Annotated in this window: 50 protein-coding genes, 1 tRNA gene and 1 pseudogene (1 of these 52 running past the window's edge); 23 read left to right on the plus strand and 29 right to left on the minus strand. The window is 57.9% G+C overall.

The window, feature by feature from the left end; genetic code table 11:
• The 3 genes from ACTG4M_RS04700 to ACTG4M_RS04710 all read left to right on the plus strand — a co-directional run.
• Positions 1-124 (plus strand): DUF3553 domain-containing protein (locus ACTG4M_RS04700; RefSeq protein WP_439122538.1); only part of this gene is annotated, 124 nt, incomplete at its 5' end.
• A gap of 129 nt (positions 125-253) precedes the next feature.
• Positions 254-1024 carry a GNAT family N-acetyltransferase gene (locus ACTG4M_RS04705; RefSeq protein WP_439122484.1) on the plus strand — a complete coding sequence of 257 codons (771 nt, stop codon included), beginning with the start codon at positions 254-256 and terminating at the stop codon, positions 1022-1024.
• Entirely contained in the window at positions 1021-1848 is an 828-nt protein-coding gene (locus ACTG4M_RS04710; RefSeq protein WP_439122485.1) for a lysophospholipid acyltransferase family protein, read from the plus strand. The genes ACTG4M_RS04705 and ACTG4M_RS04710 overlap by 4 nt, the downstream gene beginning before the upstream one ends.
• Before the next feature lie 106 nt (positions 1849-1954).
• On the opposite strand, the pseudogene ACTG4M_RS04715 reads toward ACTG4M_RS04710, so the two are convergent.
• A pseudogene (locus ACTG4M_RS04715) lies at positions 1955-2149 on the minus strand (CBU_0592 family membrane protein); the annotation flags it as partial.
• A 479-nt stretch (positions 2150-2628) separates the two neighbouring features.
• Complete coding sequence (gene gyrA, locus ACTG4M_RS04720; protein WP_439122539.1) at positions 2629-5328, minus strand: DNA gyrase subunit A; 2700 nt, start codon at positions 5326-5328, stop codon at positions 2629-2631.
• 243 nt (positions 5329-5571) lie between these two features.
• Here gyrA and ACTG4M_RS04725 point away from each other — a divergent pair, with 243 nt between their 5' ends.
• Complete coding sequence (locus ACTG4M_RS04725) at positions 5572-5844, plus strand: usg protein (RefSeq protein WP_439122486.1); 273 nt, start codon at positions 5572-5574, stop codon at positions 5842-5844.
• An 85-nt stretch (positions 5845-5929) separates the two neighbouring features.
• Here ACTG4M_RS04725 and ACTG4M_RS04730 read toward each other — a convergent pair whose 3' ends face one another.
• The 3 genes from ACTG4M_RS04730 to ACTG4M_RS04740 all read right to left on the minus strand — a co-directional run bounded on the left by ACTG4M_RS04730 (position 5930) and on the right by ACTG4M_RS04740 (position 9354).
• Complete coding sequence (locus ACTG4M_RS04730) at positions 5930-7402, minus strand: carboxypeptidase M32 (protein ID WP_439122487.1); 1473 nt, start codon at positions 7400-7402, stop codon at positions 5930-5932.
• Positions 7399-8547, minus strand: a complete 1149-nt coding sequence (gene ctaA / locus ACTG4M_RS04735; RefSeq protein WP_439122488.1) for a heme A synthase — start codon at positions 8545-8547, stop codon at positions 7399-7401. Before ctaA ends, ACTG4M_RS04730 begins: the two co-directional genes overlap by 4 nt.
• A 63-nt stretch (positions 8548-8610) precedes the next feature.
• The gene (locus ACTG4M_RS04740) at positions 8611-9354 is read right to left on the minus strand and encodes an RNA methyltransferase (protein ID WP_439122489.1); all 744 of its coding nucleotides are present in this window, start codon (positions 9352-9354) and stop codon (positions 8611-8613) included.
• Positions 9355-9487: 133 nt separating this feature from the next.
• On the opposite strand from ACTG4M_RS04740, the gene ACTG4M_RS04745 reads away from it, so the two are divergent.
• Positions 9488-10111 (plus strand): thiamine phosphate synthase, encoded by a 624-nt coding sequence (locus ACTG4M_RS04745; protein WP_439122490.1) that lies wholly within the window; start codon positions 9488-9490, stop codon positions 10109-10111.
• Between the two features lie 290 nt (positions 10112-10401).
• On the opposite strand, the gene ACTG4M_RS04750 is transcribed toward ACTG4M_RS04745, so the two are convergent.
• Complete coding sequence (locus tag ACTG4M_RS04750) at positions 10402-10959, minus strand: YSC84-related protein (protein ID WP_439122491.1); 558 nt, start codon at positions 10957-10959, stop codon at positions 10402-10404.
• A 119-nt stretch (positions 10960-11078) separates the two neighbouring features.
• Positions 11079-12080: a porphobilinogen synthase gene (gene hemB, locus ACTG4M_RS04755; RefSeq protein ID WP_439122492.1), complete on the minus strand. Its 1002-nt coding sequence runs from the start codon at positions 12078-12080 to the stop codon at positions 11079-11081.
• A gap of 102 nt (positions 12081-12182) precedes the next feature.
• On the opposite strand from hemB, the gene ACTG4M_RS04760 reads away from it, so the two are divergent.
• Positions 12183-12710 (plus strand): component of SufBCD complex, encoded by a 528-nt coding sequence (locus ACTG4M_RS04760; protein ID WP_439122540.1) that lies wholly within the window; start codon positions 12183-12185, stop codon positions 12708-12710.
• 33 nt (positions 12711-12743) lie between these two features.
• A complete protein-coding gene (mfd, locus tag ACTG4M_RS04765) occupies positions 12744-16232 on the plus strand; it encodes a transcription-repair coupling factor (RefSeq protein WP_439122493.1) in 3489 nt (1162 codons plus the stop codon).
• Here the strand turns inward: mfd and ACTG4M_RS04770 are convergent.
• Complete coding sequence (locus tag ACTG4M_RS04770) at positions 16229-17014, minus strand: hypothetical protein (RefSeq protein WP_439122494.1); 786 nt, start codon at positions 17012-17014, stop codon at positions 16229-16231. The two genes, mfd and ACTG4M_RS04770, sit on opposite strands and share 4 nt — an antisense overlap.
• A gap of 326 nt (positions 17015-17340) precedes the next feature.
• Positions 17341-17414, minus strand: a tRNA-Gly gene (locus tag ACTG4M_RS04775).
• A 181-nt stretch (positions 17415-17595) separates the two neighbouring features.
• On the opposite strand from ACTG4M_RS04775, the gene ACTG4M_RS04780 reads away from it, so the two are divergent.
• The 3 genes from ACTG4M_RS04780 (at position 17596) to ACTG4M_RS04790 (ending at position 20199) form a co-directional block, all read left to right on the plus strand.
• Complete coding sequence (locus ACTG4M_RS04780; RefSeq protein WP_439122495.1) at positions 17596-18972, plus strand: NAD-dependent succinate-semialdehyde dehydrogenase; 1377 nt, start codon at positions 17596-17598, stop codon at positions 18970-18972.
• 30 nt (positions 18973-19002) lie between these two features.
• Positions 19003-19599 carry an SDR family oxidoreductase gene (locus ACTG4M_RS04785; protein ID WP_439122496.1) on the plus strand — a complete coding sequence of 199 codons (597 nt, stop codon included), beginning with the start codon at positions 19003-19005 and terminating at the stop codon, positions 19597-19599.
• A 177-nt stretch (positions 19600-19776) separates the two neighbouring features.
• Complete coding sequence (locus ACTG4M_RS04790) at positions 19777-20199, plus strand: hypothetical protein (RefSeq protein ID WP_439122497.1); 423 nt, start codon at positions 19777-19779, stop codon at positions 20197-20199.
• Between the two features lie 248 nt (positions 20200-20447).
• Here the strand turns inward: ACTG4M_RS04790 and ACTG4M_RS04795 are convergent, their stop codons facing one another.
• On the minus strand, positions 20448-22496 hold the full coding sequence (locus ACTG4M_RS04795; protein WP_439122498.1) for an ASKHA domain-containing protein: 2049 nt from the start codon (positions 22494-22496) through the stop codon (positions 20448-20450).
• Positions 22497-22600: 104 nt separating this feature from the next.
• Between ACTG4M_RS04795 and ACTG4M_RS04800 the strand changes: the two genes are divergently transcribed.
• The gene (locus ACTG4M_RS04800; RefSeq protein WP_439122499.1) at positions 22601-23125 is read left to right on the plus strand and encodes a DM13 domain-containing protein; all 525 of its coding nucleotides are present in this window, start codon (positions 22601-22603) and stop codon (positions 23123-23125) included.
• A gap of 313 nt (positions 23126-23438) precedes the next feature.
• Here ACTG4M_RS04800 and ACTG4M_RS04805 read toward each other — a convergent pair whose 3' ends face one another.
• The 3 genes from ACTG4M_RS04805 to ACTG4M_RS04815 all read right to left on the minus strand — a co-directional run bounded on the left by ACTG4M_RS04805 (position 23439) and on the right by ACTG4M_RS04815 (position 26337).
• Entirely contained in the window at positions 23439-24029 is a 591-nt protein-coding gene (locus ACTG4M_RS04805) for an NAD(P)H-dependent oxidoreductase (protein WP_439122500.1), read from the minus strand.
• A gap of 91 nt (positions 24030-24120) precedes the next feature.
• Positions 24121-25272, minus strand: a complete 1152-nt coding sequence (locus ACTG4M_RS04810) for a CaiB/BaiF CoA transferase family protein (RefSeq protein ID WP_439122501.1) — start codon at positions 25270-25272, stop codon at positions 24121-24123.
• A 105-nt stretch (positions 25273-25377) separates the two neighbouring features.
• A complete protein-coding gene (locus tag ACTG4M_RS04815; RefSeq protein ID WP_439122502.1) occupies positions 25378-26337 on the minus strand; it encodes an agmatinase in 960 nt (319 codons plus the stop codon).
• A 138-nt stretch (positions 26338-26475) separates the two neighbouring features.
• Between ACTG4M_RS04815 and guaB the strand changes: the two genes are divergently transcribed.
• The 3 genes from guaB to ACTG4M_RS04830 all read left to right on the plus strand — a co-directional run bounded on the left by guaB (position 26476) and on the right by ACTG4M_RS04830 (position 31489).
• Complete coding sequence (guaB, locus tag ACTG4M_RS04820; protein WP_439122503.1) at positions 26476-27924, plus strand: IMP dehydrogenase; 1449 nt, start codon at positions 26476-26478, stop codon at positions 27922-27924.
• Positions 27925-27942: 18 nt separating this feature from the next.
• Positions 27943-29094, plus strand: a complete 1152-nt coding sequence (locus ACTG4M_RS04825) for an RsmB/NOP family class I SAM-dependent RNA methyltransferase (protein WP_439122504.1) — start codon at positions 27943-27945, stop codon at positions 29092-29094.
• Positions 29095-29191: 97 nt separating this feature from the next.
• Positions 29192-31489 (plus strand): ATP-binding protein, encoded by a 2298-nt coding sequence (locus ACTG4M_RS04830; protein ID WP_439122505.1) that lies wholly within the window; start codon positions 29192-29194, stop codon positions 31487-31489.
• A gap of 10 nt (positions 31490-31499) precedes the next feature.
• Here ACTG4M_RS04830 and ACTG4M_RS04835 read toward each other — a convergent pair whose 3' ends face one another.
• Positions 31500-32105, minus strand: a complete 606-nt coding sequence (locus ACTG4M_RS04835; RefSeq protein WP_439122541.1) for a gamma-glutamyl kinase — start codon at positions 32103-32105, stop codon at positions 31500-31502.
• A gap of 181 nt (positions 32106-32286) precedes the next feature.
• Between ACTG4M_RS04835 and recA the strand changes: the two genes are divergently transcribed.
• The 3 genes from recA to ACTG4M_RS04850 all read left to right on the plus strand — a co-directional run bounded on the left by recA (position 32287) and on the right by ACTG4M_RS04850 (position 36527).
• A complete protein-coding gene (gene recA, locus ACTG4M_RS04840) occupies positions 32287-33366 on the plus strand; it encodes a recombinase RecA (RefSeq protein WP_439122506.1) in 1080 nt (359 codons plus the stop codon).
• Positions 33367-33560: 194 nt separating this feature from the next.
• Complete coding sequence (gene alaS, locus ACTG4M_RS04845; protein WP_439122507.1) at positions 33561-36236, plus strand: alanine--tRNA ligase; 2676 nt, start codon at positions 33561-33563, stop codon at positions 36234-36236.
• A 3-nt stretch (positions 36237-36239) separates the two neighbouring features.
• Positions 36240-36527: a DUF1330 domain-containing protein gene (locus tag ACTG4M_RS04850; RefSeq protein WP_439122508.1), complete on the plus strand. Its 288-nt coding sequence runs from the start codon at positions 36240-36242 to the stop codon at positions 36525-36527.
• 89 nt (positions 36528-36616) lie between these two features.
• Here ACTG4M_RS04850 and typA read toward each other — a convergent pair whose 3' ends face one another.
• Complete coding sequence (gene typA / locus ACTG4M_RS04855; protein ID WP_439122509.1) at positions 36617-38440, minus strand: translational GTPase TypA; 1824 nt, start codon at positions 38438-38440, stop codon at positions 36617-36619.
• Between the two features lie 318 nt (positions 38441-38758).
• Here typA and ACTG4M_RS04860 point away from each other — a divergent pair, with 318 nt between their 5' ends.
• A complete protein-coding gene (locus tag ACTG4M_RS04860) occupies positions 38759-39340 on the plus strand; it encodes an outer membrane protein (protein ID WP_439122510.1) in 582 nt (193 codons plus the stop codon).
• A 58-nt stretch (positions 39341-39398) separates the two neighbouring features.
• Here ACTG4M_RS04860 and ACTG4M_RS04865 read toward each other — a convergent pair whose 3' ends face one another.
• From ACTG4M_RS04865 to ACTG4M_RS04905, 9 genes are all read right to left on the minus strand, one after another.
• A complete protein-coding gene (locus tag ACTG4M_RS04865; RefSeq protein WP_439122511.1) occupies positions 39399-39728 on the minus strand; it encodes a DMT family transporter in 330 nt (109 codons plus the stop codon).
• Between the two features lie 78 nt (positions 39729-39806).
• Positions 39807-41342, minus strand: coding sequence for a trimethylamine methyltransferase family protein (locus ACTG4M_RS04870; protein WP_439122512.1), 1536 nt, complete (start codon positions 41340-41342; stop codon positions 39807-39809).
• Between the two features lie 239 nt (positions 41343-41581).
• The gene (locus tag ACTG4M_RS04875) at positions 41582-42202 is read right to left on the minus strand and encodes a YitT family protein (protein ID WP_439122513.1); all 621 of its coding nucleotides are present in this window, start codon (positions 42200-42202) and stop codon (positions 41582-41584) included.
• Positions 42203-42242: 40 nt separating this feature from the next.
• On the minus strand, positions 42243-43067 hold the full coding sequence (locus ACTG4M_RS04880) for a TPM domain-containing protein (RefSeq protein WP_439122514.1): 825 nt from the start codon (positions 43065-43067) through the stop codon (positions 42243-42245).
• A 3-nt stretch (positions 43068-43070) separates the two neighbouring features.
• Entirely contained in the window at positions 43071-44285 is a 1215-nt protein-coding gene (locus ACTG4M_RS04885; protein WP_439122515.1) for an NADP-dependent isocitrate dehydrogenase, read from the minus strand.
• A 25-nt stretch (positions 44286-44310) separates the two neighbouring features.
• Positions 44311-45543 carry a multidrug effflux MFS transporter gene (locus ACTG4M_RS04890; RefSeq protein WP_439122516.1) on the minus strand — a complete coding sequence of 411 codons (1233 nt, stop codon included), beginning with the start codon at positions 45541-45543 and terminating at the stop codon, positions 44311-44313.
• 68 nt (positions 45544-45611) lie between these two features.
• Positions 45612-45989, minus strand: coding sequence for a potassium channel family protein (locus ACTG4M_RS04895; protein ID WP_439122517.1), 378 nt, complete (start codon positions 45987-45989; stop codon positions 45612-45614).
• Positions 45986-46630, minus strand: a complete 645-nt coding sequence (locus ACTG4M_RS04900; RefSeq protein WP_439122518.1) for a DsbA family oxidoreductase — start codon at positions 46628-46630, stop codon at positions 45986-45988. Before ACTG4M_RS04900 ends, ACTG4M_RS04895 begins: the two co-directional genes overlap by 4 nt.
• A gap of 66 nt (positions 46631-46696) precedes the next feature.
• Entirely contained in the window at positions 46697-48205 is a 1509-nt protein-coding gene (locus tag ACTG4M_RS04905; RefSeq protein ID WP_439122519.1) for a class I adenylate-forming enzyme family protein, read from the minus strand.
• 79 nt (positions 48206-48284) lie between these two features.
• Between ACTG4M_RS04905 and ACTG4M_RS04910 the strand changes: the two genes are divergently transcribed.
• Positions 48285-48905 (plus strand): helix-turn-helix domain-containing protein, encoded by a 621-nt coding sequence (locus tag ACTG4M_RS04910; protein ID WP_439122520.1) that lies wholly within the window; start codon positions 48285-48287, stop codon positions 48903-48905.
• A gap of 8 nt (positions 48906-48913) precedes the next feature.
• Here the strand turns inward: ACTG4M_RS04910 and ACTG4M_RS04915 are convergent, their stop codons facing one another.
• Positions 48914-49030, minus strand: a complete 117-nt coding sequence (locus ACTG4M_RS04915; protein ID WP_439122521.1) for an entericidin EcnA/B family protein — start codon at positions 49028-49030, stop codon at positions 48914-48916.
• A 3-nt stretch (positions 49031-49033) separates the two neighbouring features.
• A complete protein-coding gene (locus ACTG4M_RS04920; protein ID WP_439122522.1) occupies positions 49034-50851 on the minus strand; it encodes an extracellular solute-binding protein in 1818 nt (605 codons plus the stop codon).
• A 425-nt stretch (positions 50852-51276) separates the two neighbouring features.
• On the opposite strand from ACTG4M_RS04920, the gene ACTG4M_RS04925 reads away from it, so the two are divergent.
• Complete coding sequence (locus ACTG4M_RS04925; protein ID WP_439122523.1) at positions 51277-52050, plus strand: 3-hydroxybutyrate dehydrogenase; 774 nt, start codon at positions 51277-51279, stop codon at positions 52048-52050.
• Between the two features lie 84 nt (positions 52051-52134).
• A complete protein-coding gene (locus ACTG4M_RS04930) occupies positions 52135-53166 on the plus strand; it encodes a patatin-like phospholipase family protein (RefSeq protein ID WP_439122524.1) in 1032 nt (343 codons plus the stop codon).
• Here ACTG4M_RS04930 and ACTG4M_RS04935 read toward each other — a convergent pair.
• The 3 genes from ACTG4M_RS04935 to ACTG4M_RS04945 form a co-directional block, all read right to left on the minus strand.
• A complete protein-coding gene (locus tag ACTG4M_RS04935; RefSeq protein ID WP_439122525.1) occupies positions 53163-53843 on the minus strand; it encodes a DUF502 domain-containing protein in 681 nt (226 codons plus the stop codon). The genes ACTG4M_RS04930 and ACTG4M_RS04935 overlap by 4 nt on opposite strands.
• Positions 53844-53924: 81 nt before the next feature.
• The gene (locus tag ACTG4M_RS04940; RefSeq protein WP_439122526.1) at positions 53925-54842 is read right to left on the minus strand and encodes a pseudouridine-5'-phosphate glycosidase; all 918 of its coding nucleotides are present in this window, start codon (positions 54840-54842) and stop codon (positions 53925-53927) included.
• Positions 54843-54846: 4 nt separating this feature from the next.
• The gene (locus ACTG4M_RS04945; protein WP_439122542.1) at positions 54847-55734 is read right to left on the minus strand and encodes a PfkB family carbohydrate kinase; all 888 of its coding nucleotides are present in this window, start codon (positions 55732-55734) and stop codon (positions 54847-54849) included.
• A gap of 134 nt (positions 55735-55868) precedes the next feature.
• On the opposite strand from ACTG4M_RS04945, the gene ACTG4M_RS04950 reads away from it, so the two are divergent.
• Together ACTG4M_RS04950 and ACTG4M_RS04955 are read left to right on the plus strand one after the other, a co-directional pair.
• On the plus strand, positions 55869-57050 hold the full coding sequence (locus ACTG4M_RS04950) for a trans-sulfuration enzyme family protein (protein WP_439122543.1): 1182 nt from the start codon (positions 55869-55871) through the stop codon (positions 57048-57050).
• Positions 57047-57671, plus strand: the 5' portion of a protein-coding gene (locus ACTG4M_RS04955; protein WP_439122527.1) for a sensor histidine kinase. Its footprint extends 425 nt past the window's final position; 625 of the gene's 1050 nt are visible here — the first part of the coding sequence; its start codon is at positions 57047-57049; its stop codon lies beyond the right edge, outside the window. The genes ACTG4M_RS04950 and ACTG4M_RS04955 overlap by 4 nt, the downstream gene beginning before the upstream one ends.

Genomic DNA, 57671 nt, shown 5'->3' on the forward strand with positions numbered 1-57671 from the left:
GGATTGGGGTGTCGGACAGGTCCAATCGAATATCGGTGACAGAATCACGGTCAATTTCCGCGAAGTCGGCAAAGTGGTCATTGATGGATCACGCATCGGATTGGTTCCTGTCTTCGACGAGTAAACATCACAACCAAGAGTTGACAAAAGGTTAATTTTTACCGAGCAGGCGCAAGCTGGTGAATATTTGGACGCCGTTGCGCGTCCCACAGGCGCGCAGTAGAGTGGCGATGAACGAGATCGGCCGCCACCCATGTTGCAAAACGCGCCCCAATTTCAGGTGTCCCTGGCCCGGTCGGATCAAGATATCCGGGCGGCGCAACGGCTGAGATACGAGGTCTTTGTCGCCGAACTTGGCGGCGATGGCAAAGGGGTTGATCATACGCAGCGCTTAGAAACCGATGCGTTTGATGCCTATGCCGACCACCTGTTGTTACGCGATTTGCGCCGCCCGGACAGAGAGAGGGATGGCGTGGTCGGCGTCTACCGGTTGATGAGAGACCAACACGCAGCGAAAGCCGGACGGTTCTATTCGTCCTTCGAATTCGATCTTTCTCCATTGCAAAACAAAAACTTAACGCTTTTGGAGTTGGGGCGATCCTGCATTCACCCAAACAATCGTGGCGGGGCCGCGTTGATGGCCTTATGGCAGGGCTTGTCTGACTATGTCGCGCAACACGAAATTGATGTGCTTTTTGGTACGGCAAGTTTTCACGGCACCAACCAGACCGCATTGCGAAACGCGATTTCAAACCTGCATGCCGACTACCTTGCCCCGGAACATCTGCGGGTCACATCGCGCATGTCCTGTGATCATACCATGCTGCCGAAAAATCAGATTGATCGTAAAGCGGCGATGCGAGACACGCCCGCGTTGATCAAATCCTATCTTAAGCTGGGCGGCACAATCGGGCAGGGCGTGTTTGTCGATCATGCGTTCAACACAACCGATGTCTGCCTGATTTTGGAGATCGCAAAACTGTCACCGCGCGCTCTAACCCGCGCAAACCGGCCACAGCCATGAGCCCGACCTGGGACAGCGACGAGCCCATCTCGGATCCACCGATCTCGGTGCTTGGATGGCTGCGCGTTGCACTGCGCGGAACCACGCTCGGTCTCGTGGTTTTCGGAGGTCTTTTCCTTTTGCTTCTTCTGCGTCTGTTCGAAAGGCCCATCTTTGGCGTGGATCGCCCCGTGACACCTTACATTACCCAAGGCGTTTGTCGCACGGCGTTTGTCATAATGGGGCTGCCACTCTTGGCCCGGGGGCCGCGCATGAAAGTGCAGGGGGCTGTGGTCGCCAATCATAGCTCATGGCTCGATATATTTGCGCTGAACGCCCGCAAAAACGTCTATTTTGTCTCAAAATCCGAGGTTGCGTCATGGCCAGGAATCGGTTGGTTGGCCCGTGCGACCGGCACTGTGTTCATCCGGCGCGACCCGCGTGATGTGAAAAACCAGATCGCAGCGTTCGAAGAAAGGCTTCAGCACGGGCATCGCCTGTTGTTTTTCCCCGAAGGCACATCGTCTGACACATTACGGGTCTTGCCGTTCAAACCCACGTTGTTTGCGCCGTTCTTTTCAGACCGCCTTGTCCACGACATGCACATTCAGCCTGTGACCGTGATCTACCATCCACCCGAAGGCGTCGATCCACGGTTCTACGGCTGGTGGGGAGACATGGGGTTCGGCGAACACCTGATCAAAGTGCTGGCCCAGCGACAACAAGGTAAGGTTGAGTTGGTCTATCATGCCCCGGTGCGTGTGGATGATTTCCCCAATCGGAAGTCACTGTCCAGCCATCTTGAAGATCAGGTGCGGTCGGCACATTCGCGACTGACCGGATAACGCCCGTTCCAGCTGGGTACACGCCAAAGTGGCGCATCCGAAGGCGGCGGCACAGTCCAATGATGCCAAAGCTCAGGAACCCGATCTGGATCAGAAACGCCCCAAGATTGAATGCGCCGATCAAGCTGATCAAAACCAGCGTGGCAGCGGTCAGTTGATTACAGCAATGCCATGGCCCGTTGCCGCATATGCGCCCGGTTTGCAAAAGCGCAAATCCCCCAACGTAAAGCACCGAACCCAGTACACCGCAAAGTTCCAGAATGTTTGGATATTGGCGCAGAAATTGAACGAGATCCGACATGTGCGGGCTCCGGGAAATAGACCCGATCCCGGTGTGTTACCGAAGATCGGGCCAATGGTAATCAAAAACGTATCAGACGCAGATGAGGGTAGCCCCTGATACAACCTTGGTGAAAAGACCGTTGGTAAGGATATGAAACCCATTACCATTCTGCAGAACAAACCCGGATGAATGCCGGACCAACCAATCTGGGAATTTAATGTCGGTTGAACGTGCTACAGAGAACGATCCTTTCTCAATCTTTCTACAAGTGACCTTAAGTAAGTGCAGGTCTGGAATACCTGACCTTTGCCCATTTCGACTGTGAATTGAGTGTGAAAACCAGATGTACGAACGCCAAGCCTGCCGTTCTTATGTCTGGCGCAGGCGAAAACGCATCAGGTAACAGCAATGCAAAACGGCGCAAAGTTTCCCTCGCGCCGTTTAAAAGTTCCGAGATGCCATACACCTACGGGATGATCCTCATGTCGTCAAAGGCGTCAACTTTCCTCGGCTGCCTCATCCTCATCGCCCTGATCAGCAATCCAGGCGACCGAAACAACAAATTCGTCTGCGCCCGTGTTGAAGACCTTAACGCCGCCTGCACTTCGCGACCGGAACGAAATGCCATCCACGGGTACCCGGATCGACTGACCCTTTGAGGTGGCAAGCATGATCTGGTCGTCCATATCAACCGGGAAGGAGGCCACAATCGCGCCGCCACGCATCGCCTTGTCAATGGCCTGCACGCCTTGGCCACCACGGCCGCGAACCGGGTAATCATGTGACGATGACAGTTTGCCGGCACCTTTGGCGGTGATCGTCAGGATCAGATTTTCTGCAGCCGACATCTCGGCATAGCGTTCTTGAGTGATCGAACCGGGTGCTGCTGTGTCCTCGTCATCTTCGATCTCGGTATCATCGGCCAAACCCGCCACAGCGCGGCGCATCTTGAGATACGCGGCCCGTTCGGCAGGATCAGCCTCAAAGTGGCGGATCACAGCCATGCTAACGACACGATCCCCATTGTTAAGACGGATGCCTCGGACGCCAGTCGATTTGCGGCCTTTGAAGACTCGTACAGCGGTTGTCGGGAACCGAATAGCGCGGCCCGCATTGGTGACCAGCATCACGTCATCATCCTCTGACGCGATCCGCGCGTTCACCAGTTCCACACCTTCGGGCAAATCCATCGCAATCTTGCCGTTCCGCATCACGTTGGTGAAATCCGACAATGCGTTCCGGCGCACGTCACCGGCGCTCGTGGCAAAGATGATTTGCAAATCGTCCCAGTGCTTTTCGTCCCGGTCCACCGGCATGATTGCCGCGATCGAGACGCCTGTTGGAATCGGCAGGATATTCACAATCGCCTTACCCTTGGCGGTCCGTCCACCTTGTGGCAGACGCCATGTCTTGAGCTTGTAGACCATCCCTTCGGTCGTAAAGAACAACAGCTGCGTGTGAGTATTCGCGACGAACAACGTGGTCACCACGTCGTCATCCTTGGTCGCCATACCAGACAGACCTTTGCCGCCGCGTTTCTGGGCTCGGAAATCGGCCAGCGGCGTGCGCTTGATCCAGCCCGATTGAGTCACGGTGACCACCATGTCCTCACGCTCGATCAGGTCTTCGTCTTCCATGTCGCCCGACCAGTCGACAATCTCGGTCCGGCGCGGCACAGCGAACAGGTCGCGCACCTCTTTCAATTCATCCGAGATGATCGCCATGATCCGTTCGCGCGACCCTAGGATCTCAAGGTATTCGCGGATTTTTCCGGCCAGCTCTTCCAACTCGTCGGTGACTTCTTTGACACCGATCTGTGTCAAACGCTGCAAGCGCAGTTCCAGAATAGCCCGCGCCTGAACTTCTGACAGGTTGTAGGTGCCATCATCATTCGCCGTGTGGGTCGGATCATCGATCAAGGCGATATACGGAAGGATGTCCTTTGCCGGCCAACGCCGCGTCATCAACCGTTCGCGCGCCTCGGCAGCATCGGCAGAGGATCGGATCGTGGCGACAACTTCGTCGATATTGGTGACAGCCACCGCCAATCCGCACAACACATGGCTGCGCTCACGCGCCTTGCGCAGCAAATGCGCCGTTCGACGCGCCACCACGTCTTCACGAAAGTCGATGAACGCGGTCAAGAAACGGCGCAGCGTCAGCTGTTCGGGTCGACCGCCATTCAACGCCAACATGTTACAGCCGAACGAGGTCTGCATTGGGGTGAACCGGAAGAGCTGGTTCAACACCACCTCTGCCGTTGCATCACGCTTCAGTTCGACCACGACACGCACACCATTGCGGTCAGATTCGTCCTGAACGTGCGAAATCCCTTCGATTCGCTTTTCACGGGCCGCTTCGGCGATCCGTTCGATCATTGTGGCTTTGTTGACCTGATAGGGAATCTCGTCAATGACGATGGCCCAACGGTCTTTCCGAATTTCCTCGACCCGCGTTTTGGACCGGATGACAACCGAGCCACGGCCTTCAAGATACGCTTTGCGCGCACCTGACCGTCCAAGCATGATACCGCCCGTCGGAAAGTCAGGGCCAGGCACGTAGTCGATCAACTGTTCAGAACTCAGATCCGGCTCTTCGATCAGGGCCAGACAAGCATCCACGACCTCACCAAGGTTGTGCGGCGGAATGTTCGTCGCCATACCAACAGCGATACCACCGGCGCCATTGACCAGCATGTTCGGGAAGCGCGCGGGCAGAACCGTTGGTTCACGGTCCTTACCGTCGTAGTTGTCTTGGAAATCAACTGTTTCCTTGTCGATATCCGCCAACAAATAGGCCGCAGGTTTGTCCATCCGCACTTCGGTATAGCGCATGGCTGCCGCGTTATCGCCGTCCATGGAACCGAAATTGCCCTGACCATCCAGCAGCGGCAGCGACATCGAGAAATCCTGCGCCATCCGGACAAGCGCGTCATAGATCGCGCTATCGCCGTGCGGGTGGTATTTCCCCATAACATCGCCCACGGGACGCGCCGATTTGCGGTACGGCTTGTCGTGGCCATTGTTGCTTTCGTGCATCGCATACAGGATGCGACGGTGCACAGGTTTCAGACCATCACGCAGATCCGGGATCGCACGGCTTACAATCACGCTCATCGCGTAATCGAGGTACGACGTCTTCATCTCATCAGTGATTGACACCTGTGGCCCGTCATATTTGGGGCGCTCGGGCGGCATATCTTCTGCGTTTTCAGGAGTTTCTGGCGTGTCGCTCACGTGGATAGCCTGCTGTCTGTATTTCTATATTTTGTTAAGGGTCTGTATATCAGAGACAGGATGTAGCGTGCAATCCACTTGACCAATTTAGTAGCAGGGTCGCTTTGGCACTCAGCGCCGAATGTGGCTAACACACTGTTTTTGTTGCAAGTAAACGAATCCATGGCAAACTTGCGCGTACAATAAAAAACGAATGAGGTTTGCATGTCCCAGATGAGTGAAACCGAGTTGATGTTGCGCGGCTATGGCTTGACCACGGCACAGCTCTATTACCGCATGCCGGATTACCAGAATGTGCTGAACACCTTTGTCTGGCAAGAATACGATCTTGCGCCGGATCACCCCAAGCTGTTCGAGTTCATCGAGTTTTGGCAGGACAGCATCGAAGGCCCGCTGCATTCTGTGCAATACACACACCGCAAATTGCTGTCGTCTGGCGAATGGCAGCAGCTCGTTGGGGAATTCACGGTCCACTAGAAAACGTCCTCCTCGGGCTTTATCCGAGGACTTCTTGACGCAACTCTCTTTGGGTCGGGCCCGAAGATGACGCTGGCTGGCTGCGTTAAACCCCGTAAATCTCTCCAAACTTGGCCTCGAGATAGGCCAGAAGCGGCCCTTCGTTTGGCGCAAAGCCGCAGGCCCGCTCAATGACCTCGCGCGGCTCATAAAGCCCGCCATGACGTTGCAGATTGTCCCGCAACCATCCAGTTGCCGCAGACGTATCTCCCGCCGCCAATTGCGCATCCAGATCCGGCACCGCCGCGCGCAATGCCTCGTGCAAACAGCCCGCATAGACATTGCCCAGCGAATAGGTGGCAAAATAGCCAAACAATCCGACCGACCAGTGCACATCTTGCAAGACGCCGTTCGACGCTTTGTCGACCGCATACCCAAAATCAGCTTCGAACCGGGTGTTCCACGCCTCTTCCAGATCCGCCACGTCCAGCGTCCCGGCGATCAATTGCCGCTCCAGATCAAAGCGCAACAGAACATGCAGATTGTACTGCACCTCATCGGACTCAGTACGAATGTAGCCGCGATTAACCCGGTTCACTGTGCCATAAAACGCGTCCGGATCGTCAATGCCGAACGCCCCAAATGCATCGACCATCTGCCCATGCAGCCAGCCGGTAAAGGCACGCGACCGGCCCAGTTGGTTCTCGTAAATCCGGCTTTGGCTTTCATGCACACTCATCGATACGCCACGCCCCAGCGGCGTCAGCAGATAGGCCTGATCAATATTCTGCTCATATGCAGCATGACCAACCTCGTGGATGGTCGAATAGATGCAATTGAATGGATCAGCCGGATTGGTCCGCGTGGTGATCCGCACGTCATTGCCTGACCCAGAGCTGAACGGATGCACCGCTTTATCCACACGGCCACGGCTCATGTCATAACCAAAGATCTTGGCGATTTGGCGTGACAGCTTCATCTGTGCGGATTCGTCGAACGTGCCCGTCAATTCAGCCGGGGCAGACGCGCCCAAAACCTTATCACGCAGGTCGACCAACCTTGGCCGCAGTGCCCCAAACATCGCATCCAGATCCGCCGCGGTGGCTCCGGGTTCGTAATCCTGCAACAGCGCATCATATGGATCACCGCCATCGGCTAAAGCAGCACCTTCCTGACGACGCAGGTCCAACACACGCCCCAAGGTCGGGGCAAAGGCCGCAAAATCGTCATTTGCGCGCGCTTCGGCCCAGACGCCTTGGGCCACAGATGTAGTGCGCGCCAGTTCTGCCGCCAGATCGCCAGGCACTTTCGACGCCCGTTCAAAGCTGCGGCGGATGTGGCGCAGATGCGCCTTGGCTTCGGTGTCCTTGGCCTCTGCTGCCTCAAGCCACTCACCCACACGCGGGTCCATGCGACGGGCGTGCAAGACACCCTCCATCGCACCCATTTCCTCGCCGCGCTGTGCCGCCGCGCCGCGCGGCATGGTGGTTTCCTGGTCCCAGCCCAATCGCCCGGCAATCTGTCCCAGCGCTTCGGTTTCGCGCGTAAACGCCATCAGGTCGTCATATGCCGTGCTCATGTGGTCGCTCCTCGGATGGATTGTTGGGCCGGATACTGGGCTCCGAACCTTGCCCGCAGGATCAGCACCCACAGGAGGACGGCACCAATCTGGTGCGTGATCGCGATCTGCCATGGCGCCATATAAAGCACGGTCACAATGCCAAGCGCCATCTGAACCCACAACATGGCGAACACTGCGTTGAACCGGAATCGCGTGTCCGTGTTGGGCGACTTGCGCGCCCGCAGCCAAACGACGATGCCGAACGCCAGCAGCAGATAGCCCGCAATCCGGTGCATGAACTGCACAAGGCCGGCGTTTTCAAAGAAATTACGCCACACCGGGTCAAGCTCGAACGGGAAGGGCGGCAGGAACGCGCCCGCCATCAAGGGCCAATCGTTGTAGGTCCGGCCCGCATCAATCCCGGCCACCAGCGCACCCAGCAGGATTTGCAAAAACGTGAAATGCAAAAGCCCGGTACTCAGGCCGTATAGCTTGCCCTCTCGGGACCGGCGCGCCTGCATCAAATCCCGCTCTTCGCGGCCCAGCTCGAACGTGTACCAAGCGATAAAGCCCAGGATCACAAAGGCCAGACCCAGATGTGTTGCAAGACGATATGACGCCACATCCAACATCGTTCCGGTAAGGCCAGACGCCACCATCCACCAGCCAATGGCACCCTGAATGCCACCAAGCACGCCGATGAAGAACAACCGACCCGTCCAGCCAGTCGGGATCTTGCGCGTCAGCAGAAAGCCGAAAAAGCCCAGCGCCCAGACAAGTCCAATAACCCGGCCCAATTGCCTATGGCCCCATTCCCACCAGTAGATAAACTGGAACTCGGACATGCTCATGCCTTTGTTCTGCAACTGGTATTCCGGGATTGCGCGATAAAGATCGAACTCTCGCTGCCAATCTTCGGCGTTCATCGGAGGCAAAGCTCCGGTCAAAGGACGCCATTCGGTGATCGACAATCCGCTATCGGTCAACCGGGTCAAGCCGCCGACGGCTATCATCACCATGACCAGCGCAAACAATACCATGAGCCAGATACGGATCGCACCCCGCGCCCCGCGTTTTCCAGCGTCAATCATCCCGCCCTTTGGAGCCTCGGTCCGCGGTGTCTCTGCACCGACCTCTTCAAAGATGCTGCGTTTACTGCTCATTCACGGGGTCTCCTTCTTGGCCGAAAGACTAGGCTTGGGGCAGGGTCGCTTCAAGGCGTGGGTCTACTGCTTGTCCTTCCAGCGCACCATTTGCCGCAGCACGCCATGGAACATCTGCACATCCGCACGCGTGAGCGGCATGCGAGACCACATGTTCCGAAGGTTCAGCTTCATACTGTCGGCCTTGGTCTGCGGGAAAAAGAACCCGGCCTGATCCAGCGTGTTTTCATAGTGTTCAGCCAGCTTGTTCATCTCAATCGCATTGGCCCAATCGGTGCCCGCCATCTCGGTGGTTTCTGGCGTGACCTTGACCGATTGCCGCCGCCATTCATATCCGGTGAGCAATACACATTGCGCAAGGTTCAACGATGGAAACTCTGGGTTCACCGGAACCGAGATAATGGCATTGGCCAAGGCGATATCGTCATTTTCAAGCCCGGCACGTTCAGGCCCGAAAAGCACTGCAACCTTTTGCCCGCCCGCGATCTTCTCGCGTGCGATCTCCATCGCACGTTCTGGCGTCACCACAGGTTTGGTCATATCACGCTGTCGCGCTGTGGTCGCAAACACATAAGAACAATCCGCAACCGCATCGACTGTGCGTTCGACCAGGATCGCATCGTCCAGCAATCGCCCAGCGCCAGATGCCATCGCAACGGCCTTCTGGTTGGGCCAGCCATCACGCGGGGCAACCAACCGCATCCGCTCAAGCCCGAAATTCAACATCGCGCGCGCAGCCGCACCGATATTCTCGCCCATTTGCGGGCGGACCAGAACAAAACTGGGGTGCGGAGTGTCGCTTGGCATGGCAGGAACCTCATTGATCCACGGGGTCGCGCCTGACTATTGCGGGTCCGACCAAAGGGCAAGCGGCGCAAGCTCTTGGCGTGGTGCATGAAATCACGATATAGGAAGGCGACCACTAAGGAAGGGGCCGAAGATGTCCGATGCCGAGCAGCCACAGATCTACCTGATCACACCTCCCGAGATCGAACTCAGCCATTTCCCCACCGATCTGGCCCGCGTTCTGGAGGCAACCGAAATCGCCTGCATCCGGCTGTCGCTGGCCACCCGCGACGAAGACCTGATCCTGCGCGCCGCCGATACCGTTCGCGAGGTGGCGCACCGCTTTGATGTCGCGCTGGTGATCGACACCCATGTTGTCCTCGCCCAGCGCCTGGGGCTGGACGGCGTGCACCTGACCGATGGTGCGCGCTCTGTGCGCATGGCGCGCAAGGAATTGGGGCCAGACGCGATTGTCGGCGCATTTTGCGACCAATCGCGCCATGACGGCATGAATGCAGGCGAAGCAGGCGCGGACTACGTCAGCTTCGGCCCGGTCGGTGAAACCACGTTGGGGGATGGCTCACGCGCCGAGGCGGAATTGTTCCAATGGTGGTCAGAAATGATCGAAATCCCCGTGGTTGCCGAAGGCGGTCTGAACCCTGACATCATCCGTGGATTGACGCCACTGACCGATTTCTTCGGCATCGGTGAAGAAATCTGGCGCAGTGATGATCCTGTGGCGGCGCTTAAGAGTCTGACGTCAGCGATGGTAGGCTGAACAGACAAGGGGGCTGTCTGCCCCCTCGGCGCGTACCGCGCCTCACCCCCGAAGGTATTTTCGCCCCAGAGAAGCAAGGGTTTGTTAACCTTACCGGCGTACTACAGTCGGTGCGGTACAGGCGGAGGCGCCGATGACCGTAACCGGAGAAGCCCCCTGTCACATGTGCAGAGGGTGGACCGGAGGTCTCATCTTCTCTGGTTTACAAATACTCTCGGGGGTTTGGGGGCAGCGCCCCCAACGGTTCCAAATATCGGAAACGATCGTTGCTTCCTGGACTCGTTCCTGAGTTATGGAATGATCCGTGTGTATTTCACGCCTTCCAGCGTTGCCCCGATGCGCAGACCCGCCTGACCAAAGATCACCGCGATGACCGGAGCCAGCGACGTTGTAGTCTCGGCGGCAATGGTCTCGCCGCCCTCGGGGATCGCGTATTCCACATTGGCACCGGCGGCCCAACCGGGCGAGCGGCGGAAATTCATCAGCGCATCTTCGGTCATGAAAAACAGCACATGGGCATATTGCTGTGCGCCGATTTGAAGACCTGCGCTGGCTTTGGTGGTCGAGTAGTAATCCACTGTGATCCCGCCAACGCGCAGTGCACCACGTCCGAAAGCGCCCCCGATACCAAGACCCGCCTCTGTGACCAGCGGCATCACCAGCAAGCCATTGGCATTCGCCGCCAAATTCTGAGTTCCCGGGAACCGGCGGTACATTTCGGCAAGTGTCGCGTCTACCCGCGCGTCGATCCGTGCGGCACCGTTGCCGCCTACGCCATTGGCGCAGCCCGCCAAAAGGAATGTGCCGCCAAGGCCCAAGGCCAACTCGCGTCGTGTCAGGGATGTCATTGTCTCTGCTCTTTCATTGCCGATGCCTCTGAAATCCGGCTGTTCCGCCGGTTGGCTGCAACTATAGCCGTACAGACGCGCGCTGTCACTAAGGATAGATCACGATAAGCGGCGCACCGCTATCCGTTGAGCAACCGTGCAGCGGCAGGCGCGAAGTAGGTCAGCACCCCATCACAGCCCGCGCGTTTGAATGCCATCAGGCTCTCCAGCATCACACGGTCGTGGTCCAGCCATCCGCGTTCAGCCGCACCTGCCAGCATCGCGTATTCGCCAGACACCTGATAGGCGAAGGTCGGCACACCGAACATGTCTTTCGTGCGACGGCATATGTCGAGATACGGCATGCCGGGCTTGATCATCACCATATCAGCCCCTTCGGACAGATCGCGCGCCACCAGACGCATCGCCTCATCCGTGTTGGCCGGGTCCATTTGGTAGCCCTTCTTGTCTCCCTTAAAGGCCCCCGACGCGCCAACCGCATCACGGAAGGGGCCATAAAACGCGCTGGCGTATTTGGCTGCGTAGCTGAGCAGAGCCACATTGCTGAAGCCTTCGCCTTCAAGTGCGCCGCGCATCGCAGCAATGCGACTGTCCATCATGTCGGAGGGGCCGATGATGTCCGACCCCGCGCGCGCCTGGGACAAGGTCTGTTTAACCAGCGCCTCAACCGTTTCGTCGTTCACGATATAGCCGTCTTCATCCATGTATCCGTCATGGCCGGTGATGTTGTATGGGTCGAGAGCCACGTCCGTCATCACGATAATATCCGGCACCGCATCTTTGATCGCCCGGGTTGCGCGGTTGGACAGGTTCTCCGGGTTCCAAGCCTCGGCGCAATCTTCGGTCTTGAGCGCAGGGTTGGTATAGGGAAAGAGGCAGATTGCAGGGATACCCAGGCCATAGGCCTCTCGCGCAGCTTCAACCACCTTGTCTACTGACCGGCGCACAACACCCGGCATGGACGCCACGGGTTCCTCGATTCCCTCGCCATCGCGCACAAAGACCGGCCAGATGAAATCATCCGGCGTCAGGGTGTTTTCGCGGACCATGGCGCGCAACCCTTCGGTGCGGCGCAAACGGCGCAAACGTGTGGCGGGAAAAGCGGGGGTAATCGGTTTCATGGCGGCGGTCCTTGTCTTTGCCGTGATTGGGTGGCATGGAATGACCGCTGGAACAAGGCCTGCCACACGCAACGGCCGCGCGAACAAGGGATTACGGGCGCCTTGGATTGGTACTCAACCGTCTTCGAACTGATCGACATGCGATCCTTTTCCAATCTTTGGTTCTGGATTGCGCTGGCTGTCGTGTGGTCGTCCGCGAGCCATTGGGTGCTGGGCGTGCCTTATGACATCGTTGGCCGCGCGCGACGCAAAGGCGGGCAGGCGGCAGAAGACATGACCGATCTCCTGCGCATCAATACCAACCGTTTGCTTTATATCGCGGAAGAGGCGGGACTTTGGGTGATCGGGTCAGGTGCGTTTTTTCTTACCGGGTTTGCTGTACTGGGCTGGGTCTATTGGGTCGAGATTGCACAGGCATTGTTCCTGCTGGGTTTTCCCATGTCGATGGTCAGCCTGCTAAGCGTGCGCACCGCGCGGGCTCTGCACGAAAAGGACCACGATCTTGATGCGGTTTACAAACGGCTGGCGCGGCACCGCTTGATCGTTCAAGCGATCGGCATGGTGTCGATCTTTGTTACCGCGATGTGGGGAATGTACATGAACCTCAGTGTTGGTGCGCTTGGCGGTTGACGCGACGCCTGTGGCGCGCCACATGAGCGCGCTATGAAGACATTCCAGACCATCACGATGGGCGGCGCGCCCGAAGGGTTCGACGCCAAACTGGTTCTTGCCGAGGCCGAGAAATCGGGCGGCACCGTGTGCCATATTGCCCGCGACGACCGTCGCTTGGTCCAGATGCGTGATGCACTGCGGCTCTTTGCGCCTGAAATGCCGGTTTTTGTCTTTCCCGGTTGGGATTGTCTGCCTTACGACCGGGTGTCTCCGAACCCGGACATTTCAGCATCGCGGATGGCGACTCTTGCTGCTCTGACCCACGCGATGCCAGCGCAGTATGTATTACTGACAACAATGAGCGCCGCGACCCAGAAAATACCGGCGCGCGATGTGCTGAAAGATGCAGCCTTCACCGCGCGGGTCGGCAATCGCGTGAATGAAGAGGCGCTGCGCAACTTCCTTGTGCGCATGGGCTTTAGTCAGGCTCCAACGGTGCTTGAACCGGGTGATTATGCCATTCGCGGCGGCATTATCGACATCTATCCTCCTGGTGATGCTGGACCTGTGCGGCTTGACCTGTTTGGTGATGTGCTGGACGGCGCACGACGGTTTGACCCGGCGACACAACGCACAACCGAAAAGCTTGATCTGGTCGAACTCGCCCCTGTGTCCGAGGTCATTCTGGACGAGGCAGCGATCACACGGTTCCGGCAGAATTACCGTATCGAATTTGGCGCTGCCGGAAGCGACGACCCCTTGTACGAGGCAGTGAGCGCCGGGCGCAAACAAGCAGGGATGGAGCATTGGCTACCCTTCTTCCATGACCGTTTGGAAACCTTGTTCGATTACCTGCCCGATGTGCCCGTCACGCAGGACGATCAGATCACGCCAGCCCGTCTTTCGCGCTGGGATGGAATTGTCGATCAATACGAGACCCGTAAAGCCGCACTGGCACAGAAGTCGCGGATGGACACGGTCTACAAGCCTGTATCGCCAGAACAGTTATACCTTGATGACACCGCATGGGCCAAAGCTTTGGGCGACCGCCGGGTGGTGCAGTTTCACCCATTGCAACAAGCGTCTGGCCCCGGAGTTGTTGATGCTGGCGGGCGGATCGGACGCAATTTTGCGCCTGAACGCCAACAAGAAAGCGTAAGCCTTTTCAGCGCATTGGCGGATCATGTTCGCCAGAAAATAGAAGATGGCCCAGTTGTCATTGCGTCCTATTCAGACGGAGCACGCGAACGTCTGTCGGGTTTGATTGATGACGAGGGGCTGGCAGAAACGATCCCCGTCACGGACCTGACCCGCGTCGGCAAACATGGCGTTCACCTGACGGTGTGGCCACTTGAGCAGGGGTTCGAGGCACCTTGGGATAAGGGGGGCCGTGTCGCGGTCATCTCTGAACAAGACGTGTTGGGCGATCGCCTGATCCGCAGCCCCAAGAAACGTCGCAAGGCCGAGAATTTCCTCACCGAAACCCAATCGCTGTCACCGGGTGATCTGGTGGTTCATGTGGATCACGGAATCGGACGGTATCTGGGCATGGAGGTGATCACGGCGGCAGGCGCGGCACATGAATGTTTGCTGCTGGAATATGCCGAAAGTTCAAAGCTTTACCTGCCGGTCGAAAACATAGAATTGTTGTCCAAGTACGGCCATGAGGAAGGATTTCTTGACAAGCTGGGTGGCGGCGCGTGGCAGGCCAAGAAAGCCAAGCTGAAAGAGCGCATCCGCGAGATGGCGGAGAAGCTGATCCGCGTTGCAGCCGAACGTGCCTTGCGCAAAGCCCCGATCATGGATCCGCCGCCCGGCGCGTGGGATTCCTTCTCAGCCCGGTTCCCATACCAGGAAACAGACGATCAATTGCGCGCCATTGAAGACGTGATGGCGGATATGCATTCCGGCCAGCCGATGGACCGTTTGATCTGTGGCGATGTGGGCTTTGGCAAAACCGAAGTTGCGATGCGTGCCGCCTTTGTTGCGGCCATGTCCGGCGTGCAAGTTGCGGTGATCGCGCCAACCACCTTGCTGGCCCGTCAGCATTACAAGAGCTTTGCCGAACGCTTCCGGGGGTTTCCATTGGAAGTCAGACCCTTGTCGCGTTTTGTGTCCGTCAAAGACGCCGCTTCCACGAAAGACGGCTTGGCCCGTGGCACAGTCGATATTGTCGTCGGCACCCATGCGCTTTTGGCCAAAGGCATTCGGTTTCAGAACCTTGGCCTGCTGATTATCGACGAAGAACAACATTTCGGGGTTGGGCACAAAGAACGGCTCAAACAGCTGCGTTCGGACATCCACGTCCTGACCCTGACCGCCACGCCGATTCCACGCACGCTGCAACTGTCATTGTCCGGCGTCCGTGATCTGAGCATCATCGGCACGCCGCCCGTCGACCGTCTTGCGATCCGCACGTATGTCAGCGAATTCGACGCTGTGACGATCCGTGAAGGGCTGCTGCGTGAACATTATCGTGGTGGGCAAAGCTTTTTCGTTGTCCCACGCATCAGCGATCTGCCCGAGATCGAAGAATTCCTGCGCGATCAGGTGCCCGAAGTGTCCTATGTCGTGGCGCATGGCCAGATGGCAGCGGGCGAATTGGACACGCGCATGAACGCCTTTTACGACGGCAAATACGACGTGCTTCTGGCGACCACGATTGTGGAATCGGGTCTCGATATTCCAACCGCAAACACCATGATCATCCACCGCGCCGATATGTTCGGTCTGTCCCAGCTCTATCAAATCCGGGGCCGGGTGGGGCGCTCGAAGACCCGTGCCTATGCGTATCTTACAACCAAACCGCGCGCGAAACTGACGCCGGCGGCTGAAAAGCGCCTTCGCGTTTTGGGGTCGCTCGACACCCTTGGGGCGGGCTTTACGCTGGCGTCGCAAGACCTCGACATTCGCGGCGCGGGCAACCTTTTGGGCGAAGAACAATCCGGCCAGATGCGCGATGTGGGGTACGAGTTGTACCAATCCATGCTGGAAGAGGCGATTGCCAAGATCAAATCTGGCGAGATGGAAGGGCTATCCGAAGCGGATGACCAATGGGCGCCTCAGATCAATCTGGGCGTGCCCGTGCTGATACCCGAAGATTATGTGCCCGACCTTGATGTCCGACTTGGCCTCTATCGTCGCTTGTCTTCGCTGCACACAAAAGTTGAGCTTGAAGGCTTTGCCGCCGAACTGATCGACCGTTTTGGCAAACTGCCCCGTGAGGTCAACACACTGATGCTGGTGGTGCGGATCAAGGCGATGTGCAAACGCGCCGGGATTGCCAAACTGGACGGTGGGCCAAAGGGGGCCACGATCCAGTTTCACAACGATAAATTCATCTCACCCGAAGGGTTGGTGGACTTCATTAAGGATCAGAACGGCTTGGCCAAGGTCAAAGACAACAAGATCGTCGTCCGGCGCGATTGGAAAAAGGACAGCGACAAGATCAAAGGCGCATTTGCCATCGCACAGGATCTGGCAAGAAAGGTCAAAGAGGCCAAAACAGCAAAGGCTGCAAAAGCCGCGTCCGGCGCCTAGGGCATGTCCATGCCTTTGATCAATCGCGGCAGCGTTAAGTGTGTGTGCACCCGCACCTCATTGTCGGCCGAAACAGACACCACCCTCATATAGGGTGCTCCGGCGGATGGATCATCGACATGCGTGCGGGCGATCCCCGCAACCACAGCTCCATTATCGGGCTTGCGCTGATGTTCCTTGATCAGGGCACGCCGCGCAGGACATTGAAAACTATTGCAGATGTCTGCTCGGATCTCGCGGTTCAACGTGCAGCCCTGTTCGCCGTGGTACACACAGCTCCCCAAGGTCGAGACATCGGGGATGTTTTGAAGGTACATGTCGATGATCATTTGCTTGGTCAGCGTCGGATCACGCCAACGGATATAGTTGATGGTCTCCACATCCAGAAACGCATGGCGGCTGCCGCCCATTGTGCAGCAATCTCCTTGGCAAGCGATACAGGTGGCGTTGATCACAAATGGTTCAGGCTGTTCATGGGCTTGGCGTCTCGCGTAACCGGGGTCGTCGTCCGGCGGTTCGATCTCTCCAGTTGATGACCCAGCAAAGCTTTCATCCACAACCTTATGTAAATGCGCCACAAAAGCCGCGCGCCGTTCAGAGGGAAGCGGTTTGGGTGGAAGATCAATATACGGGGCCAGTCCATATGCGACTTTGCCCAGATCCGGTTGGCCGATCTCTTGCGCCGCTTGCTTGATCGCCTTCCGGGTCCGACGCTTGGACACTTCCATATATTTGTCATTTCGCGCCACTTGCGCCTTTGCCAATGCCGCAGTGTCCATCATCTTCTTGCGGGTCTGGCATGTTGGATTATCACAGACATCGGACTGAGGCGGCTTATCCTTTGGCAAAGGTTGGCGACAGATCGAACAGATCACGGTGTGGTGATGGTGAAATACCGGGGGCCGGGCAGGGGTCATCGACATAGGCAAGTGTCGATCAGAATTGCCGTTGTGCCATGCAGTTGAAACATTGAATGACCCTTTCAAATAGACGAGGCGCGCTTGGTGCGTTCCAGAAAATGTTCGAAATAATAGGAAAAGATTACACGAACGCCTTAAACGCGCAAGGTTGCGATCTGACGGGCCGGACACTGATGAAGGCAAGACCATGGAGCGGGTAACGGGAATCGAACCCGTAACTTAAGCTTGGGAAGCTCGCGTGATACCTTTTCACCATACCCGCGCTCTGGAGCGCTGGGATACGCCGCGCTCTGATCGGCGTCAAGTTCGCTCAGCAGTCCCGGGGCGCAATCCCGATGGTTTTGCCGTGGCCTGATCCACAGCGACCACCAACCATTGGAACAAACCAACCCACCAGACGTTGCCCGATCAAGGAAACACACGAACTGGATATTGAGGTCAGCATGTCAAAGATGGAAACCATCAACCCCGCCACCGAAACACCTATTCGCAGCTATGAGGCGATGAATGCGACAACCGCCGTCAACAAGGTTGAGGCGTGCCACAAGGCGTTTCTTGACTGGCGCACCAAGACCCATGAGGAACGTGCGCCGTATCTCACCAAGATTGCAGATGCCCTGCGCGACCATGCTGACGACCTGGCCACATTGATGACCAGAGAGGTCGGCAAACTCTACCGGGACGGCAAGACCGAGGTTGAGCTGTGCGCACAGATTTTCGAATACACCGCCAAGCAGGGGCCAAAGGAACTGGCCGACGAGGACCGTACCCATGCGGGCGGCGAGAAATCAGGGCTTGTGACATACAGCCCGATTGGCGTGATCTACAGCGTTCAGCCTTGGAACTTCCCCCTCTATCAGCCGGTGCGGGTTCTTGCGGCCAACCTGATGGCGGGCAATGGCGTTGTCCTGAAACACGCATCGATCTGTACTGGCAGTGGTCTGCGTCTGCGCGAGATCTGTATCGAAGCCGGTCTGCCCGAAGACCTGTTCCAAGTGGTGATCATTGACCACGATACATCGGACGAATTGATCGCGCATGACCTGATCCGCGGTGTGACCATGACCGGCAGCGATGGCGCAGGCAGCCACATTTGCGCACTTGCCAGCAAGCATCTGAAAAAGACGGTGCTAGAGCTGGGATCGAACGACGCCTACCTTGTGCTTGAAAGGGCGGATGTGGAACTGGCCGTGAAAACCAGTGTCATGGGGCGGCTCTTCAACAACGGCGAGACCTGCGTCTCGGCCAAGCGCTTTGTCGTGACAGACGCGGTTTATGATGCCTTTGTCGAGGCCTTTGTCGACCAGATGAAGGCCATCAAACTGGGCGATCCGATGGACGAGGACACCCAGCTTGGGCCGCTCTCCAGCCAGGACCAGTTTGACACCGTGGCAGAACAAGTGACCAAGAGCATCGCCAAGGGTGCAAAGCTGCTCTGCGGTGGTGATCCGAAAGACGGCACCGGGCACTATTACCCGGCCACCGTGCTGGCGGATGTCACGCCGGGAATGCCCGCCTATGATGACGAAATCTTCGGCCCCGTGGCCGCCGTCATCCGCGCCAAGGATGACGAAGACGCGATGCGGATTGCCAATGACAGCCGTTACGGGCTGGGCGGCGGCATCTTCTGTCAGGACGAAGAGCACGCGATGAAACTCGCCCGCGACCACTTTGACACCGGCATGGTGCGGATCAACAGCTTTGGCGCGGCGGACCCGAACATGCCGTTCGGCGGCGTGAAGGACTCAGGCTACGGCCGCGAACATGGCGGGTTCGGGATGAAGGAGTTCGTGAACATCAAGGCGATCTTCCGTCCCTGAACCGACCCCTCTGATTTGAAAGGACATATCATGAATATTCTCGTCGCCGGAGCCACCGGCAAAACAGGCCTGCGCCTGACCCAGAACCTTTCGGCCAATGGCCACCACCCGATCGCGCTGGTGCGCGACAGCTCTGACACCTCGGACCTGCCCAATGGCACCGAGACGCGCCACGGCGATCTGACCGACCTGCAACCGGGCGTCTGCGACGGCTGCGACGTGGTGGTGTTTGCCGCCGGATCGGGCAGCGGCACGGGGCCGGAGATGACCGAAAAGGTCGACCGTGACGGCGCCAAGCGTCTGGTCGATCTGGCCAAAGACGCGGGTGCTATGCGGTTCGTCATGCTCAGCACCGTGGGGGCGGGCGACCCGGACCCCGACAGCAAGCTGGGGCATTACCTGATGGCCAAGCACGAGGCGGACGAACACCTCAAGGCGTCGGGGCTAGACTTTGCCATCCTGCGGCCCGTGGCGCTGACCGACGAAGACGGCACGCGCGACATCGTCTATGGCGATGCCGTGGACGTGAAGGGCGAGGCCGCCCGGGGCGACGTGGCCCATGTGCTGGCGCAGGCGGTGGACGACCCGGAATGGCGCGGCAAGACGCTGCTGATGGCGTCGGCTTAAACCACCCCGTAGGATGCGTGCTCGGCACGCACCTTTTTCGTTGGGCCGGTGCGTAAGGTCAAAGCGCGGCACTGAAATTCCCCATTCTCGCCTCAATGAACTTATTTCACCAGATTAAGGAAGTGGTCGCGCATAGGTTGCGCATCATATCGTTTGTCTGGGAAAAATGGAAAACTCATGTTGAAACGCATAATCATGGCAAGTTTGCTTTGGTCATTGTCAACAATGGCTGTCAGCGCATTCGAAATCAAACAGCCCGATACAGTTTTCAACGAACCCTTTAAATCACAGCGCCAAGCGTGCCTTGACCAATTCGAGACAGCAATTGTGAGCCGATTTGATAAACTGACCTCTATCTCCTTGGGCGATCCATCATTCTTCAGTGACATTGACGGGACTTACGCACTTGTCACTTTCGCTGGCGTCACATTCGATAGCGGCCATGGTTCTGCAAACGGTGCGATTACCTGCCTCTTTCTGGAAGGTGGACGTCGGTTGGCCCACGTTTCAGCGACGTTCCAGCGCCCTGGTCTCATGGGAGCGGCACGCGCAGGCTTTCCTCAACAGCGCCTGCTGTCAGCCGGAGCGCAAGTGTTTTAGCGGGTCCAAGGTGCGTGAAATCACGCACCCTACGCCATGTCACCACACCTGATCACAGAGCAAGCGTCCGACCGAGTGGGCGCGGAACGCGCCCGCCATGGGGCGGGCGGACGCGTCGCCGCCGCTAAAGCGACGGCGGGGTTTTGAATATCTGGCGTAGAGGTCTGGTAGGGTGCGTGCTCGCACGCACCATCATCTTACATTGCTACAAGGTGCGTGAAATCACGCACCCTAAGGCGAGGTTCCTATCACCCCCGCTTCCGCCGCCGCACCCGGCCGCCATCACTCCCATCCCCCTGCGTGTTGAACCCGACGACGGGCAGAGTCACCACCTTGCCCAGTTCGGGGAACGGGTCGGTGGCGTGGGGGATGGCGTTGGCGGCGACGAAATGTTCCTGAAAGCGCGGCTCGATGGCGGTTTCGACCTTGGTGATCTGGCGCACGGTGCGTTCGATCTCGGCTCGCGCGGCCAGATTGCAGAGCGCGATGCGCGCGCCCGTGCCTGCGGCGTTGCCCGCGCTTGAGACCTTGTCGAGCGGCACGTCCGGGATCATCCCCAGCACCATCGCATGTTTGGCGCTGATATGCGCGCCAAACGCGCCGGCCAGCACCACGCGGTCCACCACGTCCACGCCCATCTCGTCCATCAACAACCGTGCCCCTGCGTAGAGCGCGGATTTGGCCAGCTGGATCGCGCGGATGTCGCCTTGGGTGACGGTGATGCGCGGGCCGCCCTCGGCGGTGGCGTCGTGGATCAGGTAGGCGTTGGTGCGGCCTTCGGCAAAGCAGCGGTCGGTGCCTGTCTGCGCCGCCGATCCGATCAGGCCCGAGGGGTCGAGCAGGCCCGCGATGCGCAACTCGGCCACCGCCTCAATGATGCCAGAGCCGCAGATGCCGGTGATGCCTGACGCGGCGGTTTCATCCCAAAAGCCGTCCTCGTCCGACCACTTGTCACAGCCGATGACGCGGAAGCGGGGATCCTTGGTGACGGGGTCAATGCGGATCGCCTCAATCGCGCCGGGGGCGGCCCGTTGGCCGGATGAGATCTGCGCGCCCTCGAACGCGGGGCCGGTGGGCGAGGAACAGGCCAGCACGCGGGTGGTGTTGCCCAAGAGGATCTCCGCATTGGTGCCCACATCGACGATCAGCACAAGGTCGTCGGATTTACCCGGCTGTTCCGACAGCGCCACAGCAGCGGCATCGGCCCCCACATGGCCCGCGATGCAGGGCAGGAGGTAGATCTGCGCTGAGGCGGGCAGGGTGGTGAGGTCAAGATCGCGGGCGGTCAGGTTGAGGTGGTCCGACGTGGCGAGCGCAAAGGGCGCCTGGCCCAGTTCGACAGGGTCGATGCCCAGCAGCAGGTGGTGCATCACCGGGTTGCAGACGAACACGGTTTCCAGAATGAGGCTTGGCGAGATGTCCGCCTCTTTGGCGATTTCCTCGGCCAGCGTGTTGATCGCTTCGCGCACCGCACGGGTCATTTCCGCATCTCCGCCGGGGTTCATCATGGCATAGCTGACGCGGCTCATCAGGTCTTCGCCAAAGCGGATCTGCGGGTTCATGATGCCAGAGCTTGCCACGACTTCGCCCGTGTCGAGATTGGTCAGGTGTGCCGCCACGGTGGTCGAGCCAAGGTCGATGGCGAGGCCGTAGAGGCCTTTTTCATGCAGCCCCGGCCATGCGGCGATGAGGCTTGGCGTGGCATTCGCGTCAGTCTTGTGCAGCGCTACGGTGATCGCCCACTTGCCTTTGCGCAGAGTGGTTTGCAGTTGGGTCAGGACCGGGAATTCGCATTTGATTTCAGGGATTTCCCACTGGTCCTTGAGCGCACGGGCCACACGTTCCAAATCGCCTGTGGGCGTGTGCATGTCGGGCTCGTCTACCTCGATGTAGTAAAGGCGGGTGGCGGGATCCATTTCGATCGTCCGAGTGCTGGCGGCTTTGCGCACGACTTGCCGATGGACTTGGGATTCAGGTGGCACGTCGATCACGATGTCGCCCTGCACCTTGGCCTGACAGCCCAGACGGCGTCCCTGTTTCAACCCGCGCTTTTCGTCGTACCGCGCTTCAACCGCGTTCCAGTCGGACAGCGCGCCATCACGCGCGGTGACACCGTGTTTGGAGAATTCACCATAGCCCGGCGTGATCTGGCATTTCGAACAGATGCCGCGCCCGCCGCAGACGCTGTCCAAATCCACCCCCAGTTGCCGCGCGGCGGTCAGGACGGGTGTGCCGACCGGAAATCGTCCGCGTTTGCCGGACGGGGTGAAGACGACGAGCGGGTCTTGATTGGACATGAGAATCCCTCTGATCACGGTTGATCCGGATCATAGGCTGCGGCGCGCAGGGAAAAAGGTGATTTGCGTCATAATGTTTATGCAGAGCGGCATAGGTCCCTGCGTTGACCGAACTGTCCGGTCGTGCGACCGTCGACCCGCTGATTGAGGAGCGTGTTGTGAAACGGGTAATCGTCTTTTTGGTGACACATGGTGTTGCTGTTGCCGTTGGGTTTGCATTGGGCATTTACCTGCTTCCCATCCTGACAGCGCCTCCATCCCCGGATGCTGCGGCGCTTGAGGCCGAGGCCGCGGGGGCCACCTATACAACCGAATTGACGCGCGATCTGCGTGGCAGTGACCTGTTGCATTGGGGCGAAGGTACGATCAGCCTGACTGATGGCATGATCGTCCATGAGGGCACGTTGGCTCCGGGACCGGATTACAAACTGTACCTGACCGACCGTTTTGTCGAACACGAGGACGAGTTCGAGCCAATCAAAGCCAACGCGGTACAGATCGGAGATGTGAAAACCTTTGGTGGCTTCCTGTTAGACGTGCCTGAAAATGTGGACATAAACGCCTACACCAGCGTCGTGATCTGGTGCGAGGCGTTTGGCGAATTCATCACAGCTGGCCAGTATCGTTGACACGGCCTGCGCCCCGCCACGGAAAAAACCGGGCAGGGGGCAAGTACGGGTCTTCGTGTGGAAGCGGCGCCGCCCCATGGGCCTGACCGTTCTCTCATGTCGGCAAAGCTTGCGCTTTGGACCTGTACCCCGGTTTTGGGGCCTTATGTGACCGGTCTCTCATGGTCGGCCCCGGTTTGGAGCGTCTGAGAGGAATGTCAGTTCTGGTGTCGCGGCATGGGAGTGACCCTGCCCGCTAGATGCGCATCGTCGGGAGGGTATGGTGGGCCATGGGTTAACAGATGGGAAATGCATCGTTCGCCAAAATGTGGAATCAGACCCCATCGCGTCCTAATTTGTCCATTTTGGACAGCAACTTATCCACCGATCCCGGCTTGGGGTCGGACGCGGATGAAAAGAACGTGAACTTGATTGGCTTGAACCCGACAAAGCCAAGAACCTGGCCTTTGATCTGGTGCCGGATCGCATCTTTGTAAGCCAACCATAGAAAACTGCGGGGCGTGTCAGATGTGATGACAACGCGCGCTGTGCGTCCTGTCAAAAGCGGTTTGGGCAAACCGATTGGCGTTGTTTCCCGAGTGGTGAAGGTGCGGCCAATCGCAAAGACACGATCAATCCAACCTTTAAGCTTGGCCGGGAAACTTCCCCACCAGAGCGGAAAGGCCAAGACGAAATGCGTGCACCATTCCAGATTGCTCAAGGCCTCTTCTAGCGCTGGTTCTAACGGTTTGGGATTGTCATACCCGGCTTTGCCGCGGTCCGGATCGAAATTCAGGTCATGCAATTGTGACAGCCGAACTTCATGACCTGCGTCGCGCGCCGCCTTTGCATAACGGTCCATGGCTTGACGGGTGATTGAACTGGGTCCGGGATGACCATTCAGAATAAAGATCCGTTGCGCCATGACATGTCCCTATGTGTAGTTTGACACGCTAACGCGTATCCCACGCATGTGTCACAACGTTAAGACCGAGAATTGCCGCAGTGCAGCTTGGTTAACTTTCGCCCTCCAACCAGCGCAGAATATCGCCGCGATCGGCGTCAAGATCGGGGGCAGACGTGCGCACAGTTGGATCGCCCAGCCCGGTCATCTTGATCGGGTTTCCAGCCGCCTTGAACGCCGGGCGGCCGTTCCTATCCAGAACATCCACCACCATATTGCGGGCCAAAATCTGCGGATCGCGCATCACCTGAGCCACATCCTGGATGGGTCCGCTGGGAATACCCGCAGCGCCCAGCTTGGCGATCCAATGCGCACGGGTCTTGTCGATGGTAATCGCCTCAATCAGCCGTTTGAGCAGCCGGGCATTTTCGACACGGGCCGGGTTGCTGGCAAAGCGCGGGTCATCTGACAACGGTAGGTTAAGAGCGACGCACAGCTTTTCGAACAACACATCATTGCCCGCCGCAATCACGAACAGACCGTCGGAGGCGTGGAAGGTCTCGAACGGGGCAATTGATGGGTGGCGCGCGCCTGTAGGGGCAGGGGGTGTGCCAGTCACCGAGGTGATCGCGATGGCGTGTTCCAGGATCGCCAGTTGGGAATCCAGCATCGACACATCCACCTTGCGGCCCTCACCGCTGCGTTCGCGGTCCATCAATGCAGCCAGCACACCTTGGCTGAGATACATGCCAGCCACGATATCGCCGATGGAGGCGCCAACGCGCACCGGGTCGCGTCCCTTTTCGCCGGTGATCGACATGACGCCGCCGCGGGCTTGTACCACCATATCATAGGCTGGACGTTTGGCCTCGGGGCCTGTGTGGCCAAAGCCGGATACCGCGCCATAGATCAAACGGGGGTATTGTGCGTGCAGGTCGTCCCATCCATAGCCCAGCCGCTCCATCACGCCGGGGCGATAGTTCTCAAGGATGACATCGGCACGCGGAAGCAGACGTTCAAAAATCGCGCGGTCATCCTCTTTTTTTAGATCCAGCGCGATGGATTTTTTGCCATGATTGATGGCTGCGAAATAGGCCGATTTCCCATTGGCGAATGGCGGGAAAGCGCGTGTGTCGTCACCGCTCCCGGGACGTTCGATTTTGATCACATGCGCGCCCAGGTCCGCAAGCGTCATGGAACAGAACGGTCCCGCAAGGACATGGGTCAGGTCTAGGATCGTGATGCCGGAAAGCGGTTTTGTCATGGGGGCCTGCTGAGTCGGTTTTTTGCAAGTGAACGCAGCCAACCGCCTAAGTGCAACACGGGCGTGACCCTTGGTCAGAAAATCGGCGGAAAGCCGAGTGTTGGGTTACGTATCGCGCTGTACCTTTGCGTGAAAGACAAAGCCCAAGAGATTCATCAGAACTTGCGCCGCAAGGATCGAGGTTGATCCGGTGGGATCATAATCCGGAGCCACTTCGACAAGGTCGATGCCAACAATCTTGTGGTGTTGCGCCACGTGTTGCAGCAATTCGAGCACATCGTAATAGAGAAACCCGCCATGGCTGGGCGTGCCAGTGCCTGGCGCGATAGAGGGGCAGAAGGCGTCAATGTCGATCGTGATGTAGACTGGCCTGTCTTGGGGCAGACGGTTCGCCACCCCTTTGGGCCCAAGCGCGCGCGCTTGGCGGACAGACAGGATGTCTGAGCCGCGCGCGCGCGCGTCCTCGTAGCCTTCACGCGCGGTAGAGCTGACATTGCGAATGCCCACCTGTGTCATGCCGCTGACCCAAGGTTTTTCAGACGCGCGGCGCATCGGATTGCCATGCCCGTTGCGCACGCCGTGGCGTTCATCGACGAAATCCAGATGCGCGTCGATCTGCAGGATATGGAATGGCTTCGCACCTACGAATGCGTCGATGCAGGGGATGTTGATCGAATGATCACCACCGATCACGACGGGCAGGGCACCTGCCGCGCGGATCGCTTCGACCCCTTTGCGGATATTGGCGTGGCTCTGCACCGTGTCAGTGTGCACGATGTCCGCGTCCCCCAGATCAACAATCCGTGTATCGGCAAGATACGTTACATCGTCTTCGTGGTCATAAGCCCCGGCGTGACCAAAGCTGAACAGTGTCGATGCCTCGCGCACGCCGCGCGGACCGAACCGCGCGCCCGCCCGCCATTGTGTGCCCGCATCGAAGGGCGCACCAAGTACCGCTATATCGGCGGCGATATTGCTCCAATCGGGCACATAAGGGCTCCGGGCAAAGGTGCAGATGCCGGTAAAGGGCAGGTTCAGGCGGCCTGCCTCGTATCCGTGGGACATGTGTGTCGCTCCAGTTGGTTTTAATACCAGACTGCGGCAGCGACGCGCAGTGGTAAAGAGCGGATTGGGGCTTTCCACCATCGGTAACCCATGCGATAGGGACGTGCCTAACGATGCTGTCCGTGGAAAGGGATTCCGATGGAGATTCGCGAGGCTCTCACTTTTGATGATGTTCTTCTGGTGCCGGGGGCATCCGAGGTATTGCCGGCCACTGCCGATACCCGGACCTGGGTCACGAAAAGCATCGCTTTGAACATCCCGTTGCTCAGCTCAGCTATGGATACTGTCACCGAAGGTCGCATGGCGATCACGCTGGCCCAAGCCGGTGGCATGGGGGTCATTCACAAGAACCTCACAGTCGAGCAGCAAGCGCGCGAAGTCCGGCGGGTCAAACGGTTCGAATCCGGTATCGTCTACAGCCCCGTGACCCTACGCGCCGATCAAACATTGGCGGATGCCAAGGCCTTGATTGAACGCTATAATTTTACTGGTTTTCCGGTGGTTGATGAACAAGGCCGCGTTGTTGGCATCGTCACCAACCGCGATATGCGGTTCGCCACATCAGACGACACGCCCGTCAATGTCATGATGACGTCTGACAACCTAGCTATCCTGCGCGAACCGGCAGACCGCGAAGAAGCGATCAGCTTGATGAAATCGCGCCGCATCGAAAAACTATTGGTTGTGGATGGTGACAACAAACTGACCGGCCTTCTGACCGTGAAAGACACGCAGCAGGCAGTGCTGAACCCTACTGCCTGTAAGGATGACCTTGGACGTTTGCGTGTGGCTGCGGCCACGTCCGTAGGCGATGCCGGGTTTGAGCGGACACAGGAACTTGTTGCGGCAGGTGTTGATATTGTGGTGATCGACACCGCGCATGGCCATTCTCGTGGCGTGATCGAAGCGGTCACCCGCGCCAAGACCCTGTCCAACCAGGTTCAGGTCATCGCGGGCAACGTGGCCACCGCAGAAGCAACCCGCGCCCTGATCGACGCAGGCGCCGATGCGATTAAGGTGGGGATTGGCCCCGGGTCGATCTGCACCACCCGAATGGTGGCCGGTGTTGGCGTGCCACAGCTGACCGCGATCATGGATTGCGCGAAAGAGGCCGGAGATACACCCGTGATCGCCGATGGTGGCATCAAGTTCTCGGGTGACTTCGCCAAGGCCATTGCAGCGGGCGCATCCTGCGCCATGGTCGGCAGCATGATCGCCGGCACAGACGAATCCCCCGGCGAGGTGATCCTTTACCAGGGCCGCAGTTTCAAAGCTTATCGTGGCATGGGGTCCATCGGCGCGATGGCGCGCGGATCGGCTGATCGCTATTTCCAGAAAGACGCGGCCAGCGACAAATTGGTCCCCGAAGGCATCGAAGGGCAGGTGCCTTACAAGGGCTCGGCCGGTACTGTGTTGCACCAGCTGGTCGGCGGACTGCGGGCTGCGATGGGATATACCGGCTGCGCCACGGTTCAAGAAATGCGCACCAATTGTAAGTTCGTCAAAATCACCGGGGCCGGTTTGAAGGAAAGCCATGTGCATGATGTTCAGATCACCCGCGAGTCGCCGAATTACCGGCTGGCCTGATCAACAGGTGCGTGCCTTATGACACCTGCCGCGCGATGGGCCGCCGCCGCCGAGATCCTTGACCAGATCACGGCAGGCGACGCTGCGGAAAAAGCGTTGACGAATTGGGCGCGCAGATCCCGGTTTGCCGGTTCCAAAGATCGTGCGGCGATCCGTGATCATGTGTTTGACATCTTGCGCTGTTGGCGCAGCACAGCGGCTTTGGGGGGCGGCACCGACGGACGGGCGCTCGTTTTGGGTAGATTGCGCCAGATAGATGAGGACGCGGGCAGCGTCTTCACTGGCGAAGGCTATGCCTTGCCACCTTTAACAGAGGATGAACGCGCAGCTGGGCACACACCAGACGGGGCCGAAGCCTTCGATCTTCCGGATTGGCTGTTTGATCTCTTTAACAATGAGTTAGGTCGCAAAGCTGATGCAACTTCTGATGCGTTACGGCATCGGGCATCTGTGTTCTTGCGGGTGAACCTTTTGAAAACCGACCGCGCCACAGCCCAGGCCAAGCTGAGCAGCGAAGGTGTGGAAACCAAACCGCATACGATGTCCGACACCGCGCTCGAAGTCGTTGCTGGCGCCAGGCGCGTGGCCCAGACCGAGGCGTTCCGAACCGGATTGGTTGAATTGCAAGATGTCGCAAGCCAAGCGGTCATCGATGCGTTGCCCCTGACATCCGGTATGCGCGTTCTTGACTATTGCGCGGGCGGCGGCGGCAAGACCCTTGCTATGGCGGCCAAAACAGACGGGCCTGTCGCAGCCCACGATACCGATCCACGCCGTATGTTGGACCTGCCATCCCGGGCGGAACGGGCTGGCGCAAAGGTTACGTTGAGCGATAAGCCGAAACCCGATTACGATCTTGTTCTGTGCGACGTACCCTGTTCCGGCAGCGGATCATGGCGCCGCGCACCGGAAGGTAAATGGCGGCTGACCCCTGATCGGCTGGATGAGTTGCGTCACGTTCAGGGTGAAATCCTCGATCGTGTGACGCACCTTGTCGCGCCCCAAGGCACATTGGCTTATGCGACATGTTCAGTGCTTTCTTGCGAAAATGAAGATCAAATTGCAGCGTTTCTAAGCCGGCAGGCGGGCTGGACGTGCGTCTCACAGCAAAGATTTGACCTTGAACAGGGTGGGGATGGCTTTTTCATCGCCACATTGACACGAAGATGATTCATAAATACAACTTTAGAGTGTTTCCCTCTTAAGGGTCGCTTAAACTTGTTGCGGTCATAGTGCGGGAATCTTGTCGTTTCCAAAGGCCGCATTGATGACCTTATTCGACCGTACCGCGCTCATCCCACGTCGCACGATGTCGACGCATACCATTCTATTGGCCTTTACGGCCATAAGTGGAACCTTGGCGGCTTTGGCACCGCATCCAGCAACAGCCACCGGCTTTACTGCGGCAGCTTTTGCGTTTGGCGTGTCATTGGTTTGGGTTACTTTGCTGACGCTCTGGCGCAAGGTAAAATTTAAAAATTCCATAAATAATATGGCGTTATTAGTTGAACATGATGCGTCATGCTGCCTGATTTCCGATCTTGATGGTGGGATTCTGCACACCAACAGGGCCGCCAGTCAAACTCTTCAGGCAACGCAAGGCCAAACATTGCGCCAGATCGTAGGTGCACATGTGGCAGACGCATCGGGCCTGATCCACCGTGTGCAAAGCGTTGCATTGGCTGACGGAATCTCTTCGGAAAAGGTCGTTTTGCCTGACCGGCATCTAAGGATGTCCGCACATCAGCTTGGACCAGCAGCACTTTTGTGGCGTTTGGAGCTGTTTGACGCAAAGGATGAATGCCAAATCCAATACCCCGCCCTGACCATTGGTCGGGCCGGGACCGTTCTTTGGATGAACGCCGCCGCGCGGGAACTGGCCGGTGGACGTGTGCGCAGCTTGGGCGATCTGATTGCCGACTCGCCTCTGCGTTCCGGGCAGTTGCACCAGATCCGGAGCAACGAACAGACCAAGGGTTTCATCGTCAATGTTCACCCGGCAGGCGTAGGCCGGGAAGAGGTTGTTTTGATCCCCCAAGCTTTGCCAAAGGTCGAAAGCACAGACACCGGTTTTGAGGAATTGCCTGTGCCATTGCTTAAGGTGTCACCCCAAGGCGAAATCGCCAATGCAAATCGCTGCGCCCGCGACCTGCTGCATGCCCGCGGCGACGGCGATCGATGTCTGTCTGACCTGATGGAAGGCTTAGGGCGGTCCATTCCAGATTGGTTGACAGACGCAGCAGCAGGCAAGGGGTTGGGGCGATCCGAATTCTTGCGCCTGACACGGCCCGAACAGGATGTATTTGTGCAAGTCACGCTGACCCGTGTGGTCGAAGATGGTAAGGTTTTGTTGGTTGCGGTCCTGAATGATGCAACTGAGCTGAAAAGCCTTGAGGCGCAATTCGTCCAAAGCCAGAAAATGCAGGCGATTGGCCAGCTAGCCGGTGGCGTGGCGCATGATTTTAACAATCTTTTAACCGCGATTTCAGGCCATTGCGATCTGTTGTTGCTGCGACATGATCAGGGCGACCCAGAATATGGTGATCTTATTCAAATCCACCAGAACGCCAATCGGGCGGCCGGATTGGTGGGGCAATTGCTGGCGTTTTCACGTAAACAGACCCTGCGCCCCGAACGGCTCGAATTGCGCGATATCCTGTCCGATCTAACACATCTTTTGAACCGCCTCGTTGGTGAAAAAGTGGCACTGGACCTGCGGCAAAATGTTGGCCTGCCCCCCATTCGTGCCGACAAGCGGCAGTTGGAGCAGGTGATTATGAATCTCGTGGTCAATGCCCGTGATGCAATGACCAAGGGAGGGATAATCCTGATCGAAACAGATGAGCGCCATTTGGACAGCCCCATGAAAAACGGGCGCGCCAAGGTGCCTGCGGGAAATTACGTGGTGGTCCGTGTGCAGGATGATGGAACCGGTATAGCGCCAGACAAGCTCGAAAAAGTGTTCGAACCGTTCTACACCACCAAACGCACGGGCGAAGGTACCGGTCTTGGCCTGTCGACGGTGTATGGAATCGTCAAGCAAACCGGCGGCTTTATTTTTGTCGACAGTACGCCGGGCAAGGGCAGCGTTTTTACCTTAATGTTCCCGGTCTGTGATGACCCGGTGGATGACATCCCGATCGCAGTTGAACCGCCCAAAGTGACAACAACACGCGTTGGCGATGGTGTGGTTCTTTTGGTCGAAGATGAGGCCCCAGTCAGGGCCTTCGCCTCTCGCGCGTTGGCGCATCGGGGATTCAAGGTGATTGAGGCAAGCAACGCAGAAGATGCGCTAGAAATGTTAAAAGACAGCAACCTCAAGGTGGATGTTTTTGTCACGGACGTGGTGATGCCCGGCCTTGACGGTCCCAGCTGGGTGCGTAAAGCCCGTGACATGCGGCCAGACGTGCCCGTGGTTTTCATGTCGGGTTATGCCGAGGACGTCTTCAAATCCCAAGGCGCGCGGATCAAATCATCGGCCTTTTTGGCCAAGCCATTTTCATTGGTCGAACTGACTTCAATCGTGAACCAACAACTGACGATCAATGCCCAAGCGGCGCCTTGATGCTACCGGGTCACGAACCGCGAACTGGAATTGAGTCCCAAAGCGCGAATTCATCAGAGCGCACCTTGCGAACCAACGCCTCAACTCCGGGCGAGATTTCAAGTGGCAAGCTGGGAGACACGTTGGCTGTCGGGATTTCGGGCAAATCACCTAGACGGTTTTTTAGAAATGTCTGAAATCCAGCCTGATCCTCGTAGCGGAAAAAATGAGTGACGGCTGTTCCATTGGGGCGCGCTTCGACAAACTTCGCTTGCGACCCGACTTTGGCATAAGCGGGAGGATCGCCTTCGCAACAAGCCTCAAGAAAGGTATCAAAACGCACGCCTTTTGTTGACGCCGGACGCCCATCAAGGGCAGGTCGCTGGCGATAACGATACCAACTGCCCAGCCAACTCAGCGGCTCTCGGATCACCGCGACCAATTCAAGATTGGGCGCGCCCATTTTGTCGAACATCGGACGGAAGAATCGATTGTAACGATATACCGGCGCATGTTTGAGTTCGGGAGGGTCGGTGACCACCATCGATGCCCTTGGCCCCAAAGCTTGCGTATAGGCATGTGTGCCGGTTTTCGGGACCGACAAAAGCACCAAACCTTCCTTCCAAAACACCAACATACGCATCGCTCCGGTCACGTTTGAGCGTTCATAAACCACTCCCTAACCAAAGCGCGCAACAGTGGTTGTGAAAATAATTCTTGAAATGTTCACCTTTTGGCCTCACAACAAATGAGAACAAGAAGCGAACAAAAGCAGCAATTGCCGCCCTTCATCGGGTGTGGAATAAGGATCAAAAGCAATGGCAACGGCAGATCTTCTTACCATGGACAGCAAGCGGGACGCGAACAAACAAAAAGCCCTTGATTCGGCGCTGGCGCAGATCGAACGCCAGTTTGGCAAGGGTTCGATCATGAAGCTTGGTGGCGAAAACGCCATGCGCGACATCGAATCGACATCGACCGGATCACTGGGGCTCGACATTGCCCTTGGCATTGGCGGCCTGCCCAAGGGCCGAATTATCGAAATTTACGGCCCAGAAAGTTCGGGCAAAACCACGTTGACCCTGCATTCGGTGGCGGAAGAGCAGAAAAAGGGCGGCGTTTGCGCGTTTGTTGACGCAGAACACGCGCTTGATCCGCAATATGCCAAAAAGCTTGGTGTTGATCTGGACGAATTGCTGATTTCGCAACCTGACACGGGCGAACAAGCACTTGAGATTGTGGATACTTTGGTGCGCTCTGGTGCAGTGAGCCTTGTTGTTGTTGACTCGGTCGCTGCCCTAACACCGAAATCCGAACTTGAAGGCGATATGGGTGACAGCAGTGTCGGTGTTCATGCGCGTTTGATGAGCCAGGCAATGCGCAAATTGACCAGCTCAATCTCGCGGTCGAACTGCATGGTGATCTTCATCAACCAAATCCGGATGAAAATTGGTGTGATGTTTGGCAGCCCTGAAACCACCACTGGCGGCAACGCACTTAAATTTTACAGCTCAGTTCGTCTGGACATTCGCCGCATCGGCGCCGTCAAAGACCGGGACGAGGTTGTTGGCAATGCGACGCGCGTGAAAGTGGTCAAGAACAAGGTCGCACCACCGTTCAAGCAGGTGGAATTTGACATCATGTATGGTGAAGGCATCTCAAAAACCGGGGAACTGATCGACCTTGGCGTCAAAGCTGGCGTTGTCGAAAAATCTGGCGCTTGGTATTCCTACGGTGACGAACGGATTGGGCAGGGCCGCGAGAACGTTAAAACTTTCCTCAAGGAAAACGCTGCCATGGCGCTCGAGATTGAAGATAAAATTCGCGCAGCACACGGATTGGATTTTGACATGATAGGGTCGGACGAAGGGTCTGAGGACGACATCGTCGAATCGTGAACAGATGCAGATGGCGACTGACAAAGCGCCCTTGGTTCAAACATGGATCCAAGAATACTCGGAAGCAGGGTGGCGGATGCGCCGCCCTGTTTCCGTTTTGACGTGACCTCTGCGGTGGACAGCCCCTCTGGCAAGGGCTATTTCAGGCCGAACGAGAAATGCCGCCTCAGAACACCTTCCAAGTCAGGTCACACATGCCCACGTTGAACGATATCCGCTCCACTTTTCTGAGCTACTTTGAAAAACAGGGACACGAGGTGGTGGCGTCAAGCCCACTTGTGCCGCGAAACGATCCGACCTTGATGTTTGCGAACTCGGGTATGGTGCAATTTAAGAACCTGTTCACCGGCGTCGAAAATCGCGATTACAAACGCGCGACAACAGCGCAAAAATGTGTTCGCGCGGGTGGGAAGCACAATGACTTGGACAATGTCGGCTACACCGCGCGGCACCATACTTTCTTTGAAATGCTGGGGAATTTCAGCTTTGGCGATTATTTCAAGGAAGAGGCAATTCCCTTTGCGTGGGAGTTGATCACCAAACAATTCGGCATTCCGGCAGAGCGGCTGTATGTCACCATCTACCATACGGATGATGAAGCGTTCGAGATCTGGAAAAAGGTCGGCGTGCCCGAAAGCCGGATCATCCGTATCGCCACTTCGGACAATTTCTGGCAGATGGGGCCAACCGGTCCTTGCGGACCGTGTACCGAGATTTTCTATGATCACGGCGACCACATCTGGGGCGGCCCTCCGGGCAGCCCGGAGGAAGATGGTGATCGGTTCATCGAAATCTGGAACATCGTTTTCATGCAGAACGAGCAGTTCGAAGACGGTTCCATGAAAGCGCTCGACATGCAGTCGATCGACACCGGCATGGGGCTGGAGCGGATTGGCGCGCTTTTGCAGGGCAGCCACGACAATTATGACACCGACACGATGCGCGCGCTGATCGAAGCGTCGGCTGATGTGACGTCGTCTGACCCCGATGGTCCGGGCAAAACGCATCATCGTGTGATCGCGGATCACTTGCGGTCAACCTCGTTCCTGATTGCCGATGGAATCATGCCGTCTAATGACGGGCGTGGATATGTGCTGCGCCGCATCATGCGCCGCGCGATGCGACACGCGCACTTGTTGGGCTCGCAGGATCCGGTCATGCACCGCCTGGTGCCTGCACTGGTCCGTCAGATGGGGGCGGCCTATCCCGAATTGCCGCGCGCGCAGGCTTTGATCGAAGAGACTTTGCGCCTTGAAGAGACACGTTTCAAGCAGACGCTTGATCGTGGGTTGAAGCTGTTGGATGACGAATTGGCCGGTTTGGGCGGTGAGGCGCCGCTTCCCGGCGCTGCCGCGTTCAAACTGTATGACACGTATGGTTTCCCGCTCGACCTGACGCAGGATGCATTGCGCGAAAAGGGCCGAACGGTGGACACCGACGGGTTCGATGCAGCGATGGCCGAACAGAAAGCCAAGGCGCGGGCGGCATGGTCCGGCACGGGTGAATCAGCCGACCTCGCGATCTGGTTTGATCTGGCGGAAACGCATGGTGCAACAGATTTCCTTGGCTACGATACGGAAAGCGCCGAAGGTCAGATGCTTGCCTTGATCAAAGACGGCGGAGTTGTTGATACGTTGTCCGAAGGTGATAGCGGTTGGGTTGTTCTGAACCAGACGCCGTTCTATGGCGAATCCGGTGGTCAGGTAGGTGACACCGGATGGCTGCGTCGACTTGAGAACGAAGACGATCTGGCCGAAGTGCGCGATACTCAGCGCATGGGTGACGGTAAGGTGTTCGCGCATCACGTCACGATCAAAAGCGGCACGTTCACCAAAGGCGAAGCAGTGCAGCTTGAGGTGGATCACACCCGCCGCACATCGATCCGGGCCAACCATTCGGCAACGCACCTTTTGCACGAGGCGCTGCACCGGGCGCTTGGCGATCACGTTGCACAGCGCGGATCACTGAACGCGCCGGATCGGTTGCGCTTTGACTTTAGCCATGGCAAGGCGTTGACGCTTGATGAATTGAAGCAGGTCGAGGTCGAGGTGAACGCCTATATCCGTCAGAACGCTGCGGTTGAGACGCGGATCATGACGCCCGAGGACGCGCGCGCATTGGGTGCGCAGGCCTTGTTCGGCGAAAAATACGGAGACGAAGTTCGCGTTGTTTCAATGGGCGAACAATCCGGTTCGGGCAAAGGCACCAATGGCAACACCTATTCGTTGGAATTGTGCGGTGGTACTCATGTGCGGCGCACGGGCGACATCGGTGTGTTCGTGACTTTGGGCGACAGCGCGTCAAGCGCCGGGGTCCGGCGGATCGAAGCGCTGACAGGGGCGGATGCGTTCCGTTACCTGTCCGAGCAGGACCACCGCTTGGCCGAAGTGGCGCTGGAGTTGAAGGCGCAAGCAACGGATGTGCCCGCGCGGGTCAAGTCGCTTTTGGATGAACGCAAGGCACTGTCAAACGAAGTGGCGCAGTTGCGGCGCGAATTGGCGATGGCCGGTGGGGCCGGCCAAGGTGGCGGTGCTGAAGCGCGCGAGATTAACGGCGTGAAGTTTTTGGCACAAGTGTTGTCCGGCGTGTCGGGCAAAGACCTGCCACCGTTGATTGATGAGCATAAACAAAGACTTGGATCTGGTGCCGTTCTATTGATCGCGGACACAGGTGGTAAGGCGGCGGTTGCGGCGGGTGTCACATCAGACCTGACAGGTAGCGTTTCGGCGGTTGATCTGGTTAAAGCGGCCGTGCCAGAGTTAGGTGGCAAGGGCGGCGGTGGCCGTCCGGACATGGCGCAAGGGGGCGGCGCGTCGGCAGAGAACGCCGATGCAGCCATCAAAGCCGCTGAAGCCGTTTTGGGAGGATAGACCATGCCTGCACTCTGGATCGCCCATGTCACGGTGAACGACCCCGATGCCTATGCGAAATACGCGGAATTGGCAGGACCTGCGATTGCGCAACACGGCGGCCAATTCATTGCCCGTGGTGGTCGCTATGTTCAGCTTGAGGGGCAGGAACGGCCGCGCAATGTCGTGGCTAAATTCCCCTCAATCGAAGACGCCGAGGCCTGTTACAACAGTCCGGAATATCAGCGCGCGCTTGACCATGCGCGGGGCGCATCCGAGCGAGAATTGCTGATTGTCGAAACCACCGAATAATTGAAAAGCGGCGCTCCCGTTTTGGATGCGCCGCTTATTGAGCCTTAGTAGGCTGTCTTCGCGATTAAGGCCGCTAGGCCTAACGAGTGTTACGATCCGCTTTTCGACATCCGCTTGCGTTCGTGCGGGTCAAGGTAACGTTTGCGCAGGCGGATCGCGTTTGGCGTCACTTCGACCAGTTCGTCGTCGTTGATATAGGCAATTGCTTCTTCCAGCGACAAGGTGATCGGAGTGGTCAGGCGAACCGCATCGTCGGTGCCAGAGGCGCGGACGTTGGTCAGCTTCTTACCTTTGAGTGGGTTCACCTCAAGATCATTTTCACGGCTGTGTTCGCCAATGATCATGCCGGTATAGATAGCTTCTTGTGCGCCGATCATCATCTTGCCCCGATCTTCGAGGTTCCAAAGCGCATAGGCCACGGAGGTGCCGTTCTCCATCGAGATCAGAACGCCTGCGCGACGACCAGGCATTGAGCCTTTGTGCGGGGTCCAGCCGTGGAATACGCGGTTCAATACACCTGTGCCGCGCGTATCAGTGAGGAATTCACCGTGATAACCGATCAGGCCGCGCGACGGCACATGAGCGATGATGCGTGTCTTGCCCGCACCGGCGGGCCGCATTTCGACCAATTCACCTTTGCGCGCGCCGGTCAGCTTTTCGATGACCGCACCAGAATAGTCGTCATCCACATCAATCGTGGCCTCTTCGACCGGCTCAAGCATCTTGCCGTCATCGCCTTCTTTCATGATCACCTGCGGGCGCGAAATCGACAACTCGAACCCTTCGCGGCGCATGTTTTCGATCAAAACCCCCATCTGGAGTTCGCCACGTCCCGACACCTCAAAGGCTTCGCCGCCGGGTGTATCCTTGATCTTGATCGCGACGTTGGATTCAGCTTCTTTCATCAGGCGATCACGGATCACGCGCGACTGCACCTTTTTACCGTCACGGCCCGCAAGCGGGCTGTCATTAATGCCGAAGGTCACTGTGATGGTCGGCGGATCAATCGGCTGTGCCTCAAGCGGTTCCTCCACAGCCAGGGCACAGATTGTGTCGGCCACGGTCGCTTTGGACATTCCCGCGATGCTGACGATGTCGCCCGCCATAGCTTCATCGATGTCCTGCGGACCAAGGCCACGGAACGCCTGAATTTTGGTGACGCGGAACTGTTCGATCTTCTGACCCACACGGCTGAGCGCCTGAACTGTGGCTCCGACCTTGAGGCGGCCAGTCTCTACGCGGCCCGTGAGAATGCGACCGACAAACGGGTCGGCGCCAAGCGTGGTCGCCAACATACGGAAGTCTTCGTTCTGGTGTTTGATCTGCTTGGGGGCAGGGACGTGATCGACCACAAGCTTAAACAACGCGTCAAGATCCTTGCGCGGACCATCCAGTTCGGCATCAGCCCAGCCCGAGCGTCCAGACGCATAGAGATGCGGGAAATCCAGCTGGTCCTCGTTGGCGTCAAGAGTGGCAAACAGATCAAAGCATTCGTCAAGCGCGCGATCGGGTTCCGCGTCCGGCTTGTCGACCTTGTTCAGCACCACGATCGGGCGCAGGCCAAGGGCAAGGGCCTTAGATGTCACGAACTTGGTTTGTGGCATCGGACCTTCAGCAGCGTCGACCAGAAGGACAACACCATCGACCATCGACAAGATGCGTTCGACTTCGCCACCAAAGTCGGCGTGCCCGGGCGTGTCCACGATGTTGATCCGCGTACCCTTCCATTCGACGCTAGTCGGTTTGGCAAAGATCGTGATGCCGCGCTCGCGTTCGAGGTCGTTGCTGTCCATGGCGCGTTCGGCCACAGCTTGATTGGCCCGGAACGCACCGGATTGTTTAAGAAGCTCGTCAACAAGCGTGGTTTTACCGTGGTCAACGTGAGCGATGATCGCAATATTGCGAAGGTCCATGTCTTTATCTCGTGCAGGGATGAGTTGCGCGGGGGTTACAAGGCTAGGTGGCAGAACACCAGCAAAAAAGCCGTAGCACATAGGTGTTGCCGCTTAGGCACCACAGGTGCCTCACGACAGCGTGACAGGGAACCGGCAATAAAGCACTGATGCCACACCCTTTTTGGGCGGGGAATGGCTGGAATTCCGGGTGTTTCGAGAAACTCCTGCCACCGTCATTGAAACGCATTCATGAGTGCCGACGTTGAAACAACAGCGCGGCGGGCAGGAATTTTGCGTGTCGTGACGACTGAGGCAAACCGAGAGAAAGGAAATCTCATGAAACGCATTCTGCTTGGAACAGCCCTTGTGGCGACAGCAGCAACCGCGACCTATGCAGGCAGCGCAGACCCAGCACCAGCCGAGCCGATGAAGGTGGAGCCGGTCACGGTGGCACCCGCTCCGATGGGTGGTGATTGGACCGGCGCCTATGGCGGTCTGAGCTTCGGCAACTTGTCTGCGGACGCGGACAGTTTTGAAGACAGCGAAGGCGTCTACGGCGTCTTTGGTGGTTATGACTATGACTTTGGTCAGTTCGTCGTTGGTGGTGAATTGGACTATCAATCCGGTGAAGACATACAGTTGGGTGGCATCGAAGTGGATGATGTCCTGCGTGCCAAGGTCCGTGGTGGTTACGATTTGGGCCGCACCTTGGTCTACGGCACGGTGGGTGCAGCACAGCTGAACACCAATATCGGCGATGACACCGGGATCGTCGGCGGCTTGGGCGTCGAGTACAAGGTGACTGAACAGTTCACCGTCGGTGGCGAGTATCTGGCCCACCGCTTTGACGATTTCGACGACACGGGCGTTGATGTTGAAGCTGACACAGTGTCGATCCGGGGTAGCTTCCGCTTCTAATGGCAGGTCTTAGTTCGTAAGGCACAAAGCGCGTACCGGGCCCTCTGGTGCGCGTTTTTTAGTGCGTGGCCGTGTTCGAGAAGAGGTTGATCACCAGTATGCCTGCCATAATCATCGTGATGCCCAAAATCGCTGCCAGATCAAGCTTTTGGCCGAAAACGGCAAATCCAATAATGGCAATGAATACGATCCCCATGCCAGACCACATCGCATAGGCAACCCCGACCGGAAACGTCTTTAGGGCAATGGCCAGAAGATAGAACGCAGCACCATAAGCGACGACGACAATGACCGAAGGCAGGGGGCGGCTGAATTGTTGACTGGCCTGCAAAGCAGTTGTGCCGATGGTTTCCGCCAGAACAGCGAGCATAAGGATGATATAGGGCATGGCAGCCTCCTGAGCGATACCATCTTCATGGCGGATCCGCGGGCAGGGGGCCAGCCCCCCGTTGGTATCAGGTAGCGGTCAGTGCAAGTGGATGTTGAACTTGCTGCGTATCGCGGCATCCACCTCCGGCGCAAACCGGGCTCGGGCGGGTTTGGACAGGATCATTTCTTTGCGCTCTGTCGCTTTTTCAACCAAGATCGGTTGCCCTTGTTCGACCCATTCCTTGGGGGATGCGCGGTTGCCGAGCACCGGATAAACATAGTCGCGTTGCATGCGGTTCAGAGTGTCGTCGCTGCCAAGGTAATGGCCCGGCCCACCAATACATGTGGCGCGCATGACCTCGATACTCAGGTCGTCTTCGGTCACATCAATGCCCCGAACACAGCGCAGCGCCTGACCGATCAGATCATCGCCAAGTATCAGGCTTTCGTGGCAAAAGCCCAGCAGTGACGCGTGCATGCCTGCCGCTTCGTAGACCATATTGAGGCCCGACAGGCCCGCCATCACATTTGAACACATCTGTTCCCACCCGGCCTGCATGTCCGGCAGCTTTGCGTCCGCAATCCCAGCCGCCGCGCCCCCACATAATCCGTAATAGCGATGCATCTGGGCGCAACCTGCCGTGAGGAGCGCCTGTTCGCCTGACCCTCCTGACATCGCGCCCGTGCGCAGGTCAGACACAAATGGCCATGTGCCAAAGATCGTTGGATGGCCAGGAGCCATGGCATTGACATAGACTACACCTGCCAAACATTCGGCGACGGCCTGCACGATGGCGCCGGCAATTGAAGCGGGCGCGGTTGCCCCGGCTTGACCGGCACTTAGCAGAAGCACTGGCATGCCACCGCGAATGCAGGCTTCCATAACCTCGCAGGCCTCAGACGCGAACTTCATGGGAGGCACAACAAAGCAATTGCTGTTCGACAGGAAGGGCCGTGTGCGCCATGCGTCTTCACTGCCAGCAATCAGGTGTAGCATCTCCAAAGCGTCTGGTACGAAAGATGGTTCGGTAAATGACGTACCGATGTGCTTCAGTGTGCCTGAACAGCAGGCATAGATCGTGTTGTAGTCCAATTCCCGATTGTCAGTGATGTCACGGGCCACCATCGGGCGTTGTAAGAAATGAATGTTGTCCAGAGTATCCGCAATCCGCGCGGCGTCGTGCAAATCCTGAACGCTGCTTTCGCGGTAATTGCCCGTCTCGACGTCAACCATATGCACGGCCGCCCCGGCCGTTCCGTAATGCACGCGGGTTCCCGACAGGTCGAGATCATAAAGCGGGTCGCGCCCGCACAGGGTCACCGATCGATTTGCAAGAGCCAGCATGTCTTCGACCAAGGCACGCGGAAAGCGGATGCGGCCATCGTCGCCCAAGATTGCTCCTGCGCCTGTCAGGATGTCGATGCCAGATTGGGGTGCATTGCAAAGCCCGATTTCCTCAAGTGCCTGAAGCGCTGCGTTGTGGATGCGATCAAGATCGCCCGGTTCAAGAGGCTCATAGCGACCACCAGACATACCCGACCGGATTGGTCGTAGATTGTCGGCAAGTGGGTTGGCGCGGGCGTGGCGTCTGGCAGCACGGCCTCCAGCGCGGCGGGGGGACAGATCAGTCATGGTGGGTCTCATTGCAAACGGAAAACGACGGGTTCAAATCATGGACCTCTGTCAGGGCCGCCCCCGTGCCGCGCGTCCCCGCCGCGCCCCGATGGTGCGCAAGGTCAGGGTCAAGGCGGAACGATCACCGCGCATCTGCATCTCCGTACTGGTACGGTCAGGCTGCTGCCAATGCGGGGCGCAATCTGCGCCAATTGCGACAATGTGTCGTTTTTGACTGTTTTCTGGGCAGAACTGAGTCAGGATCGCGCGACATAGCGATCGCGGCGGTGGTTGACCGTGATGATCATGTTCAGGATCACAGCTCCCAAAAGAGACCAGATCACCACCTGAAATGGCAGGATCAGGAACGCCAATCCGAACACAAATAGATCAAAGATCAGCTGCGTGTTGCCCGCCTGAAATCCACGTGTGTCCTGCAACCAAAGCGCCACGATACCCACACCGCCCAAAGTCGCGCCATGTCGGAAAAGCGAGATCAAACCAACACCGGCGAGAATGCCGCCCAACACTGCACCCAGTGCCGGGTGCATCATGTTTATGTCCAGAACCAAGGGCAACAGTTCGGCAATAGCTGACATCAAAGCGACAGCGGCAAAGGTCTTGAAGGTGAAAACCCATCCGATTTGCCGAACCGCCAGAATGTAGAAGGGCAGGTTGAGGACAAAGAAAATTGCCCCGAACGACCAATCCGAAACATAGCTGGACAATAGCGCGAGCCCGGCAATTTGACCGGTGAGAAGGTTGGCCGAGGACAGAAAATGCACAGCAAGCGCCACAAGGGTCGCGCCGACAAGGATGCCTTGGACGTCTTCAAGCGGTGTATGGCGGTCAGCTTTGGGTTTGCTCAGTAGAAACATAGGTCAGGAGTTATGACTTATCTACCTTGTGTCAACCCCGTCACCATCGGCCCGACGCGCCACCTCCGCCTGAGCGACCGCCACCGAACGAGCCGCCGGAAGACGAACTTCGGGTTGGGATGATATACGTTTCGCGTTTCTCGTAACCGCATTGGCTGCACCTCAGACGGGTCTCACCTTCGCCGCGCATGCTGGTTGTGGCCGCGCGCAGCGTGTTGCGCACCCGTGATAGCGCCCGGTGTCCACATTTAGGGCAGGATTTGAGCCGCGTCGCCCAATCGCCGATTTTTCTGCGTGCTGCCACAAGCCAAATCGCGATGAACCCCATAATCGCGGCCCATGTTGTGACACTGTCGTTGCCCGTCGGCGCGTCGGCACCATCGCGAAACGGCAACGCGATAGAAGCGATGACATCTTCAACCCCGTCCGCAATACCCGTTGCGTAGTCGTCGTTTGAAAACGCAGGCAGGAATGACCTGTCGATGATGTCAGCCGCCACGCGGTCCCACTCACGGCCATACGCCGCGCCCAGTTCGATCCGCATGGCGCGGTCTTGGGACAGTACCAAAACAAAGATGCCATCGTTGCGGGTAGCATCACCGATGCCCCAATGGTCAAACAGGCCGGTCGCGAAATCCTCAAGTGAGAGGGCCGCCGCATAGGGCGCCTGCGAGGCCAGAGTCAAAACGGCGAATTCGACCCCGGTGTCGCGGCGCAGAGCGGACAAGCGGGTGTCCAAGGCGGCTTCTTGTGCATCGGTCAGAAGGTCAGCGCGGTCTGTGATGGTTGTGCGGTCGTAGTCCGGGTAGCTTTGGGCCCATAGCGGCGCTGCAAGAAACAACAGTACCGCAAAAACCCAACGCATAGCTTACCCCGTCAATGCAGCATTCAACCGTTCATCGAGCTTTTCAAGAAAGCCCATTGTTGTCAGCCAGCTTTGCTCGGGTCCGACCAGCAAAGCAAGATCTTTGGTCATGAACCCGGCCTCGACGGTTTCCACCACAACCCGTTCCAACGTTTCAGCAAAGGCGCGTAGGCTAATATTCTCGTCCAGCTTTGCCCAGTGCTTGAGGGCGCCAGTCCAAGCGTAGATCGACGCTATGGAGTTGGTGGAGGTTTCCTCGCCCGCCTGATGTTGGCGGTAGTGACGTGTGACCGTGCCATGAGCCGCTTCAGCTTCAACGATCTTGCCGTCGGGGGTCATCAAAACCGAGGACATCATGCCCAGCGACCCAAAGCCTTGCGCCACAGTGTCGGACTGCACATCGCCATCATAGTTCTTGCACGCCCAGACAAAGCCACCAGACCATTTGAGCGCCGAGGCAACCATGTCGTCGATCAGGCGGTGCTGGTATTCGATGCCCTTTGCTTCGAACGCGTCGCGGAATTCGGTGTCATAGATGTGTTGGAAGATCTCCATGAACCGACCGTCATACTGTTTGAGAATCGTGATCTTGGTCGACAGGTACACCGGCCAACCGATGTTAAGACCATAGTTGAACGACGCCCGCGCAAAATCGGTGATAGAATCGTCAAGGTTATACATCCCCATGAACACACCCGACGATGGTGCGTCATAGACTTCGCGCTCGATAACCTCGCCATCTTCGCCCACGAATTTCATCGACAGCTTGCCCGCGCCGGGAAATTTGAAATCAGTCGCTTTGTACTGATCGCCGAACGCGTGACGGCCAACGACGATGGGCTGAGTCCACCCTGGCACAAGTCGTGGTACGTTGCGGCAGATGATTGGCTGGCGAAAGATCACACCACCAAGGATGTTGCGGATTGTGCCATTCGGGCTGCGCCACATCTTCTTGAGGCCGAACTCCTCAACCCGGCCTTCATCGGGGGTGATGGTTGCGCATTTGACGGCCACGCCGATCTCTTTGGTCTTCTCGGCAGCGTCGATCGTGATCTGGTCTTCGGTACGATCGCGTTCTTCGATGCCCAGATCGTAGTACAGCAGGTCGATATCAAGATAAGGCAGGACTAATTTCTTCTTGATGAAATCCCAGATGATCCGGGTCATTTCATCTCCGTCCATTTCAACAATTGGGTTATCAACTTTGATCTTCGACATTGGAGGTTCCCTTTCCGTTGTCGGTTTAGTTCATCGGCGCAGGTGACAGCTGTGCATCCGCTTGCATCATCAGACGCATGAGCCACAACGCAACCAAAGCTTCGAGAAAGATGGCAATTGCGAGCGGAATTGGCGTTCCATCAAACAAAAGGCCTACGGGAATGGCAAGTGTCACGCCAACAACCGTCGCGACAGAACCAATCACGCTGGCCGCCATCCCCGCGATGTGGCCCATCGGTTCCTGCGCGATGGCCGCCAGATTGCCCAGCGTCATGCCCGCCTGAAAGAAGACCGAGATTTGCCAGATAATGAAACACGCAAAGAACAGATCATTTGAGATATGGCCAGCCGCCGCAGCATAACCCGAAAGGATCAGCAGGGCGGACAGCCCGACCTGTGCGATCAACATGGCCCGGACAAGGAACATCATGCCCAAACGCATCACAAGGCTGGCATTCAGAAAACCGGAACTGCCTGCGACCACCGCCACGGCCCCGAACCAAAGCGCAAAGGTGTCCGCGCGTCCGAAGGTGATGTCAAAGATCTGCTGCACGCTCGACAGCATGGAGAACAGCATCGCAAAGCACAGCGCTTGCACCGCAATCGAAAGCCGCACGACCGGGTGTACGAACATCTCGACCACAGCGCTGCGCAGGGCGTAAAACCGGAATGGGCGGCGGCGGTCGGACGGCAGTGTTTCGGGAAGACGAAATCCAAGCCACAACGCTGAAATGATCGAAAAGCCCATGAAGCCGTAAAACACCGCGCGCCAGCTATAGGCATCGATGACGAACGACCCTAACAGCGGTGCAATCGCTGGGACCAATGTGAAAATGATCATGATAAATGATACGATTTGCGCCATGCCCCGACCCATATAAAGGTCACGCACAACCGCCATCGCCACCACGCGAGGGCCAGCGGCACCCAGCCCCTGAAACACTCTGGCAATCAGAAGAACTTCGAGCGTTTCAGCGGTTGAGGCGACATAGGCGCTGACTGTGTATAGCGCGGCCCCCCAGAGCATGACCGGCTTGCGACCAAACGTGTCGGACAGCGGTCCGGTAAAGAACGTCCCCAACCCCATACCCAGGACGAACATGGTGAGGATGAGCTGTGCCTGATTGAGGTTCTCGGGGGTCAATTCTTCGCCGATCTGCGGCAGTGCCGGCAGCATCGCATCGATGGACAGAGCCACGGTCGCTGCCAGCATCGCCATCAAGGCAATGAATTCGGTGCGCGGCATGGCGTTTGGCATAAGACTATCCTGAGGCTATGGGGACAGCCCTAGCACCAAGTTTATTGCGGGAACAGACCCTGCGGGCGTCAGGTCTTGCGTGACGCAGGTGCAGGCGGCGCATCGGCTGGATCGTCATCTGTGTTCGCACTTTCCTCGGGCGCGCCCAATCGACCTACCAGCCATTCTGTATGCTCTTCCCGCTTGCGCATCGCGAACAGGCCAAACTGCTGAATGGCCACGGCAAAGACACCCAGACCGACAAAGATAAACACTGTGGTGCCGATTTTGCCAATCGCCGTCGCCGGAACAAGACTGCCGTAGCCGACCGTGGACAGAGTCACCACGGTGAAGAAATAGGCGTCAAGCCAAGTCCAGCCCTCGGCCCAGCGGAAAAACAAAGTGCCAGATGCGACGATCAGCACAAGAGTAAGGATCAGGCTCGCAATGCGAAATGGCGTGTTCATGCGTCTTGGGAAGCCCCCTGGGCGAGGTCGTCCATCACCTGAAGCCATAGGTCTGTCGGTTGCGCACCCGGGACCGCATGCTGGCTGGCAACAATAAAGGTCGGTACCGAGTTGACTCCCATGCCGCGTGCAGCGGCATCGCGGTCCACGATTTCGCGCAGGTCCTCGTCAGTCGCCAGTAGGCGGAGCACAACGCTGGCATCCATGCCGCAGGAATCCGCAATGTCGGCCAGCACATCAGCATCGCCAATGTCGCGTCCGTCCACGAAATACGCCTGAAACAATGCGTCGACGACTGGGATCTGGTGACCTTCGATTCCTGCCCAATGGATCAGGCGGTGCGCATCCAGGGTATTCGGTGTCTTTTCAATGCCTTCAAAGTTTATCTTAAGGCCCGCTTTCTCAGCATGTTCGACGATGGGTGCATAAGCTTTGACGGCACCGTCCTTGCCCCCGAACTTGGTCTCAAGGTATTCGCGTCGGTCAATGCCGCCCTTTGGCATGTCGGGGTTCAATTGAAATGGATGCCACGTGATGGTGAACGGGTGATCCGGACGCTGTTCAAGCGCGCGGTCCAGATGCGTCTTGCCGATATAGCACCACGGGCAGATCGGGTCGGACATGATGTCGAGCTTGACCATGTGTCTTTCCTTTATGTCATCAACTGCGGTCTATCAGATCGGCTCGCAAATGATAAGCTATGCGGATCAAAGTGAGAGTTGATCGGGTAGGGCACGGCGCAACAGCTTGTTATTGGCGTTGCGCGGCAGTGATGCGATGCGGTGGAATAGCCGGGGTTGCTTGTAGCGTGCCAGATGGTCGGATGCGAATTGTGTCAGAGTGTCCGAGTCGATCTTAGCATCTGCGACGTAGTAAGCGGCAATGATGCGGGTGTCGGCTTTGATTTCGACATCCGTCACGCCCACATCCTGAATGTCTGGATGCTGCATCAAAGCGGCCTCAACCTCGAGAGGGCTCACGCGGAACCCGCCAGCATTCATCATGTCGTCCGCACGCCCGTGATAGAGGATGTCATTGCTATGCGTCATTTCACCCATGTCACCGGTTAGGAACCAGTCGTCCTGATAACGGGACGCGGTTTCTTCTGGTTGGTCCAGATATCCCAACATCAGGCCGGGATCGGATTTGTGGACCGCAATGATGCCCGGCATGCCTATGGGGGCTGGACCATCATCAGTTAATATCGCAATGCGCCGCCCCGGTTGTGGCCAGCCAAGGCTTTCGGGCGCACAGTCTGGCAAATCAGGGGCGCTTGAAATGAAGGTCGAGCATTCGGACATGCCGAACGCCTCGAATACACGTCTTCCAGTGGTCGATTTCCACGCTTCGCGGATCGCAGCGGGCAGTTTTTCCCCGGCCGAAAGCCCATGGCGCAGCTTCGGCAGGTCCAATGAGCCAGACTTTAGGATGTGTCGATACACGCCTGGTGCTGCGGCAAAAATCGTTGCTTCGTGCCGTTTGAGCAGCAATGGGATTTGCGCATGGTCCACGCCCTGCGCAGGGATCAGGGCCGTTGCACCTTTGGTCCAAGGGTCTAGCAAGCCAGTGCCCAGCGTGTAGGTCCAGTTGAACGCACCCGCATGCATGATGCGGTCTGCTTCGGTAAGTCCGTACCAGCCCTCCATCATCATGCCGCGTGCCCAGATGGCGCGGTGGGCGTGACATACCGCTCGCGGTTTTCCGGATGTGCCAGACGTGAAGATAATATACGCCAAGCGGTCAGGATCGCCATAAGCCATCATCGCGGGCGGCAAACTGTACCAATCTGACATATCTGTCGTCGGGATCACCGGAACGGTTGTTGGGCAAGCCGTGATGCCGTCGTGCAGAACTGCTGCGGGGTCGGTCATGTCGATCAACACCTGAACCTCGGGCCTCGAAAGTTGCGACGACGTTGGGATAGGAATGATGCCCACGGAAATCGCGGCCAGATATGCGACTGGAAATTCGACCGTATTCCCCAGCCGCATCAACAGCCGGTCACCGGGGTTCAACCCGCTTTCCAGCAAGCCCGTTGCGCATCCGAGGATGGATTGCTTGAGCCGCGCATAGCTCCAGCGTTGAGCCCCAGTGGGCTTGACCACGGCCAGGGCGATCTTGTCGGGCAAGCGGTCAGCGGAAGCCAACACATGAGCGGCCAGATTGAAATCCTGCGGGCAGGGTGGATAGAGGGCTTTATCGAAAACAGACGTCATGGTGCAAGGCGTAGGGTGGAACGCAACGGCCCGCAAGCGTGGCTTGCGAGGGCTAGAACCCGGGGCTATAGACCTTGGCATGTCTGATGATCCAAAGAACCTGATCCGCATCGCGCGCGATACTGGCCAGCACGATCAGCCAGAGCCGCTGAACCTTGGTGAACGCGTGCGTGATCTGCGTAAGGCGCACAATTGGACGCTCGAACAAGCGGCCCAACAGGCCGGTCTTGCACGGTCCACGCTATCGAAAATCGAAAACGGTCAGATGTCACCGACCTATGATGCACTTAAAAAGCTTGCCATTGGTCTGCAGATAGGTGTGCCGCAATTGTTCACGCCGCCACAGCGGGAAAAGGTGAATGGCCGAATGGTGATGACGCCCAATGGTCAGGGTCAACAACACGCCACAACCACTTATGAACACGAGCTTTTGGCCGAAACCCTAACCAAGAAACAGATGTTGCCGTACCGCGCGCGGGTGCGGGCAAGATCCGTCGATGAATTTGACGGCTGGGTCCGCCACGATGGCGAGGAGTTTCTATACGTGCTGACCGGTGTGGTACGTTTGTACACAGAGTTTTACGAGCCGATCGATATGCGACGTGGCGACAGTGCCTACTACGACGCGACGATGGGCCATAACGTGATTTCCGTGTCGGATGAGGACGCCAATATCCTTTGGGTCACATCGCTGAGCTAAGTGTCACCTTAAAACCAGCCTTGTACAGTGCGCGACGTCGACGAGATATCCTGACCGATCCCATCAACTGTGGCGCAGGCGCTGAGTGCGCCTGTAACCAGGATCAATAGAAGCCGAGCCCGCATAGCTCACTCCTCTTCCCACCACCAAACATCCGGCTGCCATCCGATCCAATCACCGTAGATCGGCAATTGTTCGGGGAACTTGAGTTCTTTCACGTGGGCGATCCGGCTGATGTTCCACTGGTAGATAGGGATGACATAGCGGCCAGAGGTCAGCACCCGGTCAAGCGCGCGGGTCGCTGCGATGAAGTCATCGCGACTGTCGGAATTCAAAATCTGGTCGATCAAATCCTCGGCTGCGGGCGAACACATGCCCATCCAGTTGCGTGTGCCTTCGGCCTTGACCCCGTCACAACCCCAATAGAGCTTTTGTTCGTTTCCGGGGCTGAGCGACAGACCACGACGGTAGTAGGTCATGTCAAAATCATAGGTGGTGGTGCGTTCTTTATACTGCGCACTGTCGATGGTGGTGATTTTGGGCGCGATGCCCATGCGTTCCAGCGACTGGGTGAACAAGTCTATGATCGCCTCGTTTTCGGAACTGCCCTGACTGAGGACAATTTCAAACGTATACGGGGTGCCATCGGGGCGGGTCATCACACCTTCTTCGATGGTGTACCCGGCCTCCTCCATAAGCGAAATCGCCTGACGGATATTGCCCCGGTTGCGTTCTGTTCCATCGCTGACGGGCAGGGTGTAGCCGTCCAGCGCACCGGGCAACAGCGTGTCTTCGAATGGTTCCAGAAATTCGCGCACGCGGCCTGTCGCCGGACCATCCTGCATCCCCAGAACCGAGTTCGAGAAGTACGACGTGATGCGCGGTTGTTTTGAACCCGTCATGGTTTCATTGATGAATTCAAAATTAAACGCATGCAGCATGGCGTCGCGCACGCGCCAATCGCTGAACGCATCGCGCCGGGTGTTCATCACAAACCCGGTGATGCCAGAGGGACGTTCGTGCGGGACGACCGATTTGACCACATCACCGCTGTCAATGGCCGGGAAATCGTACTGCGTGTCCCATTTTTCCACATTGAATTCCCGGCTCGAATTCAGCGCTCCCGCCTTGAAGGCCTCGAACATGGCGGTGCCGTCGCCGTAGAACTCCATGCGGATTTCATCAAGGTTGGCTTGGCCGCGCATGAAATTGACGTCCTCGCCCCAATAGTCAGGATCGCGTTTCAGGCTGACAAAGCGTCCGGCTTCGTAATCATCGATGACATAAGGCGCTGTCGTAATCGGCACTTCGTCGATGCCGGACGCGGCGAAATCCTTGCCGTCCCATTGGGCCTTTTTCAGGATTGGGCGCATGCCGATCAGCAGCGCCATTTCCGGATCCTGTTCGTTGAAGGTAAAGCGCACGCTGCGCGGTCCGGTCTGTTCCATCGACGCGATCTTGCCCCATGCACCGTGATAGCGCGGGTGGCCAATAGTGCCGAGGGTTTCGTAAGACCACATCACGTCTTCGACCGTCAGAGGCGTGCCGTCCGAGAACGTGGCCTCTTCGCGCAGGACGAATTCCACCCATTCGCGGTTGTCGCCCACCTCAATCGATTCGGCCAAAAGCCCGTAAAGCGTGAATGGCTCATCCCAATTACGGCCCATCAGGCTTTCATAGGCTAGAAAGCGAAGTTGCCACGGCGTGGAGCCTTTGGGGATGTGTGGGTTGAGGCTGTCAAAGCCGCCAACCTCGCCTGTAACGATGCGGCCGCCTTTGGGTGCGTCCGGGTTGGCGTAGGGAAGGGACACAAAATCCGGTGGAAGTTCGGGGGCGCCATACATAGCTATGCCGTGTTGCGGGTCTGCCGTGCCCGATTGCGCGCTAAGCGAGAGTGCCAGAGTCGCGATGCCAAGCTGGCGTTTTAGGAAAAATACCGATCTCATTTTCGCAACAATCCCTATCTGCTCTTGTTTTATTGGGTAGGACGGTAACGGGGCTTTCGTGGCTTTTCAAACTTTTAGCTTGGATCACGGTGAAAGATTGCCTATAAAGGGATCACTGCTCGATAGGTTTCTTGCCTGTATGAAACCTGCCTCAATAACTTAACCCCGGCTTCGTGCCGGGGTTTTTTTTGGCCCGAACATTGCCGACATTGCAAACAAGATACCAATGTTTCATAGGCCTGTCGCCGTAGGATGCGCGATCATTTTACCGGTGGGACGATTGGTTTGGCACGCCGTTTGCGAGACTAAACGTTTGCGATTCGCATGCTCACCGATTCTTGTGGAACCAATTCCCGATCTTCTTTGTATTATGCAGGCGCAGCATGTAGCGTGCTGCACAAGCAAAAAGACGAAGGAGAGCGATCATGTCGCTGAAGGGGAAAACCGCGGTCATCACCGGATCGAATTCAGGCATCGGGTTGGGTGTCGCCCACGAGCTTGCCCGTGCGGGTGCGGATGTGGCGATCAATTCGTTCACAGACACTGCCGAAGATCACGCGCTGGCCGATCAGATCGCCAAGGAACACGGCGTGACTGCGCGCTACATTCAGGCGGATATGTCCAAGCCGGAGCAATGCCGCGCACTGATCGAAAAGGCCGGAGCCTGCGATATTCTGGTCAACAATGCCGGTATTCAGCATGTCGCGCCGATTGACGAATTCCCGACCGAAAAGTGGGACGCGATTATTGCGATTAACCTGAGTTCGGCTTTTCATACCACTGCCGCGGCATTGCCCGTGATGCGCGAGGCGGGGTGGGGCCGGATTATTAACGTGGCAAGCGCCCATGGATTGACAGCATCACCATTTAAATCGGCCTATATCGCGGCCAAACATGGGGTTGTGGGCCTGTCCAAGACCACGGCGCTGGAAACAGCGCGCGAGGACATCACCTGCAACGCCATTTGCCCTGGCTATGTGTTGACGCCGCTGGTTGAGGCGCAGATCCCCGACACGGCTAAGAAATATGACATGTCCGAAGAAGAAGTGACGCAGAAGGTGATCCTTGAGCGGCAACCGTCAAAGGAATTCGCCACGGTTGAACAAATCGGTGGGACAGCGGTGTTCTTATGTTCTGATGCCGCGGCACAGATCACCGGGACGACGATTTCCGTAGATGGTGGCTGGACTGCCCTCTGACGTCGCGTATGCAACACGGTGCGAGGGGCCAGCCCCTCGCGCTCCCCGGAGTTTATTTGGCAAGATGAAGAAGCAGGAGACCGTGTGGTAAAGATCAATCTGGCCCTGCAAGGGGGTGGTGCGCATGGCGCGTTCACTTGGGGTGTGCTCGATCGAATTCTCGAAGAGGACGATCTTGAGATCGCCGCAATCACAGGAACATCGGCCGGTGCCTTGAACGGTGCCGCCTTAAAGGCTGGATGGCTCGAGAACGGCCGTCAAGGTGCGCGGGACAATCTGGATTGGCTGTGGGCTCAGGTCGCCCGGTTGGATGATGTGACGGTGCCAAAGTGGATGCAGGCCTGGTTGCCGACGCCGGGTGCGATCAGCAAGAGCCTGGAATATTCCCCGCTGTATCAGCTGGGCGACAGCTTTGGGCGTATGATCTCGCCCTATGCGTGGGGGCCGCTGTACCAGAACCCGCTTGAAAAGATCGTCGATCAGTTTGATTTTGGACGTGTCTGCGCGATGGACGGTCCGGCGCTCTATGTTTGCGCAACCAATGTGCGCGACGGCAAGGTGCGGGTCTTCGAAGGCGACGCGATCAGCACTCAGAGCATTTTGGCTTCGGCCTGTTTGCCGACATTGTTTCAGGCGGTCGAGGTTGAAGACCCCGAAACCGGGACGGTCGAGGCGTTCTGGGATGGGGGGTACACCGGCAATCCAGCCCTTTTTCCGCTTTTCGAGGCGGGGCTGCCGGACGACGTGGTCATCGTGAACATCAATCCGCTCAAGCGCGACACGGTGCCGGTGATGCCGAACGAAATTCAGAATCGGATCAACGAGATCAGTTTCAATTCGTCCTTGCTGCGCGAATTGCGGGCTATTGAATTTGTTCAGCGGCTGATTTCCGAAGGCAAAGTCCAAGAAGGCGCGATGAAAAACCTGCGTGTTCACATGATCGCCGATGACGCATTGATGAACGATTTGTCGGTGGCGACGAAGCTGGTTGCCGTACCGACGGTGATTGACGAATTAAAAGCGGCAGGCCGTCGTGCCGCCGGCACATTCCTCGCGCAACACAAGGATGACCTTGGCCGGCGTCAGACGACAGATTTGGTTAGGATGTTCGGCTAGGCCGCTTTGGCGGGTTGCGTCGGATCTTTTGAGTTCGGGTAGACCAAACCTGCTGAGATCACCAGTTTTGCCGCGTCTTCGATCGACATGTCGAGTTCGATCACGTCTTCTTGCGGAAAGAACAGCAGAAAGCCCGAGGTCGGGTTAGGTGTCGTGGGCACAAAAACCGAAATCAGCTTGCCCATTGTTTCCGCCTTGTCGGCCACTTCGCCGCGCGCGTCGGTTGAGATGAAGCCGATCGCCCAGATGCCCTTGCGCGGGTACTGAATCAGGCAGGCTTTCTCGAAATTGCGTTCGGATTGGGCAAAGATCGTCTCGGCAATCTGTTTGACGCCGCTATAGATCGAACGGACCACGGGCATGCGTTCAACCAATCCTTCGGCAAAGCGGATCAGCGACCGGCCAATCAGACCTTTTGCAACCCAGCCGACGAAGGTGGTGAACAGCAAGAAAAAGATCACGCCGACACCGCGCAGGTTGATGCCGATATACTGTTCGGGATTGAACCGGGTGGGCACAACCGGAAGCACGAACCCATCAACCCAACCAATGATAGACCAAAGCAGCCAAATGGTCAGGAACACAGGCGCAATCACAACGATACCCGTCAGAAAGCTGGCCCGCAGTCGCGAGAAAAGACTGGGGCGGCGTCTTTCGGGATCAAAGGGGGTGTTCATAAGGGGTCCGTCGCTGTTCTGGCAAAACCTAGGCAGTCCGCTTGCCGTCTACAATGGTGCGACGTGCCTAGAGCGGGCATTTCACGGCAGGGACGTCAATTCCTGTGCAATTTGCGCCCCCAAACGGGCATTGTTCAGCACCAGCGCAATATTTGCGTCAAGCGACCGCCCCTCGGTCAGCTCGAAAATCCTTTGTAACAGGTACGGGGTCAGCGCCTTGCCTGAAATGCCATGCGCCTCGGCGTCTTGGGTTGCGCGGGTGATGATCGGATGGATCTGCGCATGTGGGATCTCGGCATCCGTCGGGATCGGGTTTGCGACCAACTGCCCACCGGGCAGGCCCAAGGCGCCACGCATATGGTGGGCTTTGGCGATCTCGGCGGCCGTATCTGCGCGCAAAGGTGCCTTGAGCGTCGAAGTGCGCGACCAGAACGCCGGCAGCATATCCTGTCCGTAAGCCATGACCGGCACGCCCAAGGTTTCCAGCACTTCGAGCGTTTTGGGCAAATCGAGGATCGCTTTGGCCCCGGCCGCCACGACCGTGACGGCGGTTTGCGACAGTTCCTGAAGGTCGGCTGAGATGTCAAAGCTTTGATCTGCGCCACGATGCACGCCGCCGATTCCACCTGTGGCAAAGACTTTGATCCCTGCCAGATGTGCCGCGATCATGGTGGCCGCGACAGTTGTCGCCCCTGTGCCACCTTTCGCCATGCAGACCGCCATATCGGCGCGGCTTAGCTTGGCGACCTGTTTGGCTTGCGCCAGCGCTTCGAGTTGACCCGAGCTGAGACCAACGCAGAGGCGACCATCGAGAACGGCAATCGTGGCCGGTTCGGCGCCGCTTTCGCGCACGGTCGACTCGATCGCGCGCGCGGTTTCGAGATTCTGCGGCCACGGCATTCCATGTGTGATGATTGTAGACTCAAGCGCCACAACCGGCGCGTTGGCGTCTAGGGCGGTTTGAACAGCGGATGAGATATCCAAGGGCAGGGTCGTCATCGGGTCAGGTTCCTCCGGCAACATAAGCGGCGGCTGTGGCAAGAGCGCGGTGAAGCGCCGTGGGGCGGTCGGCCCCGCGCGGTTCGGATGCGATATGGGCGGCCATGAACGTGTCGCCAGCGCCGGTCACGCGGGTGACCATGACCTCGGGTGGGCGCTCGGCTAAGATGCCCTCTTTGGTCGCATCACAGGTGACATTCCCACCATCGGTGACCAGCGCACGGGCCGCCCCGCGTTCTATCAAAGCTGCCCCGGCTTGAGGCGCGCTGGTGAATTCGGTCTGGCAGAGCAGCCCAGCCTCTTCGAGGTTCACATAGAGCACGCCATGGCCACTTCGGATAAAGGGCAAGAGGCGTTCGGCCTTGCCCGGTGAGGCTGGTGCGATCCGCAGGTCGGCTTTGGAAAACGCAGGGTGATGCACGATCTGATCAAGCAGTGATTCCGTAAGGTTGCCGTCAAGCGCGATCGGGCCGGGAAACGGTGCTTCAACAAAGCCCAATGGGCCGTCAATCAGCGGGCGAATGATCTTGTCACCCGCCTGTTCCAGCGAATGCGCATCGGCGATGGCAGCGATCAAGCCGTTTGCAGCTTCTACAGCCATGTATTGGTCGGTCGGAAGGTCTTCTGACCGGTAGAGCTGATCAGTGATCAAGCCCAGACGGTCACAGGCGGTAATCAATTCGTCCCCTTCGGAATCGCGACCAACGACACTAAGGAGCGCGGGAACGAGATCGAAGCGCGCCAGCGTCATGGCGATATTCAGCGCAACACCGCCGGGCAGACGGGTGATATGCCCCGGCACATCGGCGCCTTGTTTCATGTGGCGGTCAGAGCGGCCGATCACGTCCCAAAGGACAGAACCGATACAAAGGATGTCAGGGCGCTGTGTCATGCGCCCGTCATCGCCCGAGTGATATGCCAGCGCAAGTGCCGGATTGAAGAACGTGCCGTTGCGGTCCCCATTGTTGCGGCCTGCGCTTTGTGGCAGGCCTGCGGGCAAGAATTGGACGGAGTTTTGCGACAATGATGAAACGAACCCTGATGCGCCCCGGCGGCCTTCCTGAAAGCGCGTCGACCCCTGTGGTCACACCGCTGATGCCCTCGGTCGTATACGCGAGCGAAACGCCGGATCGGCTGGACGATCAGTATGAAGGTCGCACCGAAGGGTACACCTATGCCCGAGAAGGTCATCCCAACGCCGATGTGCTGGCGCGCCGGATCGACGCAATGGAGGATGCACCACAACCGGGCTTGGTTCTGGGGTCCGGCATGGCAGCGGTCACGGCGGTTCTGCTGGGACTGTGCAAAGCCGGGGATCATGTGGTTGGTGGCGATCAGCTATATGGTCGCTCCTTGCGGATGATGCGGGACGATCTGCCCCGGCTGGGGATCGAGACCACTTTGGCAGACCCGACAGATGTCGAGGCCGTTGAAGCGGCGTTGCAGCCGAACACGCGGCTGGTGCTGATCGAAGTGGTGTCGAATCCGACGCTGCGGATTGCGGATGTGCAGGGTATTGCCGATCTGTGTCGCGACAAGGGTGTGCTGCTGGTTGTAGACAACACCTTTACCACACCACGGGCGATCAAACCGTTCGAATTGGGCGCGGATGTGGTGTTGCATTCGGTGACCAAGCTATTGGCGGGGCATTCCGATGTCACACTGGGCTGGGTCGCCGCGCGCGAACTGGATGATGCCAAGGCGATCTACGACTTTGCCGTGACCACAGGCATGACGCCCAGCCCGTTCGACTGCTGGCTGGCAGAACGGGGGCTCATGTCCTTTGATCTGCGCTTTGACCGCGCCGAGGCGACAGCCGCACGGCTTGCAGATCATTTGGCGGGGCAGGCGATGGTCAAGCGTGTGCTTTATCCAACACGGCCCGATCACCCGGATCGCGCCCGCGCGCAAGGGCTGCTTCGGGGGCGAGGTTGCAACATGGTCAGCTTTGAACTCGACGGTGGGCGTGCCGAGGCAAATGCGTTTACCAAAGGCGCGGATCAGATCGCCTTTGCCCCGACACTCGGTGATGTGGGCACAACACTGTCGCACCCAGCGTCTTCGTCGCACCGCGCACTGACACCCGAAGGCCGCGCTAAGCTGGGCATGACCGAAGGGTTCTTTCGCGTGTCTGTAGGACTCGAAGACCCCGATGCGTTAATCGCAGCGTTTGATGCGGGGCTTGCGGCTGTGGCAGCCGGAAAATGACCGCCGCTCCCCGCGATATTCTGATGGTGCTGGGAATTCCGGCGGTGCTGATTGCGCCGGATGAACGGATTTTCGCCGTCAACGCAGCAGCGGAAACGCTGCTGGGCAAGAATATTGAGGGGCGGCATTTCATCACCGCGTTGCGCCAACCTGCGCTGATCGAAACCATCGAACAGGTGCAACGCGAGGGCACCCGGCGAGAAACCCGCTATCTGACCAACGACGGGCAGCACGACATCACGTACCGCGTGACCTGCGGGCCAGTGCCAATGCAAGGACGTCTTGGAACGCTGGTGTCCTTTGAAGATATCACACCGATGGAACAAGCCGGCCAGATGCGGCGCGATTTCGTCGCCAATGTGAGCCATGAATTGCGCACCCCTTTGACTGCCTTGTTAGGTTTCATCGAAACCCTGCAAGGCCCCGCGCGCAATGACACGAACGCACAAGAGCGGTTTCTTGCGATCATGGCCGCCGAGGCGGAACGCATGAACCGTCTCGTGTCGGACCTGTTGTCGCTCAGCCGGGTCGAAGCCGACGAAAGGGTGCGCCCGGTGGATCCGGTGGACCTTGGATCAGTGATACAGCAGACGCGGCACAGTCTCGCACAACTGGCCGACG

Origin of the sequence: Marivita sp., assembly GCF_965656765.1 — a bacterium.
Classification (GTDB): Bacteria; Pseudomonadota; Alphaproteobacteria; order Rhodobacterales; family Rhodobacteraceae; genus Marivita.

What these genes read in the sequence shown, in the direction of transcription:
- ACTG4M_RS04925 (WP_439122523.1), top strand. Translation starts at nt 51,277, where the DNA reads ATGTCGCTGAAGGGGAAAACCGCGGTCATCACCGGATCGAATTCAGGC.
- typA (WP_439122509.1), bottom strand. Translation starts at nt 38,440, where the DNA reads ATGGACCTTCGCAATATTGCGATCATCGCTCACGTTGACCACGGTAAA.
- ACTG4M_RS04950 (WP_439122543.1), top strand. Translation starts at nt 55,869, where the DNA reads ATGAAACGAACCCTGATGCGCCCCGGCGGCCTTCCTGAAAGCGCGTCG.
- ACTG4M_RS04935 (WP_439122525.1), bottom strand. Translation starts at nt 53,843, where the DNA reads ATGAACACCCCCTTTGATCCCGAAAGACGCCGCCCCAGTCTTTTCTCG.
- ACTG4M_RS04915 (WP_439122521.1), bottom strand. Translation starts at nt 49,030, where the DNA reads ATGCGGGCTCGGCTTCTATTGATCCTGGTTACAGGCGCACTCAGCGCC.
- ACTG4M_RS04810 (WP_439122501.1), bottom strand. Translation starts at nt 25,272, where the DNA reads ATGACAAAACCGCTTTCCGGCATCACGATCCTAGACCTGACCCATGTC.
- guaB (WP_439122503.1), top strand. Translation starts at nt 26,476, where the DNA reads ATGGAGATTCGCGAGGCTCTCACTTTTGATGATGTTCTTCTGGTGCCG.
- ACTG4M_RS04900 (WP_439122518.1), bottom strand. Translation starts at nt 46,630, where the DNA reads ATGGTCAAGCTCGACATCATGTCCGACCCGATCTGCCCGTGGTGCTAT.
- ACTG4M_RS04795 (WP_439122498.1), bottom strand. Translation starts at nt 22,496, where the DNA reads ATGTCCAATCAAGACCCGCTCGTCGTCTTCACCCCGTCCGGCAAACGC.
- ACTG4M_RS04945 (WP_439122542.1), bottom strand. Translation starts at nt 55,734, where the DNA reads ATGACACAGCGCCCTGACATCCTTTGTATCGGTTCTGTCCTTTGGGAC.
- ACTG4M_RS04890 (WP_439122516.1), bottom strand. Translation starts at nt 45,543, where the DNA reads ATGCCAAACGCCATGCCGCGCACCGAATTCATTGCCTTGATGGCGATG.
- ctaA (WP_439122488.1), bottom strand. Translation starts at nt 8,547, where the DNA reads ATGAGCAGTAAACGCAGCATCTTTGAAGAGGTCGGTGCAGAGACACCG.
- ACTG4M_RS04805 (WP_439122500.1), bottom strand. Translation starts at nt 24,029, where the DNA reads ATGGCGCAACGGATCTTTATTCTGAATGGTCATCCCGGACCCAGTTCA.
- ACTG4M_RS04885 (WP_439122515.1), bottom strand. Translation starts at nt 44,285, where the DNA reads ATGTCGAAGATCAAAGTTGATAACCCAATTGTTGAAATGGACGGAGAT.
- ACTG4M_RS04920 (WP_439122522.1), bottom strand. Translation starts at nt 50,851, where the DNA reads ATGAGATCGGTATTTTTCCTAAAACGCCAGCTTGGCATCGCGACTCTG.
- hemB (WP_439122492.1), bottom strand. Translation starts at nt 12,080, where the DNA reads ATGAAACCGATTACCCCCGCTTTTCCCGCCACACGTTTGCGCCGTTTG.
- ACTG4M_RS04705 (WP_439122484.1), top strand. Translation starts at nt 254, where the DNA reads ATGTTGCAAAACGCGCCCCAATTTCAGGTGTCCCTGGCCCGGTCGGAT.
- ACTG4M_RS04790 (WP_439122497.1), top strand. Translation starts at nt 19,777, where the DNA reads ATGTTGAAACGCATAATCATGGCAAGTTTGCTTTGGTCATTGTCAACA.
- ACTG4M_RS04850 (WP_439122508.1), top strand. Translation starts at nt 36,240, where the DNA reads ATGCCTGCACTCTGGATCGCCCATGTCACGGTGAACGACCCCGATGCC.
- ACTG4M_RS04880 (WP_439122514.1), bottom strand. Translation starts at nt 43,067, where the DNA reads ATGCGTTGGGTTTTTGCGGTACTGTTGTTTCTTGCAGCGCCGCTATGG.
- ACTG4M_RS04905 (WP_439122519.1), bottom strand. Translation starts at nt 48,205, where the DNA reads ATGACGTCTGTTTTCGATAAAGCCCTCTATCCACCCTGCCCGCAGGAT.
- ACTG4M_RS04910 (WP_439122520.1), top strand. Translation starts at nt 48,285, where the DNA reads ATGTCTGATGATCCAAAGAACCTGATCCGCATCGCGCGCGATACTGGC.
- ACTG4M_RS04745 (WP_439122490.1), top strand. Translation starts at nt 9,488, where the DNA reads ATGTCCGATGCCGAGCAGCCACAGATCTACCTGATCACACCTCCCGAG.
- ACTG4M_RS04940 (WP_439122526.1), bottom strand. Translation starts at nt 54,842, where the DNA reads ATGACGACCCTGCCCTTGGATATCTCATCCGCTGTTCAAACCGCCCTA.
- ACTG4M_RS04770 (WP_439122494.1), bottom strand. Translation starts at nt 17,014, where the DNA reads ATGATGGACACTGCGGCATTGGCAAAGGCGCAAGTGGCGCGAAATGAC.
- ACTG4M_RS04830 (WP_439122505.1), top strand. Translation starts at nt 29,192, where the DNA reads ATGACCTTATTCGACCGTACCGCGCTCATCCCACGTCGCACGATGTCG.
- ACTG4M_RS04725 (WP_439122486.1), top strand. Translation starts at nt 5,572, where the DNA reads ATGTCCCAGATGAGTGAAACCGAGTTGATGTTGCGCGGCTATGGCTTG.
- ACTG4M_RS04870 (WP_439122512.1), bottom strand. Translation starts at nt 41,342, where the DNA reads ATGACTGATCTGTCCCCCCGCCGCGCTGGAGGCCGTGCTGCCAGACGC.
- ACTG4M_RS04710 (WP_439122485.1), top strand. Translation starts at nt 1,021, where the DNA reads ATGAGCCCGACCTGGGACAGCGACGAGCCCATCTCGGATCCACCGATC.
- ACTG4M_RS04865 (WP_439122511.1), bottom strand. Translation starts at nt 39,728, where the DNA reads ATGCCCTATATCATCCTTATGCTCGCTGTTCTGGCGGAAACCATCGGC.
- ACTG4M_RS04895 (WP_439122517.1), bottom strand. Translation starts at nt 45,989, where the DNA reads ATGAACACGCCATTTCGCATTGCGAGCCTGATCCTTACTCTTGTGCTG.
- ACTG4M_RS04730 (WP_439122487.1), bottom strand. Translation starts at nt 7,402, where the DNA reads ATGAGCACGGCATATGACGACCTGATGGCGTTTACGCGCGAAACCGAA.
- ACTG4M_RS04780 (WP_439122495.1), top strand. Translation starts at nt 17,596, where the DNA reads ATGTCAAAGATGGAAACCATCAACCCCGCCACCGAAACACCTATTCGC.
- gyrA (WP_439122539.1), bottom strand. Translation starts at nt 5,328, where the DNA reads ATGCCGCCCGAGCGCCCCAAATATGACGGGCCACAGGTGTCAATCACT.
- ACTG4M_RS04740 (WP_439122489.1), bottom strand. Translation starts at nt 9,354, where the DNA reads ATGCCAAGCGACACTCCGCACCCCAGTTTTGTTCTGGTCCGCCCGCAA.
- alaS (WP_439122507.1), top strand. Translation starts at nt 33,561, where the DNA reads ATGCCCACGTTGAACGATATCCGCTCCACTTTTCTGAGCTACTTTGAA.
- ACTG4M_RS04835 (WP_439122541.1), bottom strand. Translation starts at nt 32,105, where the DNA reads ATGTTGGTGTTTTGGAAGGAAGGTTTGGTGCTTTTGTCGGTCCCGAAA.
- ACTG4M_RS04750 (WP_439122491.1), bottom strand. Translation starts at nt 10,959, where the DNA reads ATGACATCCCTGACACGACGCGAGTTGGCCTTGGGCCTTGGCGGCACA.
- recA (WP_439122506.1), top strand. Translation starts at nt 32,287, where the DNA reads ATGGCAACGGCAGATCTTCTTACCATGGACAGCAAGCGGGACGCGAAC.
- ACTG4M_RS04860 (WP_439122510.1), top strand. Translation starts at nt 38,759, where the DNA reads ATGAAACGCATTCTGCTTGGAACAGCCCTTGTGGCGACAGCAGCAACC.
- ACTG4M_RS04785 (WP_439122496.1), top strand. Translation starts at nt 19,003, where the DNA reads ATGAATATTCTCGTCGCCGGAGCCACCGGCAAAACAGGCCTGCGCCTG.
- ACTG4M_RS04815 (WP_439122502.1), bottom strand. Translation starts at nt 26,337, where the DNA reads ATGTCCCACGGATACGAGGCAGGCCGCCTGAACCTGCCCTTTACCGGC.
- ACTG4M_RS04825 (WP_439122504.1), top strand. Translation starts at nt 27,943, where the DNA reads ATGACACCTGCCGCGCGATGGGCCGCCGCCGCCGAGATCCTTGACCAG.
- ACTG4M_RS04875 (WP_439122513.1), bottom strand. Translation starts at nt 42,202, where the DNA reads ATGTTTCTACTGAGCAAACCCAAAGCTGACCGCCATACACCGCTTGAA.
- mfd (WP_439122493.1), top strand. Translation starts at nt 12,744, where the DNA reads ATGAAGACATTCCAGACCATCACGATGGGCGGCGCGCCCGAAGGGTTC.